Below are 45,639 nucleotides of genomic sequence, written 5' to 3' on the forward strand. Positions count from 1 at the left end.
GCGCGGCGGTCCTGGTGGTCCATGCGGGCGCGGAGCTCGGCGCAGCGGGCCGTGGCGCGTTCGTGGTCGTCGCGGATCCAGGCGAGGTCGAGGCGGAGGGCGTCGGCCTCTTCCCGGGAGGCGGCCGCCCGGAGCATCCGCCCCAGTTCGACCTGGCGTTCCGCCGCGTAACGCTGTTCGCGGAGCATGACGTCGAGCCGGTCGCCGAGGGCGTCGCGGCCGCCCGGCCGGGCATCGTGGGCGGCGAGCGAGGCGCCGTGCAGGGCCCGGGCCCGCCCGGTCTCCTGGGCGGCGGTCCCGGCGCCGTGTCCGGCGGCGAGATCCTGCAGGAGCGCTTCGACGACGTCCCACGGCGGGACCTCCCAGCCGTCCAGGCAGGCCCGCATCCCGTCGGGGTCGCGCTGCCAGAACACCGCGCACCAGCCGCCGCCCTGATCGAGCCGCTCCATCAGGCCGTTCAGGTATTTCGCGAACTCCCGTACCTGTCCCGGGAGTTGTTCCACAGCCATCACACAACTCCCCGGCAGACTGGAGTACTCCGGTCCGGTAGAAAACACCAGCCGTGTTACGGAACGGCTACGGGGAGTTTTCGGACTGGCCGCAGAGTCCTGTGATCCCGCGGACGGCCGATGTGCGTCACACCTCGGCCGGCACGCAATCGCCCGCCAATCGGTCCATCGACAGCCCGAGCACCCGCGCCAGCGCGGCCACCGTGAAGAACGCCGGGGTCGGGGCCCGGCCGGTCTCGATCTTGCGGAGGGTCTCTGCGGAGAGACCCGCGTGCGCGGCGACGTCCGCCATGCTGCGGCCGCCACGGGCCTCGCGCAGCAACCGTCCGAGGCGCTCGCCTCGTTCACGCTCTTCGGGGGTCAAGGGGGTGCGTACCATGCCACCATTCTAATACCGGTATAGTAATTGGCATGGTGGAACTGAAGACAGACACATCGATCGACGCCATGTACGCCGCCGGCCAGGTCGTCGGCCGGGCCCTCACGGCGGTGCGGGAGGCCGCGGACGTGGGCGTCTCCCTCCTGGAGCTGGACGAGGTGGCGCACGGCGTGCTGCGCGGGGCGGGAGCCGGCTCGCCCTTCCTCGGCTATCGGCCCTCGTTCGCCCCGACCCCCTTCCCCGCGGTCATCTGCGCCTCCGTGAACGACGCGATCGTGCACGGCATCCCGACCGGCTACCGGCTGCGCGACGGCGACCTGGTCTCCATCGACTTCGGCGCCGAACTGGACGGCTGGGTGGGCGACTCAGCGATCAGCTTCGTCGTCGGCGAGCCGCGCGCCGCCGATCTGCGCCTCGTCGAGACCGCCGAGCGCGCTCTCGCCGCCGGCATCGAGGCGGCCGTCGTCGGCAACCGCATCGGCGACATCGCGCACGCCGTCGGCGCGGTCTGCCGCGCGGCGGGGTACGGCATCCCGCAGGACTTCGGCGGGCACGGGGTGGGCCGCCGTATGCACGAGGACCCGCCCGTCCCGAACGAGGGCCGACCCGGCCGCGGCCTCGCCCTGCGCCACGGCATGGTCCTCGCGATCGAGCCCATGCTGATCGGCGGCGGCGCCGACGGCTATCACGAGGCCCCCGACGGCTGGACGCTGCGCACGAACGACGGCTCCCGCGCCGCCCACGCGGAACACACGGTGGCGATCACGGACGCGGGACCCCGCATCCTGACCGCACGCCAGGACGGCGCGCCGAACATCTCTGCCGACGCGCCGTCGCACCACTCCTGAGCCGCTACGACGCCGGGGTCACCACCATCGCCGACCCGCCGCCGCGGCGTACCCTCTCCGCCGCCGCGAGCCACTTGCCGCCCGGCAGCCGCTGCACTCCCGTCGCTGCGCCGATCTCCGGGTTCAGCTTGAAGGCATGGCCAATGGACTGCAGCTGGGTGCGCAACTCGCTGTTGTACAGGCCCGGTTCGAGTTCCGTGGTGGCGGCGTTGCGCTGACTGGCGCGCGGTGCCGCGATGGCGTCCACCAGGGGAAGGCCGCGGTCGAGGAACCCCGTCAGGGTCTGCAGCACGGTCGTGATGATGGTGGCTCCGCCCGGCGAACCGAGCGCCACCACCGGCCTGTTGTTCCCGTCGAGGACGATCGTCGGCGAGATCGACGAGCGGGGCCGCTTGCCGGGTCCGGGCAGGTTCGGGTCGTGCACGGCCGGGTTCGCGGGGGTGAAGGAGAAGTCGGTGAGCTCGTTGTTGAGCAGGAAGCCGCGGCCCGGGACCGTGATGCCGCTGCCGCCGGTCTGCTCGATGGTGAGCGTGTACGCGACGACGTTGCCCCACTTGTCGGCCACCGTCAGGTGCGTGGTGTTCTCGCCCTCGTACGTCGTCGGGGCCGCCGTGCCCCCGGATGCGCAGGCCGCGGGATGCCGCGGGTCGCCGGGCGCGAGGGGGCTGGTCAGCACCGCGTCGTCGTGGATCAGGCACGCCCGCGAGTCGGCGTACTTCTGCGACAGCAGCTGCGTCGTCGGTACGTCCTCGAAGGCGGGGTCACCCACCCAGCGCCCGCGGTCCGCGAACGCGATCCGGCTCGCCTCGATGTAGTGGTGCAGGTACTGCGCCTCGCTCGCCTGCGAAAGGTCGGTCCTCTCCAGGATGTTGAGCGCCTCGCCGACCGTGGTGCCGCCGGAGGAGGAGGGCGCGATCGAGTAGACCTTCAGTCCTCGGTACGACGTCTTCGACGGGGCCTGCAGGTTCGCCTCGTACGCCTCGAGGTCCTTCTGCGAGAGGTCGCCCGGGCGGGCGTTGTAGCCCGAGGCCGGGTCCACCGGCGGCTCGTTGACCGTGTCGACGATCTCCTGGCCGAGGTCGCCTCCGTCGTAGATCGCGTCGGCGCCCTCGCGGCCCAACTCCTCGTACGTGCGCGCCAGATCGGGGTTCTTGAAGGTCGAGCCGACCACCGGGAGCGAGCCGCCCGGCAGGAACAGCTGCGCCGTGTCGGGGAAGTTCCTGAACCGGGCCTGGTTGGCCTCGGTCTGCGAACGGAAGGTGGAGTCGACGGTGAACCCGTCGCGAGCCAGCCGTTCGGCGGGCCGCAGCAACGACTTGAGCCCCTTGCTGCCCCACTCGTCGAGGGCGGTCTGCCAGGTGGCGGGTGTGCCGGGCGTGCCCACGCCCAGCCCGCTGGTGACGGCGTCCGCGAAGGGGATCGCCTTGCCGTTCTCCACGAAGAGGTCGGAGTCGGCGCTCAGCGGGGCCGTCTCACGGCCGTCGATCGTGTGCACCGTACGGGACTTGGCGTCGTAGTAGACGAAGTAGCCGCCTCCGCCGACGCCCGACGAGTACGGCTCGGTGACCCCCAGCGCGGCCGCCGTGGCGACGGCCGCGTCCACCGCGTTGCCGCCCTTCTTCAGGACCTCGATGCCGGCCGCGGAGGCGTCCGCGTCGACGCTCGCCACGGCACCGCCGTAGCCGACGGCGACGGGTGTCTTCTCCGCCGCACGGACCCCGGGCGGCGCCGCCGCCCCGACCGACATCACCACCACCGAAACCGCCAGGACCGTCAGATTCCGCGCAAGAGGGCGACGCATGCGTACCTCCAGTCAACAACCGTCCGCGCAGCGTAACTTCACCGGCGCACTCCCGTCAGGACCCCCTCGAACACCGGTCCGCACGCCCGCTAGCATGCGCGCCCATGAATGACGACGTGCGCAACATCGTCCTGGGCGTGCTGGGGGCCGGCATCAGTGCCGCGCTCGGCTGGCTGGCCCGGACGTACCTGTGGAAGCGCAGGCTCCGCCGCAAGCAGGCCTTCTTCGGGCTGCCCGACAACTCCGAGTCGCTGATGGTGGTTCCCCGCGACCCGGCGAGCGCGGAGCTCGCGGTGCACCGCATCGACGTGTTCGCGCTGCTGGAGCTCTCCGCGCTGATCAAGGACTGCGGCGCGCACGCCCAGATCGTCAGCCAGGACACCGTGCTGCAGGGCTTCGGCGAGCGCACCGAGTTCTGCGTGGGCGGCCCGTCCTCCAACCGCCGTATGGCCGCGCACATCTCCGCGCTGCTGCCGGGCATCCGCTTCAACACGGACCCCGAACCCGGCCCGGACCGGGCCGCCTTCCAGATCGGCAGCGAGCGCTACCGCATGGAGGCGGGCACCACCGAACACGTGATCCTGGCGCGGCTGACGACCAGCGAGCCGCAGCAGTCGCGGCCCGTCTTCCTCTTCTGCGGCCAGCGCGCGATCACCAACCAGGCGGCGACCCGCTACCTCGCCCGCAACCACGAGCGACTCAACCGCAAGCACGGCAACAACACCTTCGTCCTCCTGCTGAAGGTCGTGAACTCCCAGGCGTACGGCCCGGATGTCGTCGAACTCGTCGCGGACGTGACACGGGTCGCCCAGACGCCGCTCCCCGCGCCCGCGCCGCCGCGCAACTCGCACCGGGCGTCCTCCTGACCCCGCTCCGCAGCGTGGGGGACATCGCGGGAGACGTCCCGAGGGACCCCCTCCGTTTGCGCGCGGAATGAGCACTTCAGCAGGGCCGACGCACACGAAAGGAGCCATCCCGCTCACTAAATGCACACTTCAACAATCGTTACCCGCGCGTAACTTACCGACGGGTTACCTCCAGTAAGGGGCCGAGGTTACCGTCGGGTCACTTTGCACTGACACGAGTGAGGAGTGACCCGTGGGACTCTCGCGCTACGCCCTGCGTACGACCGCCGTGGGCGCCGTCTCGGCGACACTGATCGCCGGCACCGCCCTCGGGCTCGCCCCCACCGCCCAGGCGGCGTCGGCCGGGGTCGACTTCGTCGACATCACCGGTGACGGCGGCACGATCCTGAAGGCCAATGTCGTCAAGCCGGCCGGCGCCGACGGCACGCACCGCTACCCGCTGCTCGTGATGCCCACGAGCTGGGCGCTGCCGCAGATCGAGTATCTCGCGCAGGCCCAGAAGCTCGCGGACTCCGGCTACGTCGTGGTCACGTACAACGTGCGCGGCTTCTGGCAGTCGGGCGGAGAGATAGAAGTGGCGGGCCCTCCCGACATAGCCGACGCGTCCAAGGTCATCGACTGGGCGCTCGCCAACACTCCCGCCGACGCACAGCACATCGGCATGGCGGGCGTCTCCTACGGCGCCGGGATCAGCCTGCTCGCCGCCGGGCACGACAAGCGGATCAAGGCGGTCGCCTCGCTGAGCGGCTGGGCGGACCTGATCGACTCGATCTACTCGGGCCGCACCCAGCACTCCCAGGCGGCCGCCCTGCTGAACGGCGCGGGCACCATCACCGGGCGCCCCAGCGCCGAACTCCAGCAGGTCTTCAAGGACTTCTTCGCCTCCAACCTGGCCAAGGAGCAGGACATGCTCAACTGGGGGGCGAAACGTTCCGCCACGACGTATCTGGACCAGATCAACGCCAACGGCGCCGCCATCATGATGGCCAACGGCTGGGGCGACACGATCTTCCCGCCCAACCAGTACGCCGACTTCTACGAGAAGCTGACCGGCCCGAAGAGACTGGAGTTCCGCCCGGGCGACCACGCCACCGCCGAGCTGACCGGACTGTTCGGGCTGCCCAACGACGTGTGGACCGACACCGAGCGCTGGTTCGACCACTACCTCAAGGGCGACGACAACGGCATCGACCGCGAACTGCCCGTCGAGCTCAAGTCCCGCTCCACGGGCGGCTACGAGGGCTACCCGGACTGGAAGTCGGTGGGCGCGACACAGCGGAAGATCGCCCTCGCGGGCACCACGACCATCCACACGAACGTCGACTCGGGCGCGGACGGCGGGATCATCTTCCTCTCCAGCATCCTCGACCAGATCGCCCAGCTGCCCCCGGTGGCGTCGATCCCGCTGCTGCCGCGCTACTGGGCGGCCGTGTGGCAGTCGGAGAAGTACACGAGTGCCCAGTACGTGCGCGGCACCACCAAGCTGCACACCACGCTCACCCCGACCAAGGAGAGCGGCACCCTCGTCGCCTATCTGTACGACGTGGGCCCGCTCGGCCTCGGCAAGCTGGTCAGCAACGCGCCGTACACCTTCCACGGGCGTACACCCGGCAAGCCGTTCGGCGTCGACCTGGAACTGTTCTCCACGGCCTACGACGTTCCGGCAGGGCATCGTCTCGCCCTGGTCGTCGACACGGTCGACCCGCTCTACATCGAGCACAACCCGTCCGGCGCGCAGCTGACCTTCTCCTCGCCGGCGAACGACCCGTCGTACGTGTCGATTCCGCTGCGCGAGCAGTGATCTCCGGCTGCTGCCGGGCGGGCCTGGCCCTATGGCTACTGCACTCCCCCGCACCGCGAGGGCGTGAGGGTTCCTCCTGGCAGCAGCGTCCCTGGTTCGGCCGGTGCCACGTCCACGGCCTCGGTCTCGGGACTGCGCCGCTCACGCCGGGCCACCCATCGGGCGGACCGGGAAAGCAGCATGCACATCCCGATGCAGATCGGCGAGATCACCATCACCACGGGGATGAACGGCAAATCGTAGTCGAGGTTCGACGCGATGAGCCTCCCGGCATGGAGGAACTCCTCATCGGTGATCAGAAAGCCGAGCGAGGTGTCCCTGAGAATCACCACCAACTGACCTGCGACGGCGGGCAGTACGGCCCGCAGGGCCTGTGGGACGAGGACGTACGACATGACCCGGGTCCTGCGCATACCGAGCGCGAGCGCGGCTTCCCGTTGCCCGCGGTCGACGCAGTGGACGCCCGAGCGGAACACCTCGGCGAGCACCGAGCCGTGGTGGAGCGTCAGTCCGGCGACCAGTGCGGGCAGCGGCTGGGCCCTGAGCGCCACGAGGACGAAGAAGATCACCACCAGCACGGGCAGGGCACGGAAGAACTCGACGACCACCGTGGCCGGCCGGCGCACCCACCAGTGGTGCGACAGCCGCCCCGTCGCGAGGACGAAGCCGAGCGCGGGCGAGAGCACGGCGGCGCTCCCGAAGGCCTTGAGCGTGATGCCGAGGCCGCGCAGCAGAAGTTCCCGGGTGCCCGGGTACTCGAAGGGCCTCCACTTCGTAGGGATGAACTGGCCGGTGTCGAACAGGAGAGAGAGGATCCAGGCGAGCAGACCGAGGATCAGGACGGCGCAGAGAATGCCGTAGGCGCCGCGGCGCGGCCGGGGACGGGGTCTCGTGAGGTCGTAAAGGGCGGCGGCGTCAAGGGTGTTGGCGGTCATCGGGCGGCTCCCCGGCGCTGGTCTTCTCCTTGCGCGGGGGCACAGCACACACGTGTCCTGCGGATCATGCGATGCACTCCCCCGCTCAGTGCTTGAGGATCTTGGAGAGGAAGTCCTTGGCGCGGTCGCTGCGCGGGTTGGTGAAGAACTCGTCGGGGACACGGTCCTCGACGATGCGGCCGTCGGCCATGAAGACCACGCGGTTGGCGGCAGAGCGGGCGAAGCCCATCTCGTGGGTGACGACGACCATGGTCATGCCGTCGCGCGCGAGTTGCTGCATGACCTCGAGCACCTCGTTGATCATCTCCGGGTCGAGGGCCGAGGTCGGCTCGTCGAACAGGAGCGCCTTGGGATCCATGGCGAGGGCGCGGGCGATGGCGACGCGCTGCTGCTGACCACCGGAGAGCTGGGCGGGGTACTTGTCGGCCTGGGAGACGAGACCCACCCGGTCGAGGAGTTCGCGGGAGCGCTTGTCGGCCTGCTCCTTCTTGCGTTTGCGGACCTTGATCTGGGCCAGCGAGATGTTCTGCAGGACCGTTTTGTGGGCGAAGAGGTTGAAGGACTGGAAGACCATCCCGACCTCGGCGCGCAACTGCGCGAGCGCCGTGCCCTCGTCCGGCAGCGGGACGCCGTCGAGCTTGATCGTGCCCGAGTGGATCGTCTCAAGACGGTTGATCGCCCTGCACAGTGTCGATTTGCCCGACCCCGACGGGCCGATGACCACGACCACCTCCCCCTTGCCGACGGTGAGGTTGATGTCCTGGAGGACATGCAGCTCCCCGAAGTACTTGTTCACGTCATGCAGCTCGATCAACGGATCGACAGCCATGCCCGGCCCTACCCACTCTCAGCTGTGTCGCAGTTGCCGCAAACTATCCAGACAAGAAGGGACTTAATACTCGACACGCACTTTTCGGGCACTAGGCGTATTTATCGAGTTTTCCGTTTACCGTCACTCCGCCGGCGTCACTCCGCGCGAGCGACGGCCCGCTCTATGTCTCCGACACCTCGGCGTACAGCTGCGACAGTTCGGGGGCGCCGCTGGAGGCCCAGGTGTGCCCGGAGGCGACCACGTCGATCTCGCGGCCGGAGGCCAGCCGCACCACGGGCTGGCCGTTGGGCCAGATCTCCCAGACGGCGCCGGGGACCGTGCGCACGATCACGGTGCCGAGGTAGAGCCCCGCGTCGTTGCCGAGCCAGGGCAGGGTCTCCTCGTCGTCGCGCCAGCGTGGCAGCAACTGGTCGAGCGCCTCCAACGAGGCCGCGGAGTCGTCCAGTTCGACCCCCGCCTGCTGTGCCTGGGAGCGCAGCAGCTCGCACTCGGAGAGGAGTTCGGCGATGCCCTCGTGATCGTGGTCACCGTCGGAGAACACCGCGACGCCGAAGGCGAGGCCGCGCTTCTTGCGCCAGTTGCCCAGGAAAGGGATGTTCATACGCCCAGCGTGTCATTCACGCCGCCCCTCGCACCACAGGCGCGCGGAGCCCTCCGGCGCAGGGGAGTTCGCCGGGAGCCGGCCGGGGAGTTCGCGCCATCTTCACGTCCGCCTCGTTGACGGGTCCTCTGCGCATCCTTAACTTCATGGCGCAACCGTCACCTCGCCGGCACGGGAGAGGGGTCATTCGTGCGCCGAAGCCTGTGGGGTCGGGTGGTTGTGCTCACGCTCCTCCTCTCGGCCCTTCCTCTCGGAGCGGCGGCCGCGACGGCCGCCCCCGGGCCGCTCCCTCTGGAGCGCCTCTTCGACAACACCGCGGTGAGTGACGACACGCGGCCCACCGAAGCCGACTTCGACGGCTTCGGCGGCTCCCTGTCGGCGCAGGACCTGACCGCCGGGGGGTGGACCCCGGGCCGTTCGCTGACCGTCCAGGGCGCGCGGCTGACCTGGCCGCGGCGCGCGGCAGGCGAGCCGGACAACGTGCGCGCGGCCGGCCAGTCGGTCCGCGTGCACAGCCGCGGCAACGCGCTCGCCTTCCTTGTCTCGGGCACGGGCGGCGCCGACGTGGGCGGTACGGGCACGGTGCGGTACGCCGACGGCGGCCGCGCCCCGTACCGGTTGACCGCCCCGGACTGGCGCACCGGTCCGCTCGCCACCAAGGCCGTGGCACTGCCGCACCTGAACACTCCCGACGGTCAACTCGGCCTGAAGGTACGGCTGTACGTCATGACGGTGCCGCTCGCGCGCGGGCGCGAGGTCACGTCGGTGGACCTGCCGAAGGCGGACGCACTGCATGTGTTCGCGCTGTCGGTGCGGGCCTCGACGCGGGGCTGGACGGGCAGTTGGGCGGCCTCGACCTCCGGTTACACGGCCGTCGGTCCCTGGACGGACCGGACGCTGCGACTCGTGGTGCACACCTCGGTGGGCGGGCCGCGAGTGCGGATCCGGCTCGACAACACCTTCGCGGCGGCGCCGGTACGGATCGGCAGCGCGACAGTGGCCGTGCAGGCGGCCGGTGCGCGCCCGGCGACTCCGCCGGCACCGCTCGCCTTCCGGGGTGCGACGGGAGCCGAAATCCCCGCGGGCGCCCAGGTGTTCAGCGATCCGGTGGGTCTTGAGGTGCCCGCGGACGCCAACCTGCTGGTGAGCTTCCACCTCCCCGGGACGGTGGCGGCGGCGCCGGTGCACCGGCTCGCCGTGCAGCGGTCGTACGTCAGCGAGCCGGGCGACCACGCGGGCGACGGCTCCCCGGAGGCGTACACCTCGACGATCACGAGCTGGCCGCTGCTGACCGGCGTCGACGTGAGCGGCGGGCCCGGGTCCGTGGTGGTGCTCGGTGATTCGATCACCGACGGCGAGAAGTCCACGCAGGAGGCGAATCACCGCTGGCCCAATGTGCTGGCCACACGTGTGCTGAACCAACATGTGGTCCCGCACTATGGCGTCCTCAACCAGGGCATCTCAGCGAACCGTGTGGTCGGCGACCGCTATCCGGGCGACGGGGTCTCCACCGACACGGGCGGAGTCAGTGCGCTGCACCGCCTGGACCGCGATGTCCTCGCCCAGACCTCGGCACGCACGGCCGTGGTCTTCCAGGGCGTCAACGACGTCCGCTGGGGCGCGTCCGCGGACCAGGTCGTGGCCGGACTGCGGGAGATCGCCGCCCGCGCCCACGCCCGCGGGCTGCGCGTCCTGGCCGCCACGATCGCCCCCTGCGAGGGCGAGTCGCTGTGCACCGCGGCGGCTGACACCCGACGGACCGCGGTGAACGCCTGGATCCGCGCCGGCACGGACTTCGACGGCGTACTGGACTTCGACGCGGTCCTCCGGGACCCCGACCGCCCGGCCCGGCTCCTGCCCGCCTACGACAGCGGAGATCACCTGCATCCGGGAGACGCGGGCCTCGCGGCGCTGGCGGACTCGGTGGACCTCAGGCTGCTGTCGGCGTCATGAGGTCCGGGAGGCCGGTGCGGGTCACACCTCGAGGTCCACGACCACCGGCGCGTGATCGGAGGCACCCTTGCCCTTGCGCTCCTCACGATCCACGTACGCGTCCTTGACCGCCTTGGAGAACGCCTCGTTGCCGTAGACGAGGTCGATGCGCATCCCGCGGTTCTTCGGGAAGCAGAGCTGGCGGTAGTCCCAGTACGTGTACGGGTGCTCGTACTTCAGGGGGCGCGGGACCACGTCCGAGAGGCCCGCCTCGCGCAGGGAGGTGAGGGCGGCGCGCTCGGCGGGCGTGACGTGTGTGAGGCCCTCGAAGGCGGCAACGTCGTAGACGTCGTCGTCCGTCGGCGCCACGTTGTAGTCGCCCATCACCGCGAAGGGCCGGCCACCCGCCGCGTCCCCGGCGACGGCCGCCTTGAGCGCCTCGAACCACTGGAGCTTGTACGCGTAGTGCGGGTGGTCCACCTCGCGGCCGTTGGGCACATACACCGACCAGACGCGGATCGGGCCGCAGGTCGCGGAGACGGCTCGGGGCTCCTGCACGCTGTCGTAGCCGGGGTCGCCGGGCAGGCCCCTGACCACGTCCTCCAGGCCCACACGGGAGACCACCGCCACTCCGTTCCACCGGCCCGTCGCGTGCACCGCCGACTCGTAGCCCAGCTCGCGCAGCTCGTCGGTCGGGAAGCCCTCGGCCGTGGTCTTGGTCTCCTGGATGCACAGCACGTCCGTGCCGCTGCTCTCCAGCCAGGCCAGCAGCCTCGGGAGACGGGCGGTGATCGAGTTCACGTTCCAGGTCGCAATGCGCATGCCTCACAACCTACCGGGCGGGTACGACAACGCTCCCGCCCCCGCCCGTCGCACGCAGGCACGGCCGTGCTCAGACCTCGGCGGACGCCCCCGGAGCGAGCCGCAGGTGCTCGGCGCCGCCCAGGGCGCCGATCTGGTTGTCGTAGATCGGCCGGGCGAGATCGGTGAGGAGCGCGTCGTGGATGTCGTACGCGCGCTGCGGCTTGACCTCGCGGACGTACTCGATGACCTCGGAGATCTTGCTCCAGGGGGCCATGACGGGGAGCATCAGCGTCTCGACGGGGTGGTCGGGGACGGTGAGCGCGTCGCCGGGGTGGAAGACGCGGCCGCCGTCGACGAGGAAGCCGACGTTGGTGATCCGCGGGATGTCCGGGTGGATCACCGCGTGCAGTTCGCCGTGCACCTGGACGTCGAAGCCCGCGGCGGTGAACGTGTCACCGTGGCCGACGGTGTGCACCCGGCCGGGGAAGGCGGCGGAGATCTTCTCCGCGACGGACCTCAGGGTCCAGATCTCGGCCGCCGGGTTGGCTTCCAGGCCCGCCCGCAGCCGGTCCTCGTTGAAGTGGTCCAGGTGCTCGTGCGTGACCAGGATCGCGTCCGCGTCGAGCGCGGAGTCCTCCTCGCTGAACGTGCCCGGGTCGATGACGAGCGTCCGCCCGTCCTTCTCGAGGCGGATGCAGGCGTGCGACTTCTTCGTGAGCTTCATGGGTTCCATCCTGCCCCCGCCGGTGCGGCGACGGGCGGGCTGAGCCTGGTGCTCCTGCTGCCAGGCTCAAGATCACTCCTGTGATCACTCCTGGGGCGTGGTCTCCTCGCGGATGACCTGCTGTGCCACTTTGAAGGCGCTGTTCGCGGCCGGTACGCCGCAGTAGACCGCCGCCTGGAGGAGTACTTCCTTGATCTCGACGGGGGTGAGTCCGTTGCGGAGAGCGGCGCGGGTGTGGAAGGCGAGTTCGTCGAGGTGGCCGCCCGCGACCAGCGCGGTCAGCGTGACACAGCTGCGCGAGCGCCGGTCGAGCCCGGGGCGGTCCCAGATCTCGCCCCACGCGTAGCGGGTGATGAACTCCTGGAAGTCCCCGGAGAACGCGTCCGCCGATGCCAGCGCCCGGTCGACGTGCGCGTCGCCGAGCACCTCGCGGCGGACCTTGAGCCCCGCGTCGTAGGGGTCGGGTCTGTTGCCCAGCGCGACGGGCTGCGGGGCGGCCGGGGCGATCTCGGCGAGGGGGGCCGCCGACGGGGGCGGCGCGAGGACCGGCTTGACCGGGGCCGCCGGGATCGCCATCTGGCCGGTGGACGAGTCGAAGGCGGGCTGCCAGGCGGTGGAGAAGTGCCGGACGAGCAGGTCGGTGACCGCGGCGGGCTGCTCCACGGGCACCAGGTGCGAGGCGCCGGGTACGACCGCGAGCCGGGCGTCGGGGATCCCGGCGACCAGGGTGCGCGCCTCCGCGGGCCCGGTGACCTGGTCGTCGGAGCCGGCCAGGACGAGCGCGGGGACACCGATGCGGCCAAGCTCTGCCCGTATGTCGAACGCGGCGAGCGCCTCGCAGGCCGCGATGTAGCAACCGGGGTCGGTGGTGCGCACCATCTGCACGGCCCACTCGGTGATCGCGGGCTGCGCCGCCGCGAACCCGGTGGTGAACCAGCGCTCCGGTGACGTGCGCGCCATCGGGTCCAGCCCGTTCGTCCGGACGATCACCCCGCGCCGGCGGAACTCGTCCGCCGTCCCGAACCGGGGCGACGCGGCGATCAGTGCGAGCGAGGCGACGCGCTCCGGGCGGCGCAGCGCCAGTTCCATCCCGAGGGCGCCGCTGAACGCGCAGCCCGCGAAGCCGAACCGCTGCACGCCGAGCCCGTCGAGCGTGGCCAGCAGCCGCTGCGCGAGTTCGCTGACCGAACCGGAGGGGTACGCGGGGGCTCCGCCGTGTCCCGGCAGGTCGAACCGGAAGATCCGCCAGTGCTTCGACAGCTCCGGGACCTGGCGATCCCACATGTGCCAGGTCGTACCCAGTGAGGGACCCAAGATCAGGACTGGGGCGTCCTCTCGCCCGTCAAAGCGGTATTGCAGCGTGTTCGTCGGCGTCTCACTCACGTCCTGCACGCTCTCACATCTCACTGATTCCACGCGCTCGGGGTCAGGTCCTCGTGCAAACCGTCCCACGTTGTGAGGGCTTCGCGAAGATCCTCCACGCGCCGCGGACCGAACAGCGCCTGCGCACGCCGTGCACAGGGCCGGGCCCGCGCACAAGGGCGGGCCCGGCCGGCATCAGGCCACGGGATCGAGGAAGGTCAGCACGGAGGCGTCCTCCTCGATCAGCGGAGCGAGGACGGTGTTGAACGGGCCGCCGTACGGCGCCTTCAGGTGGGCCTGGAAGGCGTCCTCGTCCCGGTACACCTCGAAGATCCAGAAGGCGCGCGGGGCGGCCGCCTTGGTGTAGACGTCGAAGGCGAGGTTGCCCTCTTCCTCGCGCACCTTCCCGGCGTACTCGAGGATCAGGCGGGCGACCTCGCCCTCCGCGCCTTCGCGGGCGGTGAACTCGGCGAGCAGAGTCTTCTTCACGGTCATGAATCCTTGTCAGTCGTGGGCGGAGTCGAGGTGGTGGACAACGGCCTTGTCCAGCCTCGCCGAGCCGTTCTCGGCGAAGAGTCGCACCCCCTGGTCGGCGGGGTCGGGGAAGATCTGGTCGGTGATCACGGCCTCACCGCTGCCGCCGAAGACCTCGACGGACGACCAGTCGACGAGGATGCGCAGCTTCACCTTGCCGTTCTCGGCCTTGAGCGGGGCACGCTGGACACCGGGGAAGGCGCCGCTGAAGTCCACTGCACCGGAGCGGGTGCGGTCGACGTACAGCTCCTGCGTCGTGGTGTCGTAGCCGATGACGGTCTCCGTGCCGTCGGCGCCGGTGCGTACCTTCAGGCCGAAGCGTTCGGCGTCCTTGACGGAGAAGGTCGCCTCGATGTCGAGCGCCTTGCCCTCGGCCGCGGGGCCGATCAGGGGCTTCGAGGTGCTCTTGACGGTGACACCGGACGCCGTCGCCGGGTCCTCGTCGCGGAGGGAGGCCAGGCTGTCGACGGGCCGGCTCGTCAGCCGGAGGCGGCCGTCGACGGTGCGAAGGGCCATCTGCCGGGGGATGCTCTGGGCGCTGCGCCAGGGCGAGGTGGGGATGGAGCCGCCGTACTCCCAGTCGTTCATCCAGCCGATCATGTAGCGCTTGTCACCCGGCACGTTCTCCCAGGACACGGCGGCGTAGTAGTCCTTGCCGTAGTCGGCCCAGTCGGCGCGCTGCACCACGGACCTGGCGGGGGCGTCGGCGGCCGTGAACCGGTCGGCCATGATGTGGCCCCAGCCTGCGGTGTTCATGTCGACGATCTGGACCCGTGCCTTCTTTCCGGCGTAGGCACGCAGGTCGAAGGAAGCCCAGTCCAGGGTCTCGCTGTTGGAGCCGGTCGCGCTGCTCACGACCTTGCCGTCGACGAGCAGGTTGACGGATGTCTCCCGGGAAAGGGGCTGGGCCTTGGAGTCGGACAGCACGATGTGGTCGACGTTGAGGTGGCCCCAGCCGCCGGTGTTGTCGTCGACGATCCTGATCCGCGCCTTCTTGCCGCTGAGGTCCTTGACGTCCCAGGAGGACCAGTTGAGCGCTTCCGCGTCCTTTCCCGTGGCGCTGCGCACCACCTGGCCGTCCACGAGGAGTTCGACGGCTACGGGGTCGGCGGAGCCGGCGGGGTGGTTGCCGCCGCCGACGAGGAAGTCGACGTAGTCCTTGTCGACGGTGAATTCGGGCGAGGTGAGGGTGCCGGTGCCGGAGTCCCCGTTCAGGTAGGAGTTGGCCAGACCGTTGCCCAGGAATCCGGAGACTTCCTGCTGGTCGGGCAGGGTGCCGTGGGCCGGTGCGGTGCCGAAGGCGTCCCCGGTCGCCGTCCAGGCGCCGTAGCCGCCCTCGAAGTCGGCGAGGACCGCCCCCGCGGGCGGATCTCCCTGCTCCATGACCGTCCCGGCCTCGTGGGGGTGCTGTCCGCCGCCGACCTTGAAGTTCAGGTAGCGGCTGTCGACGGTGAACTCGGGCGAGGTGAGGATGCCGGTGGTGCCGTCACCGCCGTGGAAGCTGTTGGCGAGGCCCGAGCCGTCGAAGCCGGATACGGTTCCCTGTCCGTCCACCGCGCCGGCCGCAGGCCTGTCGCCGAACGCGGTCCCGGTGGTCGTCCATGCGTCGAAGCCGCTGCCCTCGAAGTCCTGCATCACGGTGCCGACGGGCGGGGTGTAGGTGCCCTTGTCCTCGGCGGTGAACTTCTTGCCGTCGAAGTCGCCGACGAAGTACTGGGCACCCGAACCGCCGGTGATGCCCCCGGGGTTGATGTTGACGACAAGAACCCACTTGATGTTCTTCTTGTCCCCGTCGACGGCGAGGGGGAACAGGTCGGGGCACTCCCACACGCCGCCCGTCGCACCGGCCGGACCGAACTCACTGAGCGGACTCCAGTCCTTGAGGTTCTTGGACGAGTAGAACCGCACCTTGTGCTCGGCGGACAGCGACACCGTCATCAGCCAGCTCTTCGTCGGCGCGTACCACTGGACCTTGGGATCGCGGAAGTCCTTGGAGCCGATGTCGATGACGGGATTGCCCTGGTACTTGGTCCAGGTGCGGCCGAGGTCGGTGCTGTACGCGAGCGACTGCGCCTGTACGCCCGTGTCCTTGCGGTAGCTGGTGTAGACGGCCACCATGGCCGGGTTCTTCTTCGTGCCGAACCCGGTGGTGTTGTTCACGTCGACCACCGCGCTGCCGGAGAACACCATCTCCTTGTCGTCGTGGGACAGGGCGAGCGGCAGCTGCTCCCAGTGCACGAGGTCCTTGCTCACCGCGTGCCCCCAGGACATGTCGCCCCAGGAGTTGCCGTTGGGGTTGTACTGGTAGAAGAGGTGGTACTCGCCTTTGTAGTACACAAGCCCGTTGGGGTCGTTCATCCAGTTCTTCTCCGGGGTGAAGTGGAACTGGGGCCGGTAGGTCTCGGTGTACGGCGGGGAGTCCGCGGCTACGGCCTGCGGGGCCGGGCGGGCGGCGGACAGCACGCAGACGGCCACGACCGCCGCGATCGTCCAGGTGCGGGCATGCCGGGATGCACGTGCAGAGCTCATGGTGTCTCCTGCCGCGGTCGTCCACGCGGCGGAGCCTGCTGCCGGGCGAGGACGGACCGAAAAGTGACGCCCTGTCGGCGCCGTCGTCCACGTCGCCGACCAAGGGTGTCATCGTTGACTTGTGTCATCGATGACATCGAGTGGCCCGATGATGGCCACAACCCGGCCCACGCGTCAACGGTTGTGGTGCGATTGCCCCTTGGCGCGGCCGCCTGCCCGTCAGGAACGCTCGGCCGTGGCGAACTGCGCCAGCCGGCTCTGCCAGGGCGGATTGGGACCGGCGACCGCGCAGGTCAGGGCCGCGACCTGCGCGGCGAATTGGCAGGCTTCCGCCACGTCGTCGAGACGGAGGTCCGTCAGCCGGCCGCCGAGGAGTCCACGGGCGCCGAGCCGGTGCAGCAGCCCGGCCGTGAAGGAATCCCCTGCCCCGACCGTGTCCACGACCTGCGTCGCCACCGCGGGCACCTCGACCCGTTCGCCGTCGAGCGAGGCCAGGGCGCCGTCGGCGCCGCGCGTGATCACCACGAGTCGCGCCCCTGCGGCGTGCCAGATGTCGCATGCCTGCTCGGGGGAGGTTTCGGGCAGGAGCAGGGCCAGGTCGTCCTCGCTCAGCCGCAGCACATCCGCGAGGGCGCACCAGTGCCGCAGCCGCGCGCGGTAGACCTCGGGGCGCACCAGCAGCGGGCGGACGTTGGGGTCGATGCTGACCGTGGCGCGTGCGGAGGCAGTTGCCAGGAACTCCTCCACCACCGCCGCCCCGGGCTCGCGGACCAGGGCCAGGGATCCGGTGTGCACACAGGCCGTCCCGGACAGGTCCAGCCCCGCCAGTTCCTCGGTCGTCCACTGCCAGTCGGCCGTGTTCTGCGCGTGGAAGGAGTACGCGGCCTGCCCCTGGGCGTCCAACTCCGCCACGGCCAGGGTGCTCGGCTCGGCAGCCTCGACGGCATGGGACAAGTCCACTCCGGACGCCTCCAGATGGGCCCGGAACAGCCGGCCGAAGACATCGCCGGAGAGGCGGGCGAGGAAGCGGGTCGGCATACCGAGGCGGGCGAGGGCGACCGCCGTGTTCGCAGGTCCGCCACCCGGCAGCACCCTCAGCCTGAGTTCGTTCGCAACGTCTGCCGATTCGGTGAAGGCGTCCGCGACGCACTCTCCCAGGACCGTGATCTGGCGCGGGCTCATGGGCTGCTCTTCTCTCGGAAAGGTCGGGCCGGCAAACCGCGTCGTGATGCTCCCACCGACCGGCCGCGCAGAGTGACGACCGCGGGCGTTGCCGATTTGTGACGGGTGGAAGGCATTGACGTTGCCGGGATGCGGAGTCCATCATCCTGGCCATGCAGTGTCAACGATGACATAAGTCAACGATGACACCCGGGCGGCGTGCTCTGACCCGAAACCCCGTGCCGTTCGCTATCTCACAGGAGTCGATCATGTCTCGCACCACTCGTCTGTCCTCCTCCCTGCTCAGAGTCGCCGCGGTCACGGGCGTCGCGGCCCTCACCCTGACGGCCTGCGGGTCCGGCTCCGGTTCGAGTTCCACGAGTTCCGGCTCGGGCACCGTCAAGGTCGGGCTGATCACCAAGACCGACACCAACCCGTTCTTCGTGAAGATGAAGGAGGGCGCGGAGAAGGCCGCCAAGGAGAACGGCGCTCAGCTGATGACCGCGGCGGGCAAGTTCGACGGGGACAACGCCGGACAGGTCACCGCCATCGAGAACATGGTCGCCGCCGGGGTGAAGGGCATCCTGATCACCCCGAGCGACTCCAAGGCCATCGTGCCCGCGATCGCGAAGGCCAAGGCCAAGGGGGTCCTGGTCATCGCCCTGGACACGCCGACCGAACCGCAGAGCGCGGTCGACGCCCTCTTCGCGACCGACAACCTCAAGGCCGGCGAGCTGATCGGCGAGTACGCCAAGGCCGCCATGAAGGGCAAGACGGCGAAGATAGCCGCCCTCGACCTGGCGCCCGGCGTCTCCGTCGGCGTCCAGCGGCACAACGGTTTCCTGAAGGGCTTCGGCGCCACCGAGAAGGACGTGGCGTGCGCCCAGGACACCGGCGGCGACCAGGCCAAGGGCCAGACGGCGATGGAGAACTGCCTGCAGAAGGCGCCCGGCATCAACGTCGTCTACACCATCAACGAACCGGCTGCCCTGGGCGCGTACACCGCGCTGAAGGCCAAGGGCCGGGAGAAGGACGTCCTGATCGTCTCCGTCGACGGCGGCTGCACCGGCACCCAGGCCGTCAAGGACGGCAAGATCGCCGCGACCTCGCAGCAGTACCCGCTGAAGATGGCCGCCGAGGGCGTCAAGGCCGTCGTGACGTACGCCAAGGACGGCAAGAAGGCGTCCGGTTACACCGACACGGGCGTCACCCTGATCACCGACAAGGCGCAGGACGGGGTCACGTCCAAGGACACCGCCTACGGCCTGGAGAACTGCTGGGGCTGAGCCGCCCCCAGGACCGTACGACGTCGCCTTCCCCCTCAGCGGGGCGGCCGGCCCGCACCTCCCCGACCCGGGACGGCCGCCCCCTCACCCTCTTGTCCTCTTTGGCCTCCTTGCCCTCCGGCGAGGACGGACAAGGGCTTCTGTCTTCCGACAAGGACTTCGCATGACAGCCACGACCACGCCGTACGCCGAGCTCAAAGCGCCGACCACGGCCCGCAGACTTCTCACGGCGCCGACCACCGGCCCGCTGGTCGCGCTCCTCCTGGCCTGCGCTTTCTTCTCGCTCTCGACCGACCAGTTCCTCACCGGCGGCAACTTCTCCCTGATCGTGCAGCAGGTCATGGTCGTCGGCACCCTCGCCATCGGCCAGACCCTGATCATCCTCACCGCAGGCATCGACCTGTCGTGCGGTGCCGTGATGGCCTTCGGCAGCATCGTGATCGCCAAGATGGCCGCCGAGGGTTCCCTGCCACCGCTCCTCGCCATCGCCCTGGGCATAGTCGTCTGCGGCGGATTCGGACTGCTCAACGGGCTGCTGGTGCAGAAGATCCCGCTGCCGCCGTTCATCGTCACCCTCGGCATGCTCAACGTGGCGTTCGCGCTGACCCACATCTACTCGGCCGAACAGACCGTCACCAACCTGCCCGGCCCGCTGACGGCCCTCGGAGAGACCTTCCCGCTCGGCCACACGGACATCACCTACGGCTCCCTGGTCACCATCGTCCTGTTCCTCCTCCTCGCCTACGCGTTGAGCAACACCGGCTGGGGCCAGCACGTCTACGCCCTGGGCAACAGCCAGGAAGCGGCCCGCCTCAACGGCATCCGCACCTCCCGGCTGACCATCGGCATCTACACCGTGGCCGGCCTGCTGTACGGCGTCGCCGCCCTGCTGCTCATCTCCCGCACCGGAGTGGGCGATCCCCAGGCCGGCCAGACCGACAACCTCGACAGCATCACCGCCGTGGTCCTGGGCGGCACCAGCCTCTTCGGCGGACGCGGCTCGGTCCTGGGCACCTTCATCGGCGTCCTCATCGTCGGCGTGTTCCGCAACGGCCTGCAGCTGATGGGCGTCGCCTCCATCTACCAGACCCTGATCACCGGCGTCCTGGTGATCCTCGCGGTGACCGTCGACCAGATCTCCCGGAAGAAGTCCCGATGACCGCCACCTCCTCCCCCACTCCCGTGCTGCAGGCCCGCGGTCTGGTCAAGCGCTACGGCCACGTCACCACCATCGACGGCGCCGACTTCGACCTGCTGCCCGGCGAGGTCCTCGCCGTCATCGGCGACAACGGAGCCGGCAAGACCAGTCTCATCAAGGCCCTGACCGGCGCGGTGGTCCCCGACGCGGGCGAGATCCGGCTGGGCGGCGAACCCATCCAGTTCTCCGGCCCGCAGAGCGCTCGCGCCCACGGCATCGAGACGGTCTACCAGGACCTCGCCGTCGCGGCCTCCATGGACATCGCCTCCAACGTCTTCCTCGGCCGCGAACTGCGCCGCCCCGGCGTCCTCGGCAGCACCTTCCGCATGCTCGACAAGAAGCGGATGCGACGGGAGGCCGCCGAGCACATGGCCGACCTGAAGATCGGTCTGCGCTCGCTCACCCAGGCGGTCGAGACCCTCTCCGGCGGACAGCGGCAGGCCGTCGCGGTCGCCCGCGCCGTCGCGTGGGCGCGCAGTGTCGTCGTCATGGACGAACCCACCGCCGCCCTCGGCGTGAAGGAGTCCGGGCAGGTCCTGGACCTGATCCGGCGCGTCCGCGACAAGGGGATGCCGGTGGTGCTGATCAGTCACAACATGCCGCACGTCTTCGAGATCGCCGACCGGATCCACGTCCACCGGCTGGGGCGGCGCGCTGCTGTGATCAAGCCGTCCGACTACTCCATGGCGGAGGTCGTCGCCATCATGACCGGCGCGCTCACCGTCGACGAGGCCGGAGATACTGTCGTAGCGGATTCCGAGGCCGCGAAGGCCGCGGGAGTGCAGGCCGGCTGACCGCACGCAGTCAGGACTCCCAGGTTCCGGCCGAGGCCGCGGCCGGAACCGACGAGCACAGGAGACGCTTTCCACCATGGCAGCGAACCGCCGCCCCACTCTGTCCGACGTCGCGCGAGAAGTGGGTGTCAGTGCCAAGACGGTCTCCCGGGTGCTCAACGAGGACGGACCCGTCTCGGCGCGGACGAGGGAACAGGTTCTCGCCGCGGTGGCCAGGCTCGGTTTCCAGCCGAACCTCATGGCACGCAACATCCGTGTGGGCGGCCCGGACACCACCATCGGGCTGGTCGTCCCCGACCTCGGCAACCCCTTCTTCGGAGCTGTCGCCGGCGCCATCGAGGACACCGTCCGCGAGCGCGGACTGACCCTGCTCATGGGCTCCTCCGCGGACGATCCCGATCGCGAACGCACCCTGACCGACAAGTTCCTCGCCCGGCGCGTCAGCATCCTGATGGTCGTGCCGTCCGTCGGCGCCGACCACTCCCATCTGAAGAGCCATCGGGCCCGGGGGCTTCCCGTGGTCTTCATCGACCGTCCGGGGGTGGGACTGTCGACGGACAGCATCGTCAGCTCCAACCGCGCGGGCGCCCATGACGGCGTCGCCCATCTGATCGCCCACGGCCATCGCCGCATCGGCTTCATCGGCGACCTGCCCGTCAAGCTGTACACCCGCCGGGAACGACTGGCCGGATACCGTACGGCCCTCCAGGACGCCGGTCTCTCCTACGACCGCTCCCTGGTCACCAACGCCCATGACCAGCACGGTGCCGCGGCCGCCACCTCCAAGCTGCTCGCCCTGCCGGATCCCCCCACGGCGCTGTTCGCTGGCAACAACATGGTGGCGCTGGGGATAGTCGCCGAACTCGCCCGCAGCAAACGCAAGGACGTCGCCTTCGTCGCGTTCGACGACGTACCGCTCGCCGAGGCCCTCGAACCAGCCCTGACGGTCGTCGCCCAGGATCCCGAGGAAATCGGCCGTACGGCAGCGGCCACCGCCCTGACACGCCTCGACGGCGACCGCTCCCGCGCCCGCACGATCACCGTCCCCACCAGGCGGATCGTGCGGGGCTCGGGCGAGCGCCCCGCCCCGTAGGCGCGGCCAACGGGGCAGCGGCGGGTGAACGTACCGTCAGTCCTCCAGGCGGACCGGCATCAGGACAGAGAAGGTGTCCTCGTCGTCGGGCCGGCGGATCGCGATCGGTGCCGTGGGGCTGCCGAACTCCAGGATCAGCCGGTCCCGGGCCCCGGCGGCCAGCGCGTCCAGCAGGAACTCACGGTCGACCGCGACACGGTTCGGGTCGTCGTCGCCGTCGGCGCAGAGGGTCACCGTGCCGCCGTCCTCAGCCCTGAGCAGGCTGAGGTCACGTTCTCCGGCCTCACCGGTGCGGACCGGACCGGTCTCCAGAGCCTTGCGGAAGTCCGCCACCTCGACAACGGCGCGGCGCCCGCCGGCCGCGGGGAGGAGGCGACGGTAGTCGGGGAAGTCGTGGCCGAGGCACGGACCGGCTGCCTGCCCGTCCCCGGCCTCCAGTGCCACACGGTCGCCGTCGACAGTGAGCCGCACAGGTCCCCCGCCGCCCAACAGCGCCCGCATCGCGTCGGCGAGCGGCGCGGGCACGATGACCTGCACTCGGCTCCCGTCGTGCCCGGCGACAGCGGCCCGCGCGACAGCCATGCGGTACCGGTCGGTGGCCACGGCATGGAGGCTCTCGCCCTCGATGTCGAACAGGACCCCGCCGAGCATCGGCAGCTCCGGGTCGGTGCTCACCGCGAAACGGACCGTATCCAGTGCGGCTGCCAGCTCGGGCGCGGCGACGGACAGCCGGACGGTGGCGATGCTGAGCGAGGTCATGACATTCTCCCGGTGATCGAGTAGCGCTCGGAGCGCGGAGAACTCACTGCGGGCATCGGACAGCCCCTGTTCGAGACGGCGCAGGTGCGCCTTGAGCAGGTTCCGGACCAGATCGGTGTCCGCGCCGGACCAGCCGGCCAGCGTCAGCCGAACGTCCGTCAGCGGCATCCCGGCCCGGCGCAGGCGGGCCAGCAGCCGGGCCTCTTCGAGCTGCCGGGGTTCGTACCAGCGGTAGCCGCTCACCGGATCCACCCAGGCCGGGACCAGCACACCGGCACGGTCGTAGAACCGCAGGGCGCTCACACCCAGACCGCTGTCGCGGGCCATCTCGCCAATGCTGCGCATGTCGTTCTCCACACCCGGCACTCTGGGCCCTGAACAAGGTCGAGGGTCAACCACTTCCTGAGGAGCGGTATCAGAGCTCGCCCGGTGCGCCGAGGCCGGTCAGGGCGCCGACGGGGTCGAGGTCGGGGGTGCCGCGGGGCCACCAGTCGTCGTGGCCCGGCTCGGACTCGTAGGCGTACCAGAGGCCGTTGTGACCCAGGCGGAGCTGGGCGTGGCCGCGGGGGTGGGTGAGCTGGTTGCGCCAGGGGCGGAAGGCGGGGAGATCGGCGGCGAGGAGGAGGGGGCGAGCGCGGTCGAAGCGGCCCGCGGGAGGGTCCCAGGGCTCTTCGAGGACGGTGAGGCCTTCGAGGCCGCCCTGCCGCCAGGCCGCGACGGCACGGGCCAGGTCGGACGGGGTGCGTGCGGCGGCGGAGGCCAGCGCGGAGTAGAGAGCGCGGGTCGCGGCGGTGAGGCCGGAACCGGGGCGGGCCGCGGCAAGGCGCACCGCGTCCTGCCAGAGCGTCAGCTCCGCGACCGGGTCGCGCCCCGCGGTGAGCAGTGTGTGGGCGCGGGCCGCCGCGTCGGTGGCCAACTGGTCGAGCGCGAACGGGTCCGGACCGCCGGGCGCACCCGGGTAGGCGGGCGGCTGCTGCGGGTGCGCGGGCGGCGGCAGCGGGGCCGGGAGGGGCGGGAGCGCGCGTGGCTTGAGGGCGTCACTGGCGCGGACACCGGGGAGAGGCGCCGGTTCCTGCTCCTGCGCGGCGCGGGCCGCGCGGGCCGCGTTGCGCCGGGACAGGGCGTCCAGCAGCTCCCGTTCGCCGCGGCCGCGCAGCAGGAACAGCACGAAGGGGTCCTCGTCCAGCAGACGTGCTGTCCGGTAGCAGAGGGCGGCCGCGTGTTTGCAGGGGTGGCCGGAGTCCGGGCAGCTGCAGTGCGGTTCGAGGTCGCCGGGGCCCGGGAGCAGGGCGACACCGCACTCCGCGAGCGACTGGGGCATCTCCTTGTCCAGCAGCGCGGCGATGTGCCCGGGCCGTTCGGCGGCGGCGTCCAGGAACCGGTCCCAGTCGGCGTCCGCCAGCGTCCGCAGCCGGACCTGCACGCGATAGGGGCGCGGCCTGCTGCCGTGCACATACGCGAGCACCAGCCCCGGCGTCACGGTGATCGCGTCCACCGACCCCTTTCCGGCATACGCCCTCCCCCGCGCCAGCCGCGCCGCGTCCAGCGCGCCCTCCTCCAAGGCCGTCACCCAGGCGTTCCCCCACCACGTCTCCGCGAAGGCGTCCGCGCCGCCCCCGCCCGCCGAGCGGGGCGGGAAGGCGGCGAAGGTACGGCGCAGGTCACCGTCGCGGCCGGGGGCTGCCATGGAACGGGGGAGGCTGTGAATCGGGGTCGCGCCCGGGACCTCGGCCACCGGCCGCGCCCCGCGGGAGGTGGACTGCCGGGTCGGGCGTTGGGTCAGCGGGTCGTCCCGGTGGCGCACGTCATCGCGGTGACGCGCACGACGGGCGCCGGGTACGGGGTGGTCTTCCGGTGCCTCCTCCGGTGCAGAGTGCCCGGGCGCCTCGCCGACGGCGGGGGTCGTCGCGCCGGTCAGTGAACTGCCGTGCCGGGTGCGGTCGTTGTCCTGTGGTTCGTTGTCGTGCTGTTCGTGGTCCTGTGGCTCGCGGTCCGGAGGTTCGCTGTCGGGGCGGGTGACGTCATCGGTCCGCTCTGCATCGCCGGGCGGCGCCACCGGGTTGTCCGGCGTTCCGTCAGGGACCCGCGCCGCGGGGTCGCTCCTTACCGCGTCACCGGCGGGCGCAGCCTCGGCGTCGGGCAGTTGGAAGGCGCCCGCGAGGAGGTCCCGTAGGTCCTGGGCCCGGGTGTCCGTTCCGCGGCGTGGGGTCCTGCCCCGGCCCCGTGAGCCGGTCGGTTTCCCTGCCTCGGGCCGACGCCCCGCCCCGGGCTGCGTATCGACTTCCCTGCCCCCGGCCTGCGTTCGCGACCGCGCGGCCTGTTCGCGGGCGGCGCGCAGTGCCTCGCGGGCGATGTCGCCCGGGCGTACGGCACCCGAAGGCGCCCGCTCGTCGGGGCGGACGTCACCGAGGGCCTCGTCCACGGCGGCAGGGGGCTCCGATCCGCGCCGCAGCGCCTCGCGGGCCACGTCGCCCGGGCGGGGTTCGGGTGCGGGGACCTCCGCGGGTGCCGCGTCTTCCTGGCCCCCCGCCGGGTGGGACTCCGTCTCCGAGCCCCGGGCCTCGCGTTCCCGTGCCGCGCGCAGCGCCCGGCGTGCCACGTCGGCGGGGCGTGCCTCCTGCGCCGGGGGCTTCTCGTCCCCGGGCCCGTTCATGTGTCCCTCCGCAGGGAGACCAGGTCGGACAGTGCGCGGTCGGTGAGTTCGGTCAGGGCGGCCTCGCCGGAGCCCAGGATCGCGTCGGCCAGGGCCCGCTTGGCTTCGAGCATCTCGGCGATACGGTCCTCCACCGTGCCCTCGGTGATGAGGCGGTGGACCTGGACGGGCTGGGTCTGGCCGATGCGGTAGGCGCGGTCGGTGGCCTGTTCCTCGACGGCGGGGTTCCACCAGCGGTCGAAGTGGATGACATGGCCGGCCCGGGTGAGGTTCAGCCCGGTGCCTGCCGCCTTCAGGGAGAGGACCAGGATGGGTGTCGCCCCGCTCTGGAAGCGGTCGACCATGTGTTCGCGCTCGGCGACCGGTGTGCCGCCGTGCAGCAGCTCCACCGGGACGGCGCGTGCGGCGAGGTGCTCGGTGATCAGGCGGGCCATCCCGACGTACTGCGTGAAGATCAGGGCCGAGCCGTCCTCCGCCAGCAGGGTGTCGAGCAGTTCGTCGAGCAGGGCCAGTTTCCCGGAGCGGGTGGCGAGGCCCGGCACCGCGGCCTGCGCGTTCTCTTTCAGATAGAGCGCCGGGTGGTTGCAGATCTGCTTGAGGGAGGTGAGCAGTTTCAGCACCAGGCCGCGGCGTGCGATTCCCTCGGCCGTCTCGATGGCGAGCATCGACTCGCGGACCACCGCCTCGTAGAGGGAGGCCTGTTCGCGGGTCAGCGGGACGGGGTGGTCGGTCTCGGTCTTCGGCGGGAGCTCGGGGACGATGCCGGGGTCGGACTTCTTGCGGCGGAGCAGGAAGGGGCGGATCAGCCGGGCCAGGCGCGCCACCGCCTCCTCGTCCTCGCCGTTCTCCACGGCGCGCGCGTGCCGGGCGCGGAAGGACTTGAGGGGGCCGAGGAGACCGGGGGTCGTCCAGTCCAGCAGGGCCCAGAGTTCGGAGAGGTTGTTCTCCACGGGGGTTCCGGTGAGCGCCACGCGCGCGGGGGCCGGGATCGTGCGCAGCGCCTTCGCCGTCGCCGAGTAGGGGTTCTTGACGTGCTGTGCCTCGTCCGCGACGACCATGCCCCAGGTGTGCTGGGCGAGCCGCGGTGCGGCCGAGCGCATCGTCCCGTAGGTGGTGAGGACGAAACCGCCGTCGAGGTCCTCCAGGGTGCGCCCCGTTCCGTGGTAGCGGCGGACAGGAACTCCGGGGGCGAACCGGGTGATCTCCCGCTGCCAGTTGCCGAGCAGCGAGGCGGGGCAGACAACGAGGGTGGGCTCGCGGCGGGCTCGGCGCAGATGCAGGGCGATGACGGTGACGGTCTTGCCGAGCCCCATGTCGTCGGCGAGGCAGCCGCCGAGACCGAGGGAGGTCATGAGGTCCAGCCAGGACAGCCCTCGCAGCTGGTAGTCGCGCAGTGTGGCCCGCAGGCCGGGTGGCGGCTCGACGGGTGTCACGCCCGCCGTGAGCCGGTCGCGCAGCGCGGCCAGTGCGCCGACGGGGACCGCCTCGACCGTCTCGCCGTCGATCTCCGCGGTGCCGCTGAGCGCGGCGGACAGCGCGTCGACCGGGTCGAGCAGACCCAGTTCGCGCTTGCGGGCCTTGCGGACGAGTGCCGGGTCGACGAGGACCCACTGGTCGCGCAGCCGGACGACCGGGCGGTGTGCCTCGGCGAGCAGATCCATCTCGGCGTCGGTGAGCGGGTCGCCGCCGAGGGCCAGCTGCCAGCGGAACTGGAGCAGGTCCTCGCTCTCGAAGAAGCCCGTGCCGTCCGTCGCCGACCCGGGGGCGGGCCGCACCACCGCTGTCGCGCTCAGGTCCTGGGCGAGGTCCCGGGGCCAGTGCACGGCGACCCCGGCAGCGCCGAGCCGGGTCGCCGCGACTCCGAGCAGGTCGGTCAGCTCGTCCTCGGAGAGGGCGAGCACGTCGGGCAGGTCCTGCTCGGAGAGGCGGTCCAGGGGAGACCAGACGCGCGCCGCGCGGCGGACTGCGAGGGCGGCGTCGACCCGCGCGCGGGGGCCGAACGTCGCGTCGGCGCTGCCCGACCAGAGAGCCGAGGCGTCGACGACGAGGGTGGGGTCGGCGAGGCTGTGCACCTGGACCACGGCGGCGCCCGCGCGGCGTGCGCCCTCGCTGTCGTCGAAGAGCTGGTAGGCGGAGAGGTCCAGGCGCAGCGAGATCCGTACGCCCGCGTCCATGCCCGCCGCGACCTCCGCGGCCCAGTCGTGGGCGCCCGACAGCCGCTGCGGTTCGACCGCGGCGAAGGGCTTTCCCGAGGTGTACCGGGCGGCGGGGGTGCGGGGCAGGGTGTCGGCGACCGCGTCGAGGAAGGACCGCATCAGCGCCTCGGGTTCGGGCAGCCGGAGCGGGCCCTTGCCGGGGAGCGGTACGGCGTGTCCCTCGTACGGGAGGGCCGCGGCGACCGCCCTCAGGTGCGCGATGTCGTCCGGGTCCAGGGGGCCGGCGCGCCACGCGTCGTGGCCGTCGGCCGTCAGGCCCGGCAGCAGCCGTCCGCGCGCGACGAGTCGCAGGGCGTGCAGTGCGGCCGCACCCCAGCAGGCGGTGGCGGGATGGGCGGCGGGGTCGCGGCGCGCCCCGGCGAGCAGCGGCAGCGCCTCGGCGACCGGCAGGGTCACGGCGGGCACGATGCCCCTGCGGACGCCTGGGCCGTGGGGCCGTACGACGGTGAGTTCGGCCGGTGCGGCGGACGGCAGCGGGTCGCCGTCCGGGGACCAGAAGGCGACTCGGCCGGCGCGCGGCAGCGGTGCGGGCAGGAAGACGGCGGCGAGCCGTACGGACACGGCGGCCGGGTCCAGGCGCTCGGCCTCTCGCGCACCCACCCTCGCCCCGTCTCGCTCGGCCACTGCCACGGGTCCGTGGCCGGGCGGCGCGTCGCCGACGCCACCGTGCACGGAATCCACCGCATCCGCCATACGCCCGGTCACCTCCCGCCCCTTTGTCGCATCAGGTGTCTTCGACTCTACGGGCGGCCTCTGACAATCGGCCTCGGCGACGGGCCCGGTGGCCTCGGCGGCCCCGTCAGGGGGTCGTGCGGGAGACGACGAACACGAAGGGACGGGTGGGGTCCGACAGGTTCACCAGGACGTCCTGGGTGGGCGCCGGGTTCTTCTGCTTGTGGACGAGGCCGTACCAGGGGCCGCGGCCGCTGAACTCCCAGCCGGTGACCTTCTGGTCGCGGGCGCTGATGGTGATGTGGTCCTCCTTCAGGTCGGCCCGGCTGGTGCCCAGGTCGGCGAGGAAGACGTCCAGGTTCGCGTCGGAGGTCTGGAACTGGACGTAGAGACGGCTGGTCTTCCAGTTGTTCGTCTCGTAGTAGGCGACCCAGTCCGCCGGGTGCGGGATCGGCAGCTGGTAGAGGCGGCGCTGCACCTTCGACGGCCACCCCGTGGTGAGGCCGGTCGCCGAGTACTTCGCCTCCTTGTCCTTGCCGCTGTTGCGGCTCTGGTTGGCGGAGATGACCAGGTAGCCGGCCGGGACGCCGATCAGGAGCACGATGATCAGCAGGGTCAGGGCGCGGCGGCGGTTGCGGTGGCGCCGGTCCTCCGGAGGACGCCGCCGCGGCTCGTCCGGGGGCGAGGCCTGGCGTGGCAGGGAGGCCGTCACAGTGTCTCCTGCGAGGTACGGCGCGACTCCACGTAGCGCTCGTACCGCTCGTAGCGCTCGACCCGGCGGCGGTTGGCGCGGCGGAAGCGGCGGGCGACGAGGCGGGAGAGGTCGGCGGCACCGACCATGCCGGCCTCGGGGCCGAGCTGGGCGCGCGCGATGCGGGCCTCGGGGCGGTAGCCGCGGCCGGTCAGGTGCCTGCGGAAGGCGTCGCGGGCGGGGCCGATGAGCAGGTCGTCGGCCGCGGAGACGCCGCCGCCGATGACGAAGCAGGAGGGGTCGAGGGCCGCGGCCAGGTTGGCGATGCCGACGCCGAGCCACTGGCCGATGTCCTGGAGCAGCTCGATGCACATGGCGTCGCCCTCGCGGGCCAGCTCGGTGATCATCGGGCCGGTGATGTCGGCGATGTTGCCCTTGACGTGCTCGATGATCCCGTACGCCACCGGGGAGTCCGCGGCGGCGAGTTCGCGGGCCTCGCGGACCAGCGCGTTGCCGGAGCTGTACTGCTCCCAGCAGCCGCGGTTGCCGCAGGGGCAGCGGTGGCCGCCGGGCACGACCTGCATATGGCCGAACTCGCCCGCCACGCCGAACTTGCCGCGCTTGACCTGGCCGTCCTCGAGGATGGCGCCGCCGATACCGGTACCGAGCGTGATCATCACCAGGTGGTCCTCGCCGCGGCCCGCGCCGAAGCGCCACTCGGCCCAGGCGGCCGTGTTGGCGTCGTTGTCGACCAGAACGGGCACGGCGAGGCGTCCCGCGATGCGGTCGCGCAGGGGCTCGTTGCGCCAGGACAGGTGGGGGGCGAAGAGCACGCGGTTGCGGTCCGCGTCGACCCAGCCGGCCGCGCCGATGCCGACGGCGTGCACGTCGTGCCGGTCGGAGAGGTCCAGCACCAGCTCGACGATGGTGTCCTCGACGACCTTGGGGCTCTTGGACTTGTCCGGCGTCTCCGTGCGGACCTTCTCCAGGATGTTCCCGTCGGCGTCGACGACGCCCGCCATCACCTTCGTACCGCCGATGTCGATGCCGACGGTCGGAACGCGGGGCGCCGTCAGGTGGGAACGGCGCTCACGGGTCCCCACGGTCCGCAGGACGGTGGCCCGCGCGGAGCCGCGGTGGGTGAAGTCGCGGTAGGTGCTCATCGCGCCGATTCTGCCTCACGCCCCCGCGGCCCCGCATCGTGGAGCCCCCTGAGCCCCCGCTAGTCGCCCTTGGCGGTGTCCGTCGGCCGGCCTCCCAGGTGGGTCGGCACGGGGGCGCGCTCCAGTTCGTGGCGGAGGTCGTCGAGTTCGCTGCCGCCTGCCATTTGGCGGGTCAGCTCGTCGAGGGTGATCTCGTCGCGGGCGTTGCTGCTGAACATGGTGCCGCGCTTCAGGAGCACGAAACGGTCGCCCACCAGATACGCGTGATGCGGATTGTGGGTGATCAACACAACACCCAGTCCGGCGTCCCGTGCTGCGGCCACATATTTGAGGACCACACCGGACTGCTTCACACCGAGGGCTGCGGTGGGCTCGTCGAGGACGAGGACCTTGGCGCCGAAGTAGACGGCGCGGGCGATCGCCACGCACTGGCGCTCACCGCCGGAGAGGGTGCCGATGGGCTGGTCGACGTCGCGCAGGTCGATGCCCATGCGCAGCAGCTCGGCGTGGGTTGTCCTCCGCATGAGCTCGACGTCCATGCGCTTGAAGGGGCCGCTGCCCTTGGAGAGCTCGGAGCCGAGGAAGAAGTTGCGCCACACCGGCATCAGCGGGACGACGGCGAGGTCCTGGTAGACCGTGGCGATGCCCCGGTCCAGGGCCTCGCGCGGCGAGCCGAGACGGGTCTCCTCGCCCTCGATGCGCAGCGTGCCCGCGTCGTGCTGGTGCAGCCCAGCGATGATCTTGATGAGGGTGGACTTGCCAGCGCCGTTGTCGCCGAGCACGCAGGAGATCTCCCCCGCGTGCACCTGCAGCGAGACGCCTTCGAGGGCGCGGATGTTGCCGTAGTACTTACTGACGTCGTCGAGCTCGACGAGCGCCCTGCCGTCCGGGTCCGTGGCGGCCGTCTTGGTGATGTCCGTCGTCATTTCGTCGCCTCCGCGCGCTTGCGGACCCAGTGGTTGAGCAGGGTGGCCAGGAGCAGCATCACTCCCAGGAAGAACTTGAACCAGTCCGGGTTCCACTCGGCGAACACGATGCCCTTGCTGACCATGCCGAAGATGAGCGCGCCGACCGCCGCGCCGACCGCGGAGCCGTAGCCGCCGGTGATCAGGCAGCCGCCGATGACCGCGGCGATGATGTAGATCAGCTCGTTGCCGACGCCCTCGCCGGACTGCACGACGTCGAACGAGAACAGCAGGTGCTGGCCGGAGATCCAGGCGCCGAAGGCGACGCCCATGTAGAGGCCGATCTTGGTCTTGTTGACGGGGACGCCGACCGCGCGGGCCGCGTCCTCGCCGCCGCCCACGGCGTAGATCCAGTTGCCGAACCGGGTGCGCAGCAAAATCCAGGTGGCGACCAGGATCAGGCCGAGCCACCACAGGATGGTCACCTTGAAGTCGACGCCGCCGATGGTGAACGTGGAGGCGAAGACGGACTTCGCGGAGGAGAAGCCCTCCATGTCGGAGATCGACTTCGTGGAGACCGTGTCGCTGATCAGCTTGGTGAAGCCGAGGTTCATGCCGGTCAGCATCAGGAAGGTGCCGAGCGTGATGATGAAGCTCGGCGGGTCGGTGCGGGTCAGCATGACGCCGTTGAACACGCCGATGGCGAGCGTGACGAGCAGCGAGACGCCGACGCCGACCCAGACGTTCGCGGTCATCTGGTAGCTGAACATTGAGGAGATCAGCGCGGAGCTGGTCACCAGGACGCCCGCGGAGAGGTCGAACTCGCCGCCGATCATCAGCAGCGCGACCGGGACGGCCATGATGCCGATCGTCGAGGAGGCGTAGAGGACCGTGCTGAGGCTCGCGGCCCGTACGAAACTGTCGGCGAAGATCGCGAAGAAGAGGAAGACGGCGATCGCGCCGACCACCGAACCGAGTTCGGGCCGGCCCAGGAGCCTGCGCAGCGGCGAGGTCTTCAGGAGGCGTTCGTCGGTCTTGGTGCCCGGCGCGGGCGCCGGTGCGGTGGTGCTCATCGGGTCCCCCGCTTGGTGTAGTCCTCAAGCTCGGCGGCCATGTCCTTGGTGATGATCTGCGGGCCGGTGAGGACCGGCTTGCCGCCGCCGAGGACGTTGGCGTTGTACTTGTAGAGCCACAGCAGGTCCACGGCCTCGTACCCCTGGAGGTAGGGCTGCTGGTCGACGGCGAAGCCGAGCGTGCCGTCCTGGAGTTCGGTGGCCACCTTGGCGTTCAGGTCGAAGGTGTCGATCTCGGCCTTGCTGCCCGCGTCCGTCCTGGCCTTCACCGCGGTGTCGGCGTAGGGGGCGCCGAGCGTGACGACGCTGTCGATGGACTTGTCGGCCTGCAGCTTCGCCCCGATCGAGGACTGCACGGAGGGCATGCTGGTGCCCTCGACGTAGAGGTTCTGCACATCGCCGTCGAAGGTCTTCTTCACACCCGCGCAGCGCTGCTCGTGGCCGACGTTGCCCTGCTCGTGCAGGATGCACAGGGCCTTCTTCTTCCCGCGCTTGTTCAGCTCCTCGCCGACGGCCTCGCCGGCGATCGTCTCGTCCTGGCCGATGTGCGCGAGCGCACCGAACGCCTTGGACTCCTCGGAGCCGGAGTTCACCGTGATCACGGGGATGCCGGCCTTCTCGGCGCGCGCCACGGCGGCCTTCATCGCGTCGGGCTTGGCGAGGGTGACGACGATGCCGTCGACCTTCTTGTCGATCGCGGCGTCGATGAGCTGTGCCTGCTGCTGGGCCTCGTCGTCGTGCGAGTACAGGAAGTTGATGTTGTCCTTGGCGGCGGCCTGCTTGGCGCCGCTCTGCACGATGTCCCAGAAGGTGTCGCCATCACCCGAGTGGGTGATCATCGCGAAGGTCCACCTGGGCGTGTTGACCGCGGCCCTCCCCTGGGCCGACGCGGCCTTGCGGGCGTCCTCGGCCTTCTTGCCGCCGGTGCTGCTGCATCCCGCGAGGGACACCCCCAGCGCCCCTGCGAGCGCGATGCTTACCCAGGTCCGAGTCCGTGCCACGAGGCCGTGCCCTTCTTGCTGTGCCGCTTGGTGCGCCGGGCCCTGCGGACCGGCCCGGAGGGCCTTTCCGCAGGCCCCTGGGGCCGGAGGGTCTCCGGCGCCGAACGCCCAAGTATCGCCGACCCTTGATCGCCGTGTCCGCGCAGGTCCCGGGCACCCCGGACGCCCTTGGGCCGGGGGCCCGGGGGTTGTCCCCCGGGCGGACACGGCGTGCACCGGGATCATGCACCCCATCAGCGGGTACCGCGCGCGGTGTACTTCTCCAGCTGCGGTACGTCCTTCTCGGTGACGAGCGCCGGGCCGGTGAAGACGGTCTTGCCGCCGCCGATCACGTTGCCGTTGGTCCTGTAGAGCCACAGTTCGTCGATGGCCTCGTATCCCTGCAGGTAGGGCTGCTGGTCCACGGCGAAGTCGACCTCCTTGGCCTTCAACCGCCTGACCACCTCGGCGTTCAGGTCGAAGGTGGCGATCTCTGCCTTGCTGCCCGCGTCGTCCTTCGCCTTGACGGCGACGGCGGCGATCGGGGCGCCGAGGGTGACGACCGCGTCGATGCCCTTGGTGGCCTGGAGCTTCGCCTCGATGGAGGACTGCGAGGAGGGAGCGTTGGTGCCGTCGACGCCGAGGTTCTCGAGCGAGCCCTTGAAGGTCTTCTTCACACCCGCGCAGCGCTGCTCCAGGGAGACGTTGCCCTGCTCGTGGATGACGCAGACGGCCTTCTTCAGTCCGCGCTTGTTCAGCTCCTCGCCGACGGCCTCACCGGCCACCGACTCGTCCTGGCCGAAGTGCACGAGGGCGCCGAACTGCTTCGAGTACTCCGCGCCGGAGTTGATCGACACGACGGGGATGCCCGCCTTCCGGGCGTTGGCGAGGACGTCCTTCATGGCCTCGGGCTTGGCCAGGGTGACCACGATGCCGTCGACCTTCTTGTCGATCGCGGCCTGCACCAGCTCGGCCTGCCCCTTGGCCTCCTTGTCGTTGGAGTACAGGAACTGGACGTTGTCCTTGGCCGCCGCCTGCTTGGCGCCGCTCTGCACGATGTCCCAGAAGGTGTCGCCCTCACCCGCGTGGGTGATCATGGCGATTTTCAGGCGGGGCGTGCCGACCGCCTTGCCGCCCCCGCTGTCGCTCGCCTTGTCCTGCGAGTCCTTGCCACCGGAACTGCTGCACCCCGCGGCGAGCGCGATCGTGGCCAGCACCGCCACTGCTGTTCGGGCTGTACGCATGGTCGGACCCCTCTTCTCCCGGCCGCCCCGTTGCGGCTGAGGGAGTTCTAGCTTCGGGGTCGAGCGCCCGTCCATCGGTTTGCCAGAACATTCTTACGATCGAGATGGACTCTCCACTCCTACGGGGTTACCCCCGCATGCGCGGCCCGTGCGGCGTCACGGTCGTACGAGGAGCTGGAACTCGAAGGAGTAGCGCGAGGCGCGGTAGGTGTGGGAGCCGAACTCGACGGCGCGGCCGGTGTCGTCGAAGGTGGTGCGCTGCATGGTGAGCAGGGGTGCGCCCTCGGGCTCGCCGAGCCGTTCGCCCTCCTCGGCGGTGGCCGCGCGGGCGCCGACGGACTGCCGGGCGCTGTGCAGGGTGATGCCTGCCGCGCGCATCATCCGGTACAGGCCGGTGCCCTCCAGCTGCGCGCTGTCGAGGTCCAGCAGGCCGGTGGGCAGGTGGTTGCACAGGTGTGCCATCGGTTCGCCGTGCGCGAGGCGGAGCCGCTCGACCCGGTGCACCTCGCTGCCCTCGGCGACCCCGAGGGCCGCCGCGACCTCGGCGGAGGCGGGTTCGAGGATGTTGCGCAGCACATGGGTCGCGGGGCGCTGGCCCGCCGCCTCCAGGTCGTCGTAGAGGCTGCTGAGCTCCATCGGGCGCTTGACCTGGCTGTGCACGACCTGGGTGCCGACGCCTCGGCGGCGCACCAGCAGTCCCTTGTCGACCAGGGACTGGATCGCCTGGCGGACGGTCGGCCGGGACAGGCCGAGGCGCCCCGCGAGCTCGATCTCGTTGCCCAGCAGGCTGCCCGGTGTCAGCGTTCCGTGCTCGATCGCGGCCTCCAGCTGCTGGGACAGCTGGAAGTAGAGCGGGACCGGGCTGCTGCGGTCGACGCTGAGCTGGAGCGACACGGTCGGATCGACTTCTGGTTTCGGCACGGCCTGAGCGTAGCTCCGGGAGATGTTGACGGGAAGTTGTGAAGTTCGATTGTCCGGACATTCGCATTGACAGCGTGCCTGGTCGGCCCCCCAATAGGTCCCATGCGCATCGGACTCATCGGAGCGGGTCGTATCGGTACATTCCATGCGACGACTCTCAGCCGTCACCGCGAGGTCGGCGGCTCTCTCATCGTGACGGATGCGGATCCCGCGAGGGCCCATGCGCTCGCGGACCGGCTGGGGGCGACGGCGGCGCCCGGCGTGGACGAGATCTTCACCTGGGGCGTGGACGCGGTGGTCATCACGGCCGCGACCTCGGCGCATGGCGAACTGATCGGTCGGGCAGCACGGTCGGGGCTCCCGGTGTTCTGCGAGAAGCCCATCGCCCTCGATCTGCCGGGCACGCTGACCGCGCTCGCCGAGGTCGACACCGCCGGAACGGTTCTGCAGCTGGGCTTCCAGCGCCGCTTCGACGTGGGGTACACGGCGGCCCGGGAAGCGGTGCGCTCGGGCCGGCTCGGGCGGCTGCACACGGTGCGTGCGATGACGTCCGACCAGTCGCCGCCGCCGGCCGCGTACCTCCCGCTCTCCGGCGGCCTCTACCGGGACTGCCTGGTCCACGACTTCGACATGCTGCGCTGGGTGACCGGCCACGAGATCGTCGAGGTGTACGCGACCGGGTCGGACGCCGGCCCGGCGATGTTCCGCGAGGCCCACGACATCGACACGGCCGCCGCCGTCCTCACGTTCGACGACGGCACGCTCGCGACGGCGACGGCGACCCGGACGAACGGTGCGGGCTACGACGTCCGTATGGAGCTGGCCGGCGAGCTGGACCAGATCGCCGTCGGGCTCGACGACCGGACGCCGATCGCGTCCACGGAACCGGCCGGACCCCCGCCCGCGACCAAGCCGTGGACCGGCTTCCTGGAACGCTTCGGCCCCGCGTACGAGGCCGAGCTCGGCGCCTTCGTCGAGGTGGTCCGCGGTGAGCGCGCCAACCCGTGCGACGGCCGAGAGGCGCTGCACGCCCTGCGCATCGCCGAGGCGTGCGAGCTGTCGCGGCACGAGCGGCGGCCGGTGCGGCTGACGGAGGTCCCGGGCGGACGCGACTGAGCTCGCGCACCCGGGTCACCCGAGAAGCCGTACGGCCGGGGTCTGCGTGCTCGTGGCGAGTACGCGCTCGCAGTGGCGGCAGATCACCTCGTGCGGGCGCACCGCGTTGGTCTGGGTGCTGCCGGTGCCCGACTCCTCGGTGTCCCGGCAGTGGTACGCCAGGTGGAGCCGGACCCAGGGATGGCTGGTGGGCGCCATGGCCTGATTGCCGTCACGGGCGTCCTGGAAGGGCGCCCACCAGAAGTCGACCAGGGCACGGACCGCCAGGCGCTCGGCGCCCCGCGTCGTGTCGAACGCGGCGAGCCGGGCCGCGGCGTAGTGACGGGGGAAGCCGCCGCGGCTGCCGGAGCACAGCGCCCGTTCGGCGCCGCGCTCGATGACCGTCGTACGGCCGGTGCGCTCGCAGACGAAGCAGTCCAGGGTGAATTCCAGCTTGGAGCGCCAGTGCAGCTCGTGGGTGTCCGTGCCGCGCGGCGGCAGTCCGGTCAGCTCGGCGGTGATCTCCGCGGTACGCAGCACGGTCGGCCTCCTGACGGTTCACGGACGGCGGCAGGGACGCGCGGACGACGACACGCACCGGCGTGAACTACCAGCGCACCGGCATCCTCCGCACGCCGCGCATCAGCATGCCGGGCAGGCGGCCGCTCGGCGGTCCGTCGAGGGCCAGGTCCGGGCAGCGATCCAGCAGGGAGGGCAGCGCGATACGCGCTTCGAGACGGGCCAGGGGTGCGCCCAGGCAGTAGTGGATGCCGTGCCCGAAGGCGAGGTGGCCGCGGGCGTCGCGCCGGATGTCGAAGCGGTCGGGGGCCGGATATCTGCCCCCGTCGCGGTCGGCCGCGGTGAGGCCGATCATCACCGGGTCGCCCGCAGAGACCGCCGTACCGCCGATGACGAGCGGCTCGGCGGCGAACCGGAAGGTCGCGTTCTCCACGGGGCCGTCGTAGCGCAGCATCTCCTCGACGGCCCCGTCGAGGAGGGTCATGTCGGCCCGCAGCGCGGCGAGTTGCCCGGGGTGTGTGAGCAGGGCGTGGACGCCGCTCGTGATGAGGTTGACCGTCGTCTCGTGCCCGGCGATGAGCAGCACGAACGCCATGCCGCGCAGTTCCTCGGGCGAGAGCCGGTCGCCGTCCTCGGCGGTGGTGCGGATGAGGCTGCTCAGCAGGTCGTCGGCCGGCCCGGCGCGCCGCTTGTCCTCGATCAAGTCGGTGAGGTAGGCGGCGAGTTGAACGAACGCCTCGTGCTCGCTCTGCGCGTCGGCGGGCGCGACCGCCTCCGTGGACAGTGCCCGGAAGGCGGCCCGGTCGATCTCGGGCACCCCGAGCAGTTCGCAGATGACCGTGAGCGGCAGCGGATACGCGAACGACTCCACGAGGTCTGCGTGTCCGTGCGGCAGCATCGCGTCGATCAGCGCGTCGGTGATCTCCTGGACGCGCGGGCGCAGCGCCTCCACCCGGCGCATGGTGAACGCACGGGCGATCAGCCCCCGCAGCCGCGTGTGCTGCGGCGGGTCGGCGATCAGCAGGTACTTGCCGATCAGCTCCTCGTCGAGGAACGTGAACCCGATCCTCGCCCCGTCCTTGGCCAGCCGCGGATCGGCGAGCGCTGCCCGCGCCTCCTCGTATCCGACGACGAGCCACGTCTCGTGGTGCTGGTCGGGCGGCGGCAGCCGCACCTTGTGCACCGGCCCCAGCGCCCGCAGCTGCGCGTACACCGGGTGCGGGTCCTCGGTGAACCCCGCACCCCACTCCCCCAGATCGACCACATCCGCCATACGACATCCCCCCTCGCCCCTCCAACGGCCGGGCGGTCGGACTAGTGCCCGTCCCCTTCGAGCTCCTCCAGGAGCCCGGCGTCGTAGGTCAACAGGGCGATCTGCACACGGTTGTTGAGGTCGAGTTTGGCGAGGATGCGGGAGACGTGTGTCTTGACGGTCGCGACGCTCATGAACAGCTCGCTCGCGATGTCGGCGTTCGACCTGCCCTGTCCGACGGCGACGGCCACCTCGCGCTCGCGGTCGTTGAGCGCGGCGATGCGGTCGCGGGCACCGGAGCGGCGGGTGTCGAGTGCGGAGCCGGCGGCGTGCGCCATCAACTGGCGGGTGACGGCGGGCGACAGCACGGGATCGCCCGCGGCGACGCGCCGTACCGCTTCGAGGATCTCCACGGGCGGGGTGTCCTTGAGGACGAACCCGCCCGCGCCCGCGCGCAGGGCCCGCAGCACCTGCTCGTCGGCGTGGAACGTCGTCAGGACCACGACCTGGGGGGCGTCCTTGCGGCCGCGCAGCTTCTCCGTGGCCGCGAGGCCGTCGACCGCAGGCATCCGGATGTCCATCAGGACGACGTCAGGACGGGTGCGGTCGACGAGCGCCTCGACCTCGCCGCCGTCGGCGGCCTCGCCGACGATCTCGATGTCGTCGGCGCCGCCCATCATGAAGGAGAGGCCGGCTCGCACGAGCGGATCGTCGTCGACGAGGAGCAGTCGGATCACAGTCATGGCCCCACCGTAGTGAGGCGTCGCCCTCGGTTCGTCGTTTCACCGGGGCGGCGGAAAAGCCTACGGGCGCACAACTCGGCGCCTACGCGGTGCCGTTGCCCCACGGCAACCAGGCTCTGACCGCGAACCCGCCGTCCTCCTGCGCCCCGTGCTCAAGCCGGCCGCCGGCCAGGGTGGCGCGCTCCGTCAGGCCGATGAGGCCCTGGGCCGAGCCGGGAACGTGGGGTACCTCGCCGGGCGGCGGCGGGTTGCGCACGGAGATCGTGAGGCCGTCGCCGGGGGCGCCCGCGACGCAGACCGTGACCTCCGCGCCGGGCGCGTGTTTGCGGGCGTTGGTCAGGCCCTCCTGGGCGATGCGGTACGCGGTGCGGCCGACGGACGCGGGGACGCCGGCCGGGTCGGTGACACGGTTGTCGAGGACGACCTTCATACCGGCCGCGCGCGACTCGGAGACCAGACCGTCCAGGGCCACCAGTGTCGGCTGCGGCCGCCCCGCGTCGTCGGCGTCACCCGCGCGCAGCACTCCGATGATCTCCCGCAGGTCCTGCAACGCCTCGTGCGCGCTCTCCCTGATCACCCCGGCGGCACGCGCGACCTCCGCCTGCGGCGCGTCCGGCCGGAACTCCAGCGCCCCGGCATGCACGCTCAGCAGGGTCAGCCGATGGGCGAGTACGTCGTGCATCTCGCGCGCGATGGCCTCACGGGCGAGCCGCTGTGCCTGCTCGGCCCGCAGCGCCGCCTCCGTCTCGGCCCGCCACGCCCGGTCCCGCAGGCTCAGCATGAGCTGCCGCTTGGACCGTACGAACATCCCCCAGCCGACCACCGACACGGCCAGCAACGCGGTGACGGCGACCGAGGCGGCGTACGGCAGATCGGGGTCGGGGCGCAGCCAGAAGAACAGCGGGATCAGGGCGAGCTGGACGGCACCGAGCCCACCCGCGTACTTGAAGGGCCGGTGCACGGCCAGCGTGAACAGGGCGACCAGGCCCGCGCCGCTCGCGGTGTTCGAGATCAGCCCCACGGGGATCATGGCGACGGCGAGCCCGAGCGGCCAGCGGCGGCGCAGCCAGACGGCGGCGCAGGCGAGCGCGCCGAGCAACTGGTCGAGGACGGCGAGCGTGTGCGGGGTGTTCGGGTCGTGGGACACCGTGTTCGCGCTCAGCACGCCGATCACGACGGCGAGCAGGAAGCACCCGAAGTCGACGACCCAGTCGCGCACGGTGCGCCGCGGTCGGCCCCACCGCGTGGAGCGCTCCGCCCGGTCGGGGTCGAAACCCGCGGCCAGGGCCGACGGCAGCAGCCAGCGCCGCCCGGGCAGCACGGCGTACTGCGGGGCGGGCAGCACGGTCCCGCTCCGTGCCCGCGGCGAAGACTCGTCCCCCTGCTTGTCACCACTCACAGTCGACAAATCTACGCATGCACGGCCGACGCGACCTCCCCACGCGGGGTATCGCCGACGAAAGTCGAGCCACTTCAGACTTTCGTCACGGCCCTCATCCGAACGCGGCGACTTCGGTCGGACATGCCTCGCCCCACGGCCGATGAGCGCGGGGGGCCCGCGGGGCGAGGGTCTTCCCATGAAGCAGGCTCTGGAATCTCTCGGCTGTCTCGCCCTGGTGCAGGGCGCCATCGGACTGGTAAACGCACTGAGCGGCAGGCTGCACGGCTGGGGCGTCGTGCAGCGGTTCGACTTCCTGGACGGCTACGAGATCTACGCGAGCATCGCCCTGCTCGTGCTGTCGTTCGCGCTGTTCGCAGCCGCCGAGAGCCGGAAACCGGACTGAACGTGCAGGCTTCGTGGAGCCCGCCCCACGCCAGGTTAACTTCCCGAAAACTCATCGGACTTGACGGGAAAACCTCTCAGGTTGTCATTGACATGCCACTGTCTACGCGCGTCATCATGAAGCCATGAGATTCCCCCCACGGATCACTCGCATCGGCGCCGCAGCCGCCGTCCTGTCCGCCCTCCTCGTCGGCGGCGCCGTCACCGCCACCCCGGCGTCCGCCGCTGTCGGCAGCATCTGCTACAGCGCCCTGCCCTCCCAGGCGCACCACACGCTCGACCTGATCGCATCGAACGGCCCCTTCCCGTACTCGCAGGACGGTGTCGTCTTCCAGAACCGGGAAGGCGTCCTGCCCAGCCAGTCCACTGGCTACTATCACGAGTACACCGTGATCACTCCGGGCTCCTCCACGCGCGGTGCGCGTCGCATCGTCACCGGTGAGGAGACCCAGGAGGACTACTACACCTCCGACCACTACGCCACGTTCGACCTCGTCGACTTCGGCTGCTGAGGCCTGACGGTCCGCCATCTCGACCGGCTGGAGGCCCGGCCCGCGTTCAGCCGGGCCTCCAGCCCCATGGAGCAACCGACGGGGCCCCTCCACAGCCACGCCCCCTGTGACGCACTCCGCATGCTCGCTGGAGCCTTAAATACGCATTCAACATGCGCATTTGATACTGTCCTTGCGTGCGGTTGACGAAGTTCACCGACCTGGCGCTGCGTGCCGTGATGCGTCTGGCGGTTTCCGAGCAGGACGAGCCCCTGACCACCCGAGAGGTGGCCCAGGCCATGGGCGTGCCCGCCACCCACATGGCGAAGGCGATCACCCGGCTGCAGCACCTCGGTGTCCTGGAGGCGCGACGAGGGCGTGGCGGCGGGTTGGACCTGACCCAGCTGGGCCGGCACGCTTCGGTCGGCTGGCTGGTGCGGGAGCTGGAGGGCGACGGCGAGGTCGTCGCCTGCGACGGCGATCCCCCCTGTCCGCTGCGCGGGGCGTGCCGGTTGCGCCGGGCGCTGCGCGACGCCCAGGAAGCCTTCTACGCCTCGCTCGACCCGTTGACGGTGGCCGATCTGGTGGCGTCCCCCACCGGGCCGGTCCTCGTCGGACTGGTCGGCCGCCGCCCCGAGTAGGCGAGGGGACACCGTCCCGAGGGAGCGGAAGAGCACCGCCTCCAGGAGGCGGGAGAGCACCGCATTTCCGCACCCGCACTCAACGGGGCCCGCGACCCACATCCTTAAATACGCATATCACTTACCAGTTCAGGAGACGCTGTGCTGTCCGAGCAGTCCACCCCGGTCGTCCGTGCCACCCTGCCCCTCGTCGGCGCCGCGATCGGCGAGATAACCGAGGGGTTCTACGCCAGGCTCTTCCAGGACCGACCCGAGCTCCTGCGTGACCTGTTCAACCGCGGCAACCAGGCCAACGGGGAACAGCAGAAGGCGCTGGCCGGCTCCATCGCCGCGTTCGCGGGCATGCTGGTCGAACGCCCCGAGTCCCGGCCCGACGCGATGCTCGCCCGGATCGCCCACAAGCACGCCTCGCTCGGCATCACCTCCGACCAGTACAAGCTCGTCCACCAGCACCTCTTCGCAGCGATCGGCGACGTCCTCGGCAGCGCGGTCACCCCCGAGGTGGCCGCCGCCTGGGACGAGGTGTACTGGCTGATGGCCAACGCCCTCATCGCCCTGGAGGCGCGGCTCTACCAGGACTCCGGCACAGCCGAGGGCGGGGCCTGGCGGGAGATGGAGATCGTCGAGCGGCACGAGGTGACCTCCGACGCGGTCTCCTTGGTCCTGCGCCCCGCCGACGGCGCCCCGGCGGGGGCCTTCCGCCCGGGCCAGTACGTCAGCGTCCGCACCGAACTCCCCGACGGCGCCCGCCAGATACGCCAGTACAGCCTCTCCGGTGACCCCGGCAGCCCGCATTGGCGCATCACCGTCAAGCGCGTGCGGGCCGGCGCGGGCCCGGAGGGCGAGGTGTCGTCCCGGCTGCACGAGCAGGCCCGGACCGGCGACCTGCTCAGCGTCTCCGCACCGTTCGGCGACCTCGTCCTGCCGGAGGGCGACGGGCCCTTGCTGCTGGCGTCCGCGGGGATCGGCGTCACCCCGATGCTGTCCATGCTGCACCACCTGGCGGTCGCGGACCCGACCCGCCCGCTGACCGTGATGCACGCCGACCGCACCCCGGCCGACCACGCCCACCGCGACGAGCAGCGCCGGCTCGTCTCCTCGCTCCCGAACGCCCGCCTGCACCTGTGGTACGAGGAGCCCGGTGACAGCGCGCCGGAGGCGTTGTCCGGCCTGGCCGACGCGGCCGCGCTCGATCTGCCCGACGGAGTGACCGCGTACCTGTGCGGCTCGCTGCCCTTCATGCGCGCGGTACGCGGCGACCTGCTCCGCCGCGGGGTGCCCGCGCACGCCGTCCACTACGAAGTCTTCGGCCCCGACCTCTGGCTCGGCAACGAATAACCCGACCCGGAAACCGGAAAGAGGGGTGTGCGCGTGAACTCCACGTCCGAGGCCGTCGCCGCTGCGGTCACCTTCGTATGGCTCGGGATGGTCCTCGCCATCTCCTTCCTGGAGGCCCCGTTGAAGTTCCGGGCTCCGGGAGTGACCCTGCCCATCGGCCTCGGCATCGGCCGCGTCGTCTTCCGTGCGCTCAACCGCGTCGAGACCGTCCTCGCCGGTGTTCTCCTCGCAGCGGTGGCGACCGGCGGCCCTCCCCCGTCCGTAGGCGTGCTGACGGCAACTGCCGTGCTGCTGCTCGCCGTACAGCTCCTGGTGATCCGGCCCGCCCTCAACCGCCGTTCCACCCGCGTGCTCGCCGGTGAGAGCCTGCCGCGCTCCCGCGCCCACCACTTCTACGTGGCCGCCGAGACACTCAAGGTCCTCACCTTGCTCGCCCTGGGCCTGCTCACCGCCTGATCGGCCCCGCCGAAAGCCGGCCGACCACCTAGTAACTGCCGTACGTGGGGCGGCCCGCCACGTCGTACGTGTGGAGCGTGTCGACGAGGCGACGTACTTCGGCTGGGCGTTCAGCTTGGCGGCGATCGGGTTGCCGGGGTCGGTGATCTTCGGCCAGTAGCTCGCGTCGCGAACCGTCGGTCGTGAGTGGGGCCTGTTGTCACCAAGGCAGACCCCACCGGGACCCGCAACTCATCGCTCACCCGGCTTGGGTCGAGAACAGTCCTCCCGTGGGGCCCTGCTTGTCGCCGCCCTGGGCCTTCCTCAGGGCGTTGGCGAGGCTCTCGATGGTGAGGGACTGGAGGATCACCCGGCCGTTGCCCTCCAGGGTGGCCAGGGAGAGGCCCTCGCCGCCGAAGACCGCGTTCATGAGCCCCTGCCTGTTGAGGCCGCCGACGCGCTGGACCCCGTACTGGATGCCCTCCTCGAAGGCGACGACGCAGCCTGTGTCGACCTCGATGCGGCCGCCGAACTCGGCGGGGTTGAGGTCGATGAAGTTGCCCGCACCGGCGATGATCACGGTCCCGCGGCCGGTGAACTTCTCCAGGACGAAGCCCTCGCCGCCGCTGCGCCCGGTACGGCCGCCCTGGAAGGCGATCCCGAAGTCCACGCTCGACTCGGCGGCCACGAAGGCGTCCTTCTCGGCGAACCACGCGCGCGTGCCGTCGAGTTCCAGCGCGCGCATCTCGCCGGGGAGCACACCGGCAAAGCCGACGGTGCCCTCCCCGCCCGTCGAGGTGAAGTACTGGAACGCCAGGGACTCGCCCGCGAGGGCGCGCTGGCCGACCTGCATCGCCGTGCCCATGGCCTGGCGCAGCATGCCGCCCATGCCGCCACCGGGGCCGCCGGCGCCTGGCTGCTGGCCGCCGCTGCCCGCGGGGCCGGAGAGCCGGGTCTCCATGGTCACGTTCGTGGTCTTGAAGAGGAACTTCCCCGCCTCGCAGTAGACGGTCTGCCCCGGCTGCAGGCTGACGACCGCCATCTGCATGGCGTTGCCGACGATTTCTTGCTGAAGAGTCACAAGACAAGAACGGGAGAAATAGGTCGAAAGGTTCCGGCCGGCCGGTCCCGTCGTCCGTTTGCCACCCGAACTCGTCGTCCGTTTGCCGCCAGCGCCAGGGGTCCGCGACGGCTGGGATGGACCCATGACTTCATCATCGTTTGCGCGGGAATCCATGAACGGCAAGGCATCCATGGAGGGCAAGGTGGCCCTCGTGACCGGCGGCAGCCGGGGGATCGGGGCGGCCACGGCGCTCCGGCTCGCCCGGGAGGGCGCCGATGTGGCCCTCACCTATGTGCGGGACAAGGAGGCCGCGGACGAGGTCGTACGGGAGATCTCCGCGCTCGGCCGGCGCGGGCTCGCCCTGCGGGCGGATTCCGCGGACGCGGGCGAGGCCGCCGGGGCGGTCGACCGCGCGGTGGAGGCGCTCGGCCGCCTCGACGTGCTCGTCAACAACGTGGGCGTGGGGGTGCTCGGCCCCCTGGACTCGCTGCCTCTCACCGAGGTGGACCGGGTGCTGGCGGTGAACGTGCGCGGGGTCTTCCTCGCCTCGCAGGCGGCGGCCGGGCATCTGGAACGCGGTGGCCGGATCGTCACGATCGGCACGTGCATGACGCAGCGGGTGCCCGGCCCGGGCGGCACGCTGTACGCGACCAGCAAGTCGGCCCTCATCGGGCTGACGAAGGCGCTGGCCCGCGAGCTGGGCGACCGCGGGGTCACCGTGAACATCGTCCATCCGGGGCCGGTCGACACCGATATGAACCCGGCGGACGGGCCGTACGCGTCCGGCCAGGCCTCGATGACCGCCCTCGGGCGTTTCGGCTCGGCGCAGGAGGTGGCGTCGATGGTCGCCTACCTGGCGGGCGGCGACGCGGCGTACGTCACCGGGGCGGAGTTCTCCGTGGACGGAGGGCATGCGGCGTAGCGGGCGACGGGGGGCGGGGGGGGGGTCCGGCAGACCGCGGCCGCCCCCCGCCCCCCGCACGCCACGAGCGACCCCCCCCCCCCGCGGGGCG

At 71.1% G+C, this 45,639-nt stretch carries 41 protein-coding genes and 2 pseudogenes; 15 read left to right on the forward strand and 28 right to left on the reverse strand.

All coding sequences use genetic code 11. From position 1 onward, the window contains the following. Nucleotides 1-509 (reverse strand): annotated as a pseudogene (locus ABZS97_RS22430) (hypothetical protein); the annotation flags it as partial. A gap of 127 nt (nt 510-636) precedes the next feature. Beyond that, nucleotides 637-888 (reverse strand): helix-turn-helix transcriptional regulator, encoded by a 252-nt coding sequence (locus tag ABZS97_RS22435; protein ID WP_356140071.1) that lies wholly within the window; start codon nt 886-888, stop codon nt 637-639. A gap of 32 nt (nt 889-920) precedes the next feature. Here ABZS97_RS22435 and map point away from each other — a divergent pair, with 32 nt between their 5' ends. Next, nucleotides 921-1,736: a type I methionyl aminopeptidase gene (gene map / locus ABZS97_RS22440; RefSeq protein WP_356140072.1), complete on the forward strand. Its 816-nt coding sequence runs from the start codon at nt 921-923 to the stop codon at nt 1,734-1,736. Between the two features lie 4 nt (nt 1,737-1,740). Here map and ggt read toward each other — a convergent pair whose 3' ends face one another. Beyond that, a complete protein-coding gene (gene ggt / locus ABZS97_RS22445) occupies nt 1,741-3,537 on the reverse strand; it encodes a gamma-glutamyltransferase (protein WP_356140073.1) in 1,797 nt (598 codons plus the stop codon). A gap of 104 nt (nt 3,538-3,641) precedes the next feature. On the opposite strand from ggt, the gene ABZS97_RS22450 reads away from it, so the two are divergent. Together ABZS97_RS22450 and ABZS97_RS22455 are read left to right on the forward strand one after the other, a co-directional pair. Then, a complete protein-coding gene (locus tag ABZS97_RS22450) occupies nt 3,642-4,403 on the forward strand; it encodes a hypothetical protein (RefSeq protein WP_356140074.1) in 762 nt (253 codons plus the stop codon). 232 nt (nt 4,404-4,635) lie between these two features. Next, nucleotides 4,636-6,204 carry an alpha/beta fold hydrolase gene (locus ABZS97_RS22455; protein ID WP_356140075.1) on the forward strand — a complete coding sequence of 523 codons (1,569 nt, stop codon included), beginning with the start codon at nt 4,636-4,638 and terminating at the stop codon, nt 6,202-6,204. Between the two features lie 35 nt (nt 6,205-6,239). On the opposite strand, the gene ABZS97_RS22460 is transcribed toward ABZS97_RS22455, so the two are convergent. The 3 genes from ABZS97_RS22460 to ABZS97_RS22470 all read right to left on the reverse strand — a co-directional run bounded on the left by ABZS97_RS22460 (nt 6,240) and on the right by ABZS97_RS22470 (nt 8,572). Beyond that, nucleotides 6,240-7,139: an amino acid ABC transporter permease gene (locus ABZS97_RS22460; protein WP_356140076.1), complete on the reverse strand. Its 900-nt coding sequence runs from the start codon at nt 7,137-7,139 to the stop codon at nt 6,240-6,242. 85 nt (nt 7,140-7,224) lie between these two features. After that, complete coding sequence (locus tag ABZS97_RS22465; protein WP_356140077.1) at nt 7,225-7,968, reverse strand: amino acid ABC transporter ATP-binding protein; 744 nt, start codon at nt 7,966-7,968, stop codon at nt 7,225-7,227. A gap of 163 nt (nt 7,969-8,131) precedes the next feature. Then, a complete protein-coding gene (locus ABZS97_RS22470) occupies nt 8,132-8,572 on the reverse strand; it encodes a DUF6278 family protein (protein ID WP_356140078.1) in 441 nt (146 codons plus the stop codon). 189 nt (nt 8,573-8,761) lie between these two features. Between ABZS97_RS22470 and ABZS97_RS22475 the strand changes: the two genes are divergently transcribed. Next, the gene (locus ABZS97_RS22475; RefSeq protein WP_356140079.1) at nt 8,762-10,525 is read left to right on the forward strand and encodes an SGNH/GDSL hydrolase family protein; all 1,764 of its coding nucleotides are present in this window, start codon (nt 8,762-8,764) and stop codon (nt 10,523-10,525) included. A gap of 21 nt (nt 10,526-10,546) precedes the next feature. Here ABZS97_RS22475 and ABZS97_RS22480 read toward each other — a convergent pair whose 3' ends face one another. The 6 genes from ABZS97_RS22480 to ABZS97_RS22505 all read right to left on the reverse strand — a co-directional run bounded on the left by ABZS97_RS22480 (nt 10,547) and on the right by ABZS97_RS22505 (nt 17,639). Beyond that, nucleotides 10,547-11,326 (reverse strand): exodeoxyribonuclease III, encoded by a 780-nt coding sequence (locus tag ABZS97_RS22480; RefSeq protein WP_356140080.1) that lies wholly within the window; start codon nt 11,324-11,326, stop codon nt 10,547-10,549. 70 nt (nt 11,327-11,396) lie between these two features. After that, nucleotides 11,397-12,032 (reverse strand): MBL fold metallo-hydrolase, encoded by a 636-nt coding sequence (locus ABZS97_RS22485; protein ID WP_356140081.1) that lies wholly within the window; start codon nt 12,030-12,032, stop codon nt 11,397-11,399. 84 nt (nt 12,033-12,116) lie between these two features. Then, a complete protein-coding gene (pcaC, locus tag ABZS97_RS22490) occupies nt 12,117-13,415 on the reverse strand; it encodes a 4-carboxymuconolactone decarboxylase (protein WP_356140082.1) in 1,299 nt (432 codons plus the stop codon). Between the two features lie 174 nt (nt 13,416-13,589). Further along, nucleotides 13,590-13,883 (reverse strand): antibiotic biosynthesis monooxygenase family protein, encoded by a 294-nt coding sequence (locus ABZS97_RS22495; protein WP_356140110.1) that lies wholly within the window; start codon nt 13,881-13,883, stop codon nt 13,590-13,592. 15 nt (nt 13,884-13,898) lie between these two features. After that, complete coding sequence (locus tag ABZS97_RS22500; protein WP_356140083.1) at nt 13,899-16,457, reverse strand: GH32 C-terminal domain-containing protein; 2,559 nt, start codon at nt 16,455-16,457, stop codon at nt 13,899-13,901. A 219-nt stretch (nt 16,458-16,676) separates the two neighbouring features. Beyond that, nucleotides 16,677-17,639 (reverse strand): carbohydrate kinase, encoded by a 963-nt coding sequence (locus ABZS97_RS22505; RefSeq protein WP_356140084.1) that lies wholly within the window; start codon nt 17,637-17,639, stop codon nt 16,677-16,679. 248 nt (nt 17,640-17,887) lie between these two features. Here ABZS97_RS22505 and ABZS97_RS22510 point away from each other — a divergent pair, with 248 nt between their 5' ends. The 4 genes from ABZS97_RS22510 to ABZS97_RS22525 all read left to right on the forward strand — a co-directional run bounded on the left by ABZS97_RS22510 (nt 17,888) and on the right by ABZS97_RS22525 (nt 21,989). Beyond that, nucleotides 17,888-18,904 carry a sugar ABC transporter substrate-binding protein gene (locus ABZS97_RS22510; RefSeq protein ID WP_356140085.1) on the forward strand — a complete coding sequence of 339 codons (1,017 nt, stop codon included), beginning with the start codon at nt 17,888-17,890 and terminating at the stop codon, nt 18,902-18,904. A gap of 163 nt (nt 18,905-19,067) precedes the next feature. Beyond that, nucleotides 19,068-20,063 (forward strand): ABC transporter permease, encoded by a 996-nt coding sequence (locus ABZS97_RS22515; RefSeq protein WP_356140086.1) that lies wholly within the window; start codon nt 19,068-19,070, stop codon nt 20,061-20,063. Further along, on the forward strand, nt 20,060-20,896 hold the full coding sequence (locus ABZS97_RS22520) for an ATP-binding cassette domain-containing protein (RefSeq protein WP_356140087.1): 837 nt from the start codon (nt 20,060-20,062) through the stop codon (nt 20,894-20,896). Before ABZS97_RS22515 ends, ABZS97_RS22520 begins: the two co-directional genes overlap by 4 nt. A 76-nt stretch (nt 20,897-20,972) precedes the next feature. Further along, entirely contained in the window at nt 20,973-21,989 is a 1,017-nt protein-coding gene (locus ABZS97_RS22525) for a LacI family DNA-binding transcriptional regulator (RefSeq protein ID WP_356140088.1), read from the forward strand. Between the two features lie 36 nt (nt 21,990-22,025). Here ABZS97_RS22525 and ABZS97_RS22530 read toward each other — a convergent pair whose 3' ends face one another. The 10 genes from ABZS97_RS22530 to ABZS97_RS22575 all read right to left on the reverse strand — a co-directional run bounded on the left by ABZS97_RS22530 (nt 22,026) and on the right by ABZS97_RS22575 (nt 35,239). Beyond that, entirely contained in the window at nt 22,026-23,093 is a 1,068-nt protein-coding gene (locus ABZS97_RS22530; RefSeq protein ID WP_356140089.1) for a MerR family transcriptional regulator, read from the reverse strand. A 70-nt stretch (nt 23,094-23,163) separates the two neighbouring features. Further along, the gene (locus tag ABZS97_RS22535; protein WP_356140090.1) at nt 23,164-25,401 is read right to left on the reverse strand and encodes an SWIM zinc finger family protein; all 2,238 of its coding nucleotides are present in this window, start codon (nt 25,399-25,401) and stop codon (nt 23,164-23,166) included. Continuing rightward, entirely contained in the window at nt 25,398-28,310 is a 2,913-nt protein-coding gene (locus ABZS97_RS22540; protein WP_356140091.1) for an SNF2-related protein, read from the reverse strand. Before ABZS97_RS22540 ends, ABZS97_RS22535 begins: the two co-directional genes overlap by 4 nt. 106 nt (nt 28,311-28,416) lie before the next feature. Further along, nucleotides 28,417-29,001: a sugar kinase gene (locus ABZS97_RS22545; protein ID WP_356140092.1), complete on the reverse strand. Its 585-nt coding sequence runs from the start codon at nt 28,999-29,001 to the stop codon at nt 28,417-28,419. Further along, nucleotides 28,998-30,143, reverse strand: a complete 1,146-nt coding sequence (locus ABZS97_RS22550) for an ROK family glucokinase (protein WP_356140093.1) — start codon at nt 30,141-30,143, stop codon at nt 28,998-29,000. Before ABZS97_RS22550 ends, ABZS97_RS22545 begins: the two co-directional genes overlap by 4 nt. 59 nt (nt 30,144-30,202) lie before the next feature. After that, nucleotides 30,203-31,069, reverse strand: coding sequence for an ATP-binding cassette domain-containing protein (locus tag ABZS97_RS22555; RefSeq protein ID WP_356140094.1), 867 nt, complete (start codon nt 31,067-31,069; stop codon nt 30,203-30,205). Beyond that, nucleotides 31,066-32,121, reverse strand: a complete 1,056-nt coding sequence (locus ABZS97_RS22560; protein WP_356140095.1) for an ABC transporter permease — start codon at nt 32,119-32,121, stop codon at nt 31,066-31,068. The genes ABZS97_RS22555 and ABZS97_RS22560 overlap by 4 nt, the downstream gene beginning before the upstream one ends. Beyond that, the gene (locus ABZS97_RS22565) at nt 32,118-33,122 is read right to left on the reverse strand and encodes a sugar ABC transporter substrate-binding protein (RefSeq protein ID WP_356140096.1); all 1,005 of its coding nucleotides are present in this window, start codon (nt 33,120-33,122) and stop codon (nt 32,118-32,120) included. The genes ABZS97_RS22560 and ABZS97_RS22565 overlap by 4 nt, the downstream gene beginning before the upstream one ends. A 233-nt stretch (nt 33,123-33,355) precedes the next feature. After that, nucleotides 33,356-34,345 carry a sugar ABC transporter substrate-binding protein gene (locus ABZS97_RS22570; protein WP_356140097.1) on the reverse strand — a complete coding sequence of 330 codons (990 nt, stop codon included), beginning with the start codon at nt 34,343-34,345 and terminating at the stop codon, nt 33,356-33,358. Nucleotides 34,346-34,501: 156 nt separating this feature from the next. Beyond that, the gene (locus ABZS97_RS22575) at nt 34,502-35,239 is read right to left on the reverse strand and encodes a GntR family transcriptional regulator (RefSeq protein ID WP_356140111.1); all 738 of its coding nucleotides are present in this window, start codon (nt 35,237-35,239) and stop codon (nt 34,502-34,504) included. A gap of 129 nt (nt 35,240-35,368) precedes the next feature. On the opposite strand from ABZS97_RS22575, the gene ABZS97_RS22580 reads away from it, so the two are divergent. Beyond that, complete coding sequence (locus ABZS97_RS22580; protein WP_356140098.1) at nt 35,369-36,382, forward strand: Gfo/Idh/MocA family oxidoreductase; 1,014 nt, start codon at nt 35,369-35,371, stop codon at nt 36,380-36,382. Between the two features lie 15 nt (nt 36,383-36,397). Here the strand turns inward: ABZS97_RS22580 and ABZS97_RS22585 are convergent, their stop codons facing one another. The 4 genes from ABZS97_RS22585 to ABZS97_RS22600 all read right to left on the reverse strand — a co-directional run bounded on the left by ABZS97_RS22585 (nt 36,398) and on the right by ABZS97_RS22600 (nt 40,220). Then, entirely contained in the window at nt 36,398-36,901 is a 504-nt protein-coding gene (locus ABZS97_RS22585) for a hypothetical protein (protein WP_356140099.1), read from the reverse strand. Nucleotides 36,902-36,968: 67 nt separating this feature from the next. Continuing rightward, nucleotides 36,969-38,153 (reverse strand): cytochrome P450, encoded by a 1,185-nt coding sequence (locus ABZS97_RS22590; RefSeq protein WP_356140100.1) that lies wholly within the window; start codon nt 38,151-38,153, stop codon nt 36,969-36,971. A gap of 41 nt (nt 38,154-38,194) precedes the next feature. Beyond that, nucleotides 38,195-38,875 (reverse strand): response regulator transcription factor, encoded by a 681-nt coding sequence (locus ABZS97_RS22595; RefSeq protein WP_356140101.1) that lies wholly within the window; start codon nt 38,873-38,875, stop codon nt 38,195-38,197. Nucleotides 38,876-38,957: 82 nt separating this feature from the next. Further along, nucleotides 38,958-40,220 (reverse strand): histidine kinase, encoded by a 1,263-nt coding sequence (locus ABZS97_RS22600; RefSeq protein WP_356140102.1) that lies wholly within the window; start codon nt 40,218-40,220, stop codon nt 38,958-38,960. A gap of 232 nt (nt 40,221-40,452) precedes the next feature. Here ABZS97_RS22600 and ABZS97_RS22605 point away from each other — a divergent pair, with 232 nt between their 5' ends. From ABZS97_RS22605 to ABZS97_RS22625, 5 genes are all read left to right on the forward strand, one after another. Further along, nucleotides 40,453-40,659 carry a hypothetical protein gene (locus ABZS97_RS22605; protein ID WP_356140103.1) on the forward strand — a complete coding sequence of 69 codons (207 nt, stop codon included), beginning with the start codon at nt 40,453-40,455 and terminating at the stop codon, nt 40,657-40,659. Nucleotides 40,660-40,783: 124 nt separating this feature from the next. Next, nucleotides 40,784-41,170, forward strand: a complete 387-nt coding sequence (locus ABZS97_RS22610) for a ribonuclease domain-containing protein (protein ID WP_356140104.1) — start codon at nt 40,784-40,786, stop codon at nt 41,168-41,170. 176 nt (nt 41,171-41,346) lie between these two features. Then, nucleotides 41,347-41,790, forward strand: a complete 444-nt coding sequence (gene nsrR, locus ABZS97_RS22615; protein WP_356140105.1) for a nitric oxide-sensing transcriptional repressor NsrR — start codon at nt 41,347-41,349, stop codon at nt 41,788-41,790. Nucleotides 41,791-41,931: 141 nt separating this feature from the next. Beyond that, nucleotides 41,932-43,128, forward strand: a complete 1,197-nt coding sequence (locus ABZS97_RS22620; protein WP_356140106.1) for a globin domain-containing protein — start codon at nt 41,932-41,934, stop codon at nt 43,126-43,128. Nucleotides 43,129-43,161: 33 nt separating this feature from the next. Then, nucleotides 43,162-43,584, forward strand: coding sequence for a hypothetical protein (locus ABZS97_RS22625; protein ID WP_356140107.1), 423 nt, complete (start codon nt 43,162-43,164; stop codon nt 43,582-43,584). A gap of 78 nt (nt 43,585-43,662) precedes the next feature. Here the strand turns inward: ABZS97_RS22625 and ABZS97_RS22630 are convergent. Beyond that, a pseudogene (locus ABZS97_RS22630) lies at nt 43,663-43,749 on the reverse strand (dihydrofolate reductase); the annotation flags it as partial. Nucleotides 43,750-43,822: 73 nt separating this feature from the next. Next, nucleotides 43,823-44,644, reverse strand: a complete 822-nt coding sequence (locus ABZS97_RS22635) for an AIM24 family protein (protein WP_356140108.1) — start codon at nt 44,642-44,644, stop codon at nt 43,823-43,825. A 154-nt stretch (nt 44,645-44,798) separates the two neighbouring features. Here ABZS97_RS22635 and ABZS97_RS22640 point away from each other — a divergent pair, with 154 nt between their 5' ends. Beyond that, a complete protein-coding gene (locus ABZS97_RS22640; protein WP_356140109.1) occupies nt 44,799-45,548 on the forward strand; it encodes an SDR family oxidoreductase in 750 nt (249 codons plus the stop codon). The last annotated feature ends 91 nt before the right edge of the window (nt 45,549-45,639 follow it).

It is taken from the genome of Streptomyces sp. NPDC005485, from assembly GCF_040606085.1.
Lineage (GTDB): Bacteria > Actinomycetota > Actinomycetes > Streptomycetales > Streptomycetaceae > Streptomyces.

Coding starts and splice junctions, on each gene's coding strand:
- ABZS97_RS22435 (WP_356140071.1), bottom strand. CDS start 888: ATGGTACGCACCCCCTTGACCCCCGAAGAGCGTGAACGAGGCGAGCGC.
- map (WP_356140072.1), top strand. CDS start 921: ATGGTGGAACTGAAGACAGACACATCGATCGACGCCATGTACGCCGCC.
- ggt (WP_356140073.1), bottom strand. CDS start 3,537: ATGCGTCGCCCTCTTGCGCGGAATCTGACGGTCCTGGCGGTTTCGGTG.
- ABZS97_RS22450 (WP_356140074.1), top strand. CDS start 3,642: ATGAATGACGACGTGCGCAACATCGTCCTGGGCGTGCTGGGGGCCGGC.
- ABZS97_RS22460 (WP_356140076.1), bottom strand. CDS start 7,139: ATGACCGCCAACACCCTTGACGCCGCCGCCCTTTACGACCTCACGAGA.
- ABZS97_RS22465 (WP_356140077.1), bottom strand. CDS start 7,968: ATGGCTGTCGATCCGTTGATCGAGCTGCATGACGTGAACAAGTACTTC.
- ABZS97_RS22470 (WP_356140078.1), bottom strand. CDS start 8,572: ATGAACATCCCTTTCCTGGGCAACTGGCGCAAGAAGCGCGGCCTCGCC.
- ABZS97_RS22480 (WP_356140080.1), bottom strand. CDS start 11,326: ATGCGCATTGCGACCTGGAACGTGAACTCGATCACCGCCCGTCTCCCG.
- ABZS97_RS22485 (WP_356140081.1), bottom strand. CDS start 12,032: ATGAAGCTCACGAAGAAGTCGCACGCCTGCATCCGCCTCGAGAAGGAC.
- ABZS97_RS22500 (WP_356140083.1), bottom strand. CDS start 16,457: ATGAGCTCTGCACGTGCATCCCGGCATGCCCGCACCTGGACGATCGCG.
- ABZS97_RS22505 (WP_356140084.1), bottom strand. CDS start 17,639: ATGAGCCCGCGCCAGATCACGGTCCTGGGAGAGTGCGTCGCGGACGCC.
- ABZS97_RS22510 (WP_356140085.1), top strand. CDS start 17,888: ATGTCTCGCACCACTCGTCTGTCCTCCTCCCTGCTCAGAGTCGCCGCG.
- ABZS97_RS22515 (WP_356140086.1), top strand. CDS start 19,068: ATGACAGCCACGACCACGCCGTACGCCGAGCTCAAAGCGCCGACCACG.
- ABZS97_RS22520 (WP_356140087.1), top strand. CDS start 20,060: ATGACCGCCACCTCCTCCCCCACTCCCGTGCTGCAGGCCCGCGGTCTG.
- ABZS97_RS22525 (WP_356140088.1), top strand. CDS start 20,973: ATGGCAGCGAACCGCCGCCCCACTCTGTCCGACGTCGCGCGAGAAGTG.
- ABZS97_RS22530 (WP_356140089.1), bottom strand. CDS start 23,093: ATGCGCAGCATTGGCGAGATGGCCCGCGACAGCGGTCTGGGTGTGAGC.
- ABZS97_RS22535 (WP_356140090.1), bottom strand. CDS start 25,401: ATGAACGGGCCCGGGGACGAGAAGCCCCCGGCGCAGGAGGCACGCCCC.
- ABZS97_RS22540 (WP_356140091.1), bottom strand. CDS start 28,310: ATGGCGGATGCGGTGGATTCCGTGCACGGTGGCGTCGGCGACGCGCCG.
- ABZS97_RS22550 (WP_356140093.1), bottom strand. CDS start 30,143: ATGAGCACCTACCGCGACTTCACCCACCGCGGCTCCGCGCGGGCCACC.
- ABZS97_RS22555 (WP_356140094.1), bottom strand. CDS start 31,069: ATGACGACGGACATCACCAAGACGGCCGCCACGGACCCGGACGGCAGG.
- ABZS97_RS22560 (WP_356140095.1), bottom strand. CDS start 32,121: ATGAGCACCACCGCACCGGCGCCCGCGCCGGGCACCAAGACCGACGAA.
- ABZS97_RS22570 (WP_356140097.1), bottom strand. CDS start 34,345: ATGCGTACAGCCCGAACAGCAGTGGCGGTGCTGGCCACGATCGCGCTC.
- ABZS97_RS22580 (WP_356140098.1), top strand. CDS start 35,369: ATGCGCATCGGACTCATCGGAGCGGGTCGTATCGGTACATTCCATGCG.
- ABZS97_RS22590 (WP_356140100.1), bottom strand. CDS start 38,153: ATGGCGGATGTGGTCGATCTGGGGGAGTGGGGTGCGGGGTTCACCGAG.
- ABZS97_RS22595 (WP_356140101.1), bottom strand. CDS start 38,875: ATGACTGTGATCCGACTGCTCCTCGTCGACGACGATCCGCTCGTGCGA.
- ABZS97_RS22605 (WP_356140103.1), top strand. CDS start 40,453: ATGAAGCAGGCTCTGGAATCTCTCGGCTGTCTCGCCCTGGTGCAGGGC.
- ABZS97_RS22610 (WP_356140104.1), top strand. CDS start 40,784: ATGAGATTCCCCCCACGGATCACTCGCATCGGCGCCGCAGCCGCCGTC.
- ABZS97_RS22640 (WP_356140109.1), top strand. CDS start 44,799: ATGAACGGCAAGGCATCCATGGAGGGCAAGGTGGCCCTCGTGACCGGC.